41 protein-coding genes and 7 pseudogenes are annotated in these 42,171 nt (G+C 68.4%); 26 read left to right on the top strand and 22 right to left on the bottom strand.

The window, feature by feature from the left end:
- The coding region (locus tag ABZ454_RS36665) for a transposase (protein WP_359543828.1) at positions 1-346 on the top strand (346 nt) is incomplete at its 5' end.
- Here ABZ454_RS36665 and ABZ454_RS36660 read toward each other — a convergent pair.
- The 3 genes and pseudogenes from ABZ454_RS36660 to ABZ454_RS36650 all read right to left on the bottom strand — a co-directional run bounded on the left by ABZ454_RS36660 (position 318) and on the right by ABZ454_RS36650 (position 2,475).
- Positions 318-812: a hypothetical protein gene (locus ABZ454_RS36660; RefSeq protein WP_359543827.1), complete on the bottom strand. Its 495-nt coding sequence runs from the start codon at positions 810-812 to the stop codon at positions 318-320. The genes ABZ454_RS36665 and ABZ454_RS36660 overlap by 29 nt on opposite strands.
- 402 nt (positions 813-1,214) lie before the next feature.
- Positions 1,215-1,649 carry a hypothetical protein gene (locus tag ABZ454_RS36655; RefSeq protein WP_359543826.1) on the bottom strand — a complete coding sequence of 145 codons (435 nt, stop codon included), beginning with the start codon at positions 1,647-1,649 and terminating at the stop codon, positions 1,215-1,217.
- Positions 1,646-2,475, bottom strand: a pseudogene (locus tag ABZ454_RS36650) (IS5 family transposase). The gene ABZ454_RS36655 and the pseudogene ABZ454_RS36650 overlap by 4 nt, the downstream one beginning before the upstream one ends.
- A gap of 742 nt (positions 2,476-3,217) precedes the next feature.
- On the opposite strand from ABZ454_RS36650, the pseudogene ABZ454_RS36645 reads away from it, so the two are divergent.
- A pseudogene (locus tag ABZ454_RS36645) lies at positions 3,218-4,021 on the top strand (transposase).
- An 89-nt stretch (positions 4,022-4,110) separates the two neighbouring features.
- Here ABZ454_RS36645 and ABZ454_RS36640 read toward each other — a convergent pair.
- Complete coding sequence (locus ABZ454_RS36640; RefSeq protein WP_359543825.1) at positions 4,111-4,530, bottom strand: hypothetical protein; 420 nt, start codon at positions 4,528-4,530, stop codon at positions 4,111-4,113.
- Between the two features lie 283 nt (positions 4,531-4,813).
- On the opposite strand from ABZ454_RS36640, the gene ABZ454_RS36635 reads away from it, so the two are divergent.
- The 9 genes from ABZ454_RS36635 to ABZ454_RS36595 all read left to right on the top strand — a co-directional run bounded on the left by ABZ454_RS36635 (position 4,814) and on the right by ABZ454_RS36595 (position 12,779).
- A complete protein-coding gene (locus ABZ454_RS36635; protein ID WP_359543824.1) occupies positions 4,814-5,761 on the top strand; it encodes an ATP-binding cassette domain-containing protein in 948 nt (315 codons plus the stop codon).
- Positions 5,758-6,597 carry an ABC transporter permease gene (locus ABZ454_RS36630; RefSeq protein ID WP_359543823.1) on the top strand — a complete coding sequence of 280 codons (840 nt, stop codon included), beginning with the start codon at positions 5,758-5,760 and terminating at the stop codon, positions 6,595-6,597. The genes ABZ454_RS36635 and ABZ454_RS36630 overlap by 4 nt, the downstream gene beginning before the upstream one ends.
- Before the next feature lie 64 nt (positions 6,598-6,661).
- Positions 6,662-7,918 (top strand): histidine kinase, encoded by a 1,257-nt coding sequence (locus ABZ454_RS36625; RefSeq protein ID WP_359543830.1) that lies wholly within the window; start codon positions 6,662-6,664, stop codon positions 7,916-7,918.
- Positions 7,915-8,583 (top strand): response regulator transcription factor, encoded by a 669-nt coding sequence (locus ABZ454_RS36620; RefSeq protein ID WP_359543822.1) that lies wholly within the window; start codon positions 7,915-7,917, stop codon positions 8,581-8,583. Before ABZ454_RS36625 ends, ABZ454_RS36620 begins: the two co-directional genes overlap by 4 nt.
- Before the next feature lie 550 nt (positions 8,584-9,133).
- Positions 9,134-9,802, top strand: a complete 669-nt coding sequence (locus ABZ454_RS36615; RefSeq protein WP_359543821.1) for a DedA family protein — start codon at positions 9,134-9,136, stop codon at positions 9,800-9,802.
- Positions 9,799-10,083 carry a hypothetical protein gene (locus tag ABZ454_RS36610; protein WP_359543819.1) on the top strand — a complete coding sequence of 95 codons (285 nt, stop codon included), beginning with the start codon at positions 9,799-9,801 and terminating at the stop codon, positions 10,081-10,083. The genes ABZ454_RS36615 and ABZ454_RS36610 overlap by 4 nt, the downstream gene beginning before the upstream one ends.
- Positions 10,080-10,808 (top strand): phosphatase PAP2 family protein, encoded by a 729-nt coding sequence (locus ABZ454_RS36605; protein WP_359543818.1) that lies wholly within the window; start codon positions 10,080-10,082, stop codon positions 10,806-10,808. Before ABZ454_RS36610 ends, ABZ454_RS36605 begins: the two co-directional genes overlap by 4 nt.
- On the top strand, positions 10,762-11,424 hold the full coding sequence (locus ABZ454_RS36600) for a response regulator transcription factor (RefSeq protein ID WP_359543817.1): 663 nt from the start codon (positions 10,762-10,764) through the stop codon (positions 11,422-11,424). Before ABZ454_RS36605 ends, ABZ454_RS36600 begins: the two co-directional genes overlap by 47 nt.
- Positions 11,421-12,779 (top strand): HAMP domain-containing sensor histidine kinase, encoded by a 1,359-nt coding sequence (locus ABZ454_RS36595; RefSeq protein ID WP_359543816.1) that lies wholly within the window; start codon positions 11,421-11,423, stop codon positions 12,777-12,779. Before ABZ454_RS36600 ends, ABZ454_RS36595 begins: the two co-directional genes overlap by 4 nt.
- On the opposite strand, the gene ABZ454_RS36590 is transcribed toward ABZ454_RS36595, so the two are convergent.
- The 3 genes from ABZ454_RS36590 to ABZ454_RS36580 form a co-directional block, all read right to left on the bottom strand.
- The gene (locus ABZ454_RS36590; RefSeq protein WP_359543829.1) at positions 12,760-13,605 is read right to left on the bottom strand and encodes a hypothetical protein; all 846 of its coding nucleotides are present in this window, start codon (positions 13,603-13,605) and stop codon (positions 12,760-12,762) included. The two genes, ABZ454_RS36595 and ABZ454_RS36590, sit on opposite strands and share 20 nt — an antisense overlap.
- A 253-nt stretch (positions 13,606-13,858) precedes the next feature.
- A complete protein-coding gene (locus ABZ454_RS36585) occupies positions 13,859-14,077 on the bottom strand; it encodes a hypothetical protein (protein ID WP_359543815.1) in 219 nt (72 codons plus the stop codon).
- Positions 14,078-15,087: 1,010 nt separating this feature from the next.
- Positions 15,088-15,243, bottom strand: a complete 156-nt coding sequence (locus tag ABZ454_RS36580) for a hypothetical protein (protein ID WP_359543814.1) — start codon at positions 15,241-15,243, stop codon at positions 15,088-15,090.
- 306 nt (positions 15,244-15,549) lie between these two features.
- Between ABZ454_RS36580 and ABZ454_RS36575 the strand changes: the two are divergent.
- Positions 15,550-16,297: pseudogene (locus ABZ454_RS36575) on the top strand (transposase family protein).
- Positions 16,298-16,428: 131 nt separating this feature from the next.
- On the opposite strand, the gene ABZ454_RS36570 reads toward ABZ454_RS36575, so the two are convergent.
- Complete coding sequence (locus ABZ454_RS36570; RefSeq protein ID WP_359543813.1) at positions 16,429-17,253, bottom strand: PIG-L family deacetylase; 825 nt, start codon at positions 17,251-17,253, stop codon at positions 16,429-16,431.
- Between the two features lie 611 nt (positions 17,254-17,864).
- On the opposite strand from ABZ454_RS36570, the gene ABZ454_RS36565 reads away from it, so the two are divergent.
- From ABZ454_RS36565 to ABZ454_RS36555, 3 genes are all read left to right on the top strand, one after another.
- Entirely contained in the window at positions 17,865-19,277 is a 1,413-nt protein-coding gene (locus tag ABZ454_RS36565; RefSeq protein WP_359543812.1) for a DUF6056 family protein, read from the top strand.
- Between the two features lie 270 nt (positions 19,278-19,547).
- Positions 19,548-20,975 (top strand): glycosyltransferase, encoded by a 1,428-nt coding sequence (locus ABZ454_RS36560; protein ID WP_359543811.1) that lies wholly within the window; start codon positions 19,548-19,550, stop codon positions 20,973-20,975.
- Between the two features lie 253 nt (positions 20,976-21,228).
- Positions 21,229-22,284: a DUF6056 family protein gene (locus ABZ454_RS36555; RefSeq protein ID WP_359543810.1), complete on the top strand. Its 1,056-nt coding sequence runs from the start codon at positions 21,229-21,231 to the stop codon at positions 22,282-22,284.
- Positions 22,285-23,892: 1,608 nt separating this feature from the next.
- On the opposite strand, the gene ABZ454_RS36550 is transcribed toward ABZ454_RS36555, so the two are convergent.
- From ABZ454_RS36550 to ABZ454_RS36525, 6 genes and pseudogenes are all read right to left on the bottom strand, one after another.
- Positions 23,893-24,717, bottom strand: a complete 825-nt coding sequence (locus ABZ454_RS36550) for a hypothetical protein (RefSeq protein ID WP_359543809.1) — start codon at positions 24,715-24,717, stop codon at positions 23,893-23,895.
- 131 nt (positions 24,718-24,848) lie between these two features.
- On the bottom strand, positions 24,849-25,094 hold the full coding sequence (locus ABZ454_RS36545) for a hypothetical protein (RefSeq protein ID WP_359543808.1): 246 nt from the start codon (positions 25,092-25,094) through the stop codon (positions 24,849-24,851).
- A 1,080-nt stretch (positions 25,095-26,174) separates the two neighbouring features.
- On the bottom strand, positions 26,175-26,411 hold the full coding sequence (locus ABZ454_RS36540) for a hypothetical protein (protein WP_359543807.1): 237 nt from the start codon (positions 26,409-26,411) through the stop codon (positions 26,175-26,177).
- A 198-nt stretch (positions 26,412-26,609) separates the two neighbouring features.
- Positions 26,610-27,173 carry a peptide deformylase gene (locus ABZ454_RS36535; RefSeq protein WP_359543806.1) on the bottom strand — a complete coding sequence of 188 codons (564 nt, stop codon included), beginning with the start codon at positions 27,171-27,173 and terminating at the stop codon, positions 26,610-26,612.
- Between the two features lie 421 nt (positions 27,174-27,594).
- The gene (locus tag ABZ454_RS36530; protein ID WP_359543805.1) at positions 27,595-28,116 is read right to left on the bottom strand and encodes a hypothetical protein; all 522 of its coding nucleotides are present in this window, start codon (positions 28,114-28,116) and stop codon (positions 27,595-27,597) included.
- 17 nt (positions 28,117-28,133) lie between these two features.
- Positions 28,134-28,262 (bottom strand): annotated as a pseudogene (locus ABZ454_RS36525) (IS5/IS1182 family transposase); the annotation flags it as partial.
- Here ABZ454_RS36525 and ABZ454_RS36520 point away from each other — a divergent pair.
- The 3 genes from ABZ454_RS36520 to ABZ454_RS36510 all read left to right on the top strand — a co-directional run bounded on the left by ABZ454_RS36520 (position 28,200) and on the right by ABZ454_RS36510 (position 29,377).
- Entirely contained in the window at positions 28,200-28,517 is a 318-nt protein-coding gene (locus ABZ454_RS36520) for a hypothetical protein (protein WP_359543804.1), read from the top strand. The pseudogene ABZ454_RS36525 and the gene ABZ454_RS36520 sit on opposite strands and share 63 nt — an antisense overlap.
- Before the next feature lie 117 nt (positions 28,518-28,634).
- Complete coding sequence (locus tag ABZ454_RS36515) at positions 28,635-29,141, top strand: hypothetical protein (RefSeq protein ID WP_359543803.1); 507 nt, start codon at positions 28,635-28,637, stop codon at positions 29,139-29,141.
- A gap of 104 nt (positions 29,142-29,245) precedes the next feature.
- Positions 29,246-29,377: a hypothetical protein gene (locus tag ABZ454_RS36510; RefSeq protein WP_359543802.1), complete on the top strand. Its 132-nt coding sequence runs from the start codon at positions 29,246-29,248 to the stop codon at positions 29,375-29,377.
- Positions 29,378-29,521: 144 nt separating this feature from the next.
- Here ABZ454_RS36510 and ABZ454_RS36505 read toward each other — a convergent pair whose 3' ends face one another.
- Entirely contained in the window at positions 29,522-29,659 is a 138-nt protein-coding gene (locus ABZ454_RS36505; RefSeq protein WP_359543801.1) for a hypothetical protein, read from the bottom strand.
- Between the two features lie 937 nt (positions 29,660-30,596).
- Here ABZ454_RS36505 and ABZ454_RS36500 point away from each other — a divergent pair.
- Entirely contained in the window at positions 30,597-30,881 is a 285-nt protein-coding gene (locus ABZ454_RS36500; protein WP_359543831.1) for a hypothetical protein, read from the top strand.
- Positions 30,882-31,076: 195 nt separating this feature from the next.
- On the opposite strand, the gene ABZ454_RS36495 is transcribed toward ABZ454_RS36500, so the two are convergent.
- Together ABZ454_RS36495 and ABZ454_RS36490 are read right to left on the bottom strand one after the other, a co-directional pair.
- Positions 31,077-31,544 (bottom strand): hypothetical protein, encoded by a 468-nt coding sequence (locus ABZ454_RS36495; protein ID WP_359543800.1) that lies wholly within the window; start codon positions 31,542-31,544, stop codon positions 31,077-31,079.
- Positions 31,545-31,699: 155 nt separating this feature from the next.
- Positions 31,700-32,452, bottom strand: a complete 753-nt coding sequence (locus tag ABZ454_RS36490; protein WP_359543799.1) for a helix-turn-helix domain-containing protein — start codon at positions 32,450-32,452, stop codon at positions 31,700-31,702.
- A 216-nt stretch (positions 32,453-32,668) separates the two neighbouring features.
- Here ABZ454_RS36490 and ABZ454_RS36485 point away from each other — a divergent pair, with 216 nt between their 5' ends.
- The gene (locus tag ABZ454_RS36485; protein WP_359543798.1) at positions 32,669-33,298 is read left to right on the top strand and encodes a TetR/AcrR family transcriptional regulator; all 630 of its coding nucleotides are present in this window, start codon (positions 32,669-32,671) and stop codon (positions 33,296-33,298) included.
- Here the strand turns inward: ABZ454_RS36485 and ABZ454_RS36480 are convergent, their stop codons facing one another.
- The 5 genes from ABZ454_RS36480 to ABZ454_RS36460 all read right to left on the bottom strand — a co-directional run bounded on the left by ABZ454_RS36480 (position 33,299) and on the right by ABZ454_RS36460 (position 37,337).
- Positions 33,299-34,507, bottom strand: coding sequence for an ISAs1 family transposase (locus ABZ454_RS36480; protein ID WP_359543797.1), 1,209 nt, complete (start codon positions 34,505-34,507; stop codon positions 33,299-33,301).
- Positions 34,508-34,689: 182 nt separating this feature from the next.
- A complete protein-coding gene (locus ABZ454_RS36475; RefSeq protein WP_359543796.1) occupies positions 34,690-35,412 on the bottom strand; it encodes an SDR family NAD(P)-dependent oxidoreductase in 723 nt (240 codons plus the stop codon).
- 65 nt (positions 35,413-35,477) lie between these two features.
- On the bottom strand, positions 35,478-36,140 hold the full coding sequence (locus ABZ454_RS36470) for an NAD(P)H-binding protein (protein ID WP_359543795.1): 663 nt from the start codon (positions 36,138-36,140) through the stop codon (positions 35,478-35,480).
- A gap of 69 nt (positions 36,141-36,209) precedes the next feature.
- Positions 36,210-36,581 (bottom strand): DoxX family protein, encoded by a 372-nt coding sequence (locus tag ABZ454_RS36465; RefSeq protein ID WP_356323259.1) that lies wholly within the window; start codon positions 36,579-36,581, stop codon positions 36,210-36,212.
- 39 nt (positions 36,582-36,620) lie between these two features.
- On the bottom strand, positions 36,621-37,337 hold the full coding sequence (locus ABZ454_RS36460; protein WP_359543794.1) for a DsbA family oxidoreductase: 717 nt from the start codon (positions 37,335-37,337) through the stop codon (positions 36,621-36,623).
- Positions 37,338-37,442: 105 nt separating this feature from the next.
- On the opposite strand from ABZ454_RS36460, the gene ABZ454_RS36455 reads away from it, so the two are divergent.
- The 6 genes and pseudogenes from ABZ454_RS36455 to ABZ454_RS36430 all read left to right on the top strand — a co-directional run bounded on the left by ABZ454_RS36455 (position 37,443) and on the right by ABZ454_RS36430 (position 42,063).
- Positions 37,443-37,889 carry a helix-turn-helix domain-containing protein gene (locus ABZ454_RS36455; RefSeq protein WP_359543793.1) on the top strand — a complete coding sequence of 149 codons (447 nt, stop codon included), beginning with the start codon at positions 37,443-37,445 and terminating at the stop codon, positions 37,887-37,889.
- 1,329 nt (positions 37,890-39,218) lie between these two features.
- Positions 39,219-39,563: pseudogene (locus ABZ454_RS36450) on the top strand (heavy metal translocating P-type ATPase); the annotation flags it as partial.
- Positions 39,560-39,966: pseudogene (locus tag ABZ454_RS36445) on the top strand ((2Fe-2S) ferredoxin domain-containing protein). The pseudogenes ABZ454_RS36450 and ABZ454_RS36445, both read left to right, overlap by 4 nt.
- Positions 39,967-39,978: 12 nt before the next feature.
- Positions 39,979-40,466: pseudogene (locus ABZ454_RS36440) on the top strand (cation transporter dimerization domain-containing protein); the annotation flags it as partial.
- 129 nt (positions 40,467-40,595) lie between these two features.
- A complete protein-coding gene (locus ABZ454_RS36435) occupies positions 40,596-41,033 on the top strand; it encodes a hypothetical protein (RefSeq protein WP_359543792.1) in 438 nt (145 codons plus the stop codon).
- Between the two features lie 100 nt (positions 41,034-41,133).
- Complete coding sequence (locus ABZ454_RS36430) at positions 41,134-42,063, top strand: hypothetical protein (RefSeq protein ID WP_359543791.1); 930 nt, start codon at positions 41,134-41,136, stop codon at positions 42,061-42,063.
- Positions 42,064-42,171 lie beyond the last annotated feature (108 nt).

The raw sequence follows: 42,171 nt of genomic DNA, 5'->3' as shown, positions 1-42,171 counted from the left end.
GCACGACAGCCAGGCCCTGATCCCGCTCGTGAAGGGCATCCCGCCGATCCGTTCGCGCCGCGGCCGGCGACGGCGCAAGCCCGGCAAACTCCACGCCGACAAGGGCTACGACTACGCCCACCTGCGGCGATGGTTACGCGAGCGCGGCATCACCCACCGCATCGCCCGCAAGGGAGTCGAGTCCTCACAACGACTGGGCCGCCACCGCTGGACCGTCGAACGCACCATGGCCTGGCTCGCCGGCTGCCGCCGCCTCCACCGACGCTACGAACGCAAAGCCGACCACTTCCTAGCCTTCACCAGCATCGCCTGCACCCTCATCTGCTACCGCAGGCTCGCCAAATGAGATGACTTCTTAGGCCCGCCAGCACGGCGCCGGCCACGCGCGCCGCACTCCGATCCGAGGAATGGAGCGTGAGCAGCGTCAGCAGGCCCACGGCCGCGCCCAGCGCGAACGTGGTCCGCCCAGATGCCACGTTGCACCACAGCGCCAACGCCCCCAGCAGCGCTGGCCACACTGCATGCCGGACCTTCGCCCGGACGAACAGAGCAGCCATGGCCCACGTCCCGGCCAGTCCGGCGGCCACGGAGACCGTCCTGACGCCGAACAGGGCCATCGCCGCGGGGGCGAGGACGCTGTAGTTGAAAATGTGCATACCGCCGTACCACGACAGGTTGTACGCCGAGCCGGGATGGCGTGCCATGAACTGGGTCCAGGCGAACTGAGCGGCCAGGTCGCCCCCCGCGGTGGCGAGGAGTTCGGCCCACAACACGTAGAAGGGGAGCGCGACCGCGGTTACGACGAGCGGCACACGCCACCGTGAAATCGGGGAGCCAGCCGAGGCAGAGCTTTGGGGCGTTGCCGAGTGGCTGGCATCCGGCCCCCGATCTTCTGCTCCCAGCCCGAAAGCGACGTCCTCGGCCGCGCGTCCGGTTGCCGATCCGGACCTGGAACTTGTCTTGGGCCTGATACCGAGCGCCAGTTCACCTTCTGGCGCTTCTTCTTCCAAGTGCACCAGCATAAGACTAGTAGCACTCCGTCACCCAGAGCGACTACTGATCTTGTCGGGCGCGTCGACGGGTGAGCGCGCGGCCTCGAGAGCGAGTTCGGCCGACCTGTAGCAGAGCATCGCTCTCAGAGTGCGGTTCGCTGTGATGACCGAGTCGCGATGAGGTCCGGGTGAGGTGTTCTGCTCGGTGGGGTGGGCTGTTGTTCAGGGGCGGGGCTGGGTGAACGAGCCGGGCTCGGGTTCGGTGAGGATGCCGCGGATGACCAGGCGTTTCAGTTTGGAGCGGATGCCCTCGGTGTTCTTCGGCAGGATCGGCAGGTCGAGGGCCTCGCAGATGTCGCGGGCCCGCATCGGATGGCCGGTGTCGGTGAGGACCATGAGGATCTGCCGGTAGGCCGGGTGCTGGGGTATCTGGGTGCGGGGTGGCTCGTCGCCCGGTGCCTGTGCCGGGGCGGGTGCGGGAATGTTGTGGAGGGTCTTGCGGGTGATCTGCAGATTCTCGCTCTCGGTGTCGAACTCGTCGAGGCGGGTGGTGAGTTCGGCGATGTGGTCGCGGAGCTGTCCGGTCTGCTCGGCGACTTCGTTCTCGCGGGCTTCGATATAGGCCAGTACGGCCTCGACCTGGGGGATCTCGCTCACGCGCTCCTCCAGGAGGGGATGATGGCGCTGGTGAGGCGGCGGGCCATGACCGACGTTATCGCCCAGAACACCCGCGAGCGGGAAGAGGCGAGCCGGTGCTCGTAGTCACGCACGAGGCGGCGGTAGAACATCAAGATCCCGTTCGTCTGTTCCACGATCCACCGCTTGGCCTGCGGGACGAAGCCCTTGTCTGCCGGATTGCGCTCGACGATCTCTACATCGATGCCGAGCGTCGCGCCGTGGTCGACGACGCTCTTCCTGAAGCCCTGATCGACCAGCGCTTTCTTCACGGTGTCCGTCTGCGCGGCCACGCCGTTCAGCAGGGCGATGCCGGCGTCGTTGTCATGCGCCGACGCCGGCAGGGCAACCGCCTCGACGACGAGGCCCAACACGTCCACGGCCAGGCATCTCTTCCTGCCTGGCACCCGTTTCGCAGCGTCCTTACCCGTCGTGTCGGCCGGGACGCCCACGGCCGCGTGGATGCTCTGGGTGTCCAGGACCACCAAGCTCGGGTCGGCTAATCGCTTCCGGCTCTCGCGCAACTGCCAGCGCAGGAGGTCGTGCACGGTCTGGTCGGTGCCGTCGTCGCGCCAGGCGGCGAAGTAGTAATACGCCGCGCTCTTCGGGGGCAGATCGTGCGGCAGGTACTTCCACTGACAGCCGGTGCGGTTCTGGTAGAGGATCGTGTTGATAATCTCCCGCATCGCGTAGGTGCCCCGGTGACCGGTGGCCGAGGGATGCCCGGCTTCCAGGCGCCGATCACGGGCTCGATCAACTTTCGCTGCTCATCGGTGAGATCACTCGGGTACGGCTTGCGACCGCTCATCCCTCCACCCAAGCGAACCCCGAACGCCCGACCGGCGCCAACCCCGCAGCGTCACCCCATCGAGCGACACCAGAACCGGCATCACGGCGCGAACCGCACTCTAAGGTGAGCCAAGCGGTGGTAGGTCGGTGAGCTATGTGTGGAGCGCCTTTGCTTGCGCAGCGTCTCTGCATCGTTCTCGGGCCCCTCGCGATCGGGCTGTCAGCTCTCGCGATGAAGCGGAAGGAGCCACAGGCCGCCCTGGCTATGGGCCTTTCGGTTGCAGGTATGGTGCTCGGCTTCATCTTTGGCGCCATTGCTCTCAGAGCTTGACCCCACGCGGTCGGAGGAACGACTTTGGGGCAGCCGGACCTGCCCGGTAAAGCACGACGTTGGGGCCATGACCTTCGAGGGTGGGCTTCACCCACACCATCAGGCGACACCGTAACCGCTCATAGTTGGGCAATGGGGCTGGGATCAACCGTCTCATGAGGCACCGCCGTCGCCACGCGATACGACTGTGAGGATGTTCAGGTGCCGCTTCGGGCGGTGGCCTGACTCGCGATACGACTGGCCTGAACTGGCCTTGGTGCCTTGAGTTTGATCTGTCGGCCGCTGCTCGAGGCGGTACTCGCTGCCGCCGGGCAGGGGCGTGTCCCGATAGGGGCCTTCGCGACAGGCACCGTCGCAGTCTTGACCGCCCCCGGCCCGGCGACGGCCACCGGTTCTCTAGGCGATCAGGAGACAGGCGACCTTGACCAGCATCACGCAGTCCACCGCCCCGTGTCACGTCCCGGCCGACGCGGAGGATGTCCTGCTCGGAGTGGACATTCACAAGGATGTCCACGCCGCAGCCGTCATCACCGTGCTCGGCTCCGCCCTGGACGGTCGTAGCTTCCCCGCGGCCGCCGACGGCTATCGACAACTCCTCGACTGGGCCCGATCCTTCGGCGTGCTGCGGCGGGCCGGCGTCGAGTGCACCGGCTCATATGGAGCCGCCCTGACCCGTCACCTGCGCGCCGAGGGCATCCGCCGAACTCGACCCGCAGCACGCGAGCGGGCCTGCTGGGGCCGCCCGCCACACCTTGAGGCTGCTGGCCCGCCGCATCCGGCACCTGACCGAGGAGATCGACGATTTTAACATGCAGATAGCCCGGGCCGCCGAAGACAGCACGCCTGGCCTGCTGGAGGTTCGCGGCGTCTGCCCGGACGGTGCCGCTGCCCTGCTCATCTCGGCCGGCGACAACCCTGAGCGCCTCGTCAGCGAGGCCTCCTTTGCGGCCTTATGCGGCACCAGCCCGGTCGAGACGTCCTCCGGGAAGACACAGCGGCGCCGACTGAACCGCGGGGGCGATCGTCAGGCGAACGCCGCCCTCTACCGCATCGTCCTCAGCCGACTGCGCTGGGACGACCGGACCCGTGACTACCTGCAACGACGTCTGAGGGCAAGACACGGCGCGAGATCATCCGCTGCCTCAAACGCTACGTCGCGCGTGAGATCTACCGACTCATCGTCCCGCCAAACCCTCCGGCTGGCCAGACCGGAGCCGTTGGGGCCCTTGGTTGACATCCATAGGGGCATCAAGCTCGCCGTCCGCTACGAAGCGACCGTCCTCGTAGTGGCCATCAACAAATGGCTGTGATCTGCACGTGTCGCTACAGCTCGTAGTCCTGGGCCAGCTCTTCCCAGCGAATGCTGCGAAGAGCAAGAGCAGCGTCCTCGCCCGACGGTACATCCGGGGCTGGCTGGAACCAGGCGACGATGAGGGAGGAACCGTCCATTGCCGGGTCGAGCGCCGCGGAGTTGAAGGCACCGATGCACGCCACAGGAGGCAGCACCTCGACGGGACCGAAGGCGCCGGCGCTCTCTTCCGGGTACTCGCGTGAGGGCGGAACGAGATGGACCGGCTGGGTGGAAAACGCGCGTTCGGCCTGCTGCTGGAGCCAACTGACCTTCAAGTCGTTGATGCGCTTACACGGGTAGCCCTCCAACATCCCCCCATAGGTCAAGGACATCCGCAGCTCGGTGAGCGCGATCGAACGACCGGACGAGAGAACTATGTGACTCAGCGGCATGCCGACACCCTATGTGCTCGATTCACTTCCGATACACGCTAGACCCTCGTCCTCTCACCCTGGCCGCTCACCCTGGCCGCGATCCGGGATGCCCGTTCGCACGTGCGCGGCCAGGGCTGGACAGCGTAGGCGCGGCTGCGGTGTCGCGTAGTACCGCAGTACGACCCGGCGGGCGTGGATCAGTCCGCGGTATTACCGAATTGGGGCGTTTGGGGTCCTAGCGTTGTCGGTGAGGCGTCAGAGGCAATGGACGGGCGCCGGTGTCCGACAGGAAGAGACGCGAATGATCGACGCACAGCAGCTGACCAAGAGGTACGGCGAGAAGACAGCCGTCGAGGGGCTGGACTTCGCCGTCAAGCCGGGGACGGTGACCGGTTTCCTGGGCCCCAACGGAGCGGGAAAGTCCACGACCATGCGGATGATCGTCGGGCTCGATGCCCCGACGAGCGGCTCCGTGAAGGTCAACGGCCACCACTACGCCCGGCACCAGGCACCGCTCCAGGAGGTGGGGGCCCTGCTGGAGGCCAGATCGATCCACCCGGGCCGCTCCGCCTACAACCACCTCAAAGCCCTCGCGCTGACGCACGGCATCCCCCTTCGCCGGGTCGACCGGGTCATCGACCTCGCCGGTCTCGGCGCCGTGGCGAAGAAGCGGGCCGGCGCCTTCTCTCTCGGCATGGGCCAGCGGCTCGGCATCGCGGCGGCTCTGCTCGGCGACCCGCAGACGATGATGCTGGACGAGCCCGTCAACGGGCTCGACCCGGAGGGCGTCCTCTGGATCCGCACGCTGCTCCACGGGCTTGCGGACGAAGGCCGGACCGTGTTCGTGTCGTCCCATCTGATGAGCGAGATGGCTTTGGTGGCGGACCATCTCATCATCGTGGGCCGTGGCCGACTGCTGGCCGACACCACCGTGGCAGACCTCGTCCGCGAAGCAGGCGGCGGCACAGTGAAGGTGGTCACGCGCGATCCGGCGCGGCTGCGGGAGGTACTGGTCGGGCCCGGCGTCGATATCACCGGCCGCGCCGGTTCCGAGGAGCTGCAAGTATCCGGACTCAGTACCCGCGAGATCGGCCTGAAAGCGGCCGAGCACGGAATCGCGCTATTCGAGCTGACCGCGCGGGCGGTGTCATTGGAGGAGGCGTTCATGGAGCTGACCAGGGATGCGGTGGAGTACCACGGCACCACGGCCGGCATCGACAGCCTGGTGGCTCAGGGGGGAGCGGCATGAACGCCTTCACCCCAATAGTCCAGGCGCGCTCGGCCGGCCCCGCTCGGCCCTCCTACCGGGTAACCGGATGGCGCGTGCTGTCCTCGGAATGGGCCAAACTCTGGTCGCTGCGTTCGACGTGGGTCAGCCTGGGCCTCGGAATGGTCTTCCTCGTCGCCTTCGGGCTGATCGCCGCGAGCCGATACAAGTCCGGGATCGGCTCCGGTCACATGGACCGCGACTTCGCCGATTCGACGGCCGTGAGCCTGTCGCTCTTCGGCGTGAACTTCGCTCAGCTCGCGCTGGGCGTGCTCGGTGTGCTGGTCACGGCCGGGGAGTACTCCACCGGCATGATTCGCTCGACGCTCGCGGCCGTACCACGTCGTCTGCCCGTGCTGTGGTCCAAGGCAGCCGTGTTCGGCCTGGTCGCCCTGATCGTCGGCATCCTGGGCGCGTTCACCGCCTTCGGGTTCGGCAGCGGCATCGTCTCCGGCACCCCTGCTGCGATGAGCCTGAGTCGTGCGGGAGTCATCCGAAGTCTGCTGGGCGCCGGACTTTACCTCTGCCTGGTTGGTGTCATCGGCACCGCTTTGGGCGCACTGCTGCGGTCAGTGGCTGGCGGGATTTCAGTGCTGGTCGCAGGCCTGATGCTAATCCCGGGGCTCGTCTCGCTGCTCCCCAGCTCTTGGCAGGACAACATCAGTCCTTACCTGCCGAGCAACGCGGGCGAGTCAATGTTCGTCCTGACCCATGACAGCACCACCCTGTCGCCTGCGGTCGGACTGCTGGTCTTTCTCGGCTGGACGGTGCTCGTGCTGGCGGGGGCAGGGTGCCGACTGGTGCGCAGGGACGTCTGAGCAGCTGCACCATGGGCAGGTGACCACCTTGACTACGACCACGTCCGCCGGCGACTTCGGCGGGATGGGGCCGCTGATCGCCCGGTTCTCCCGGGGCGGCCAGCGGCTGCGGCAGGCGAACCTGGTCCATCCGTGGGTGCTGGACAGCGCGGTGGTGCTGCTGGCATTTCTCATGTTCTGCCTGCCGGACTTGATGCACGGTGGCGCCGAGGATAGCGACGGTCCACGCCGGTTCCGGCTCGCCTTCACCCCACTTCCCCTGGCGGCCACGCTGTTGCTTCAGGCCGGTCTGGTGCTGCCGCTGCTGTGGCGGCGGCGCAGGCCAATGGTTGCCTTCGTCGCCATCGCGGCTGTTTTCGTGCTGCAGTGGTCGCTCGGGGCGGCGCTGCGCGCGGACATCGCCCTATTCATTGCCCTCTACAGCCTGGCCCTGCACGGGCGGCTGCGGCAACTCGCGTGGGCCTGCGGAATCATGGCGGTGGCAATGGTCCTGGTCGCGGTGCGCGTCCCGGCGGTCGTGTCCGTCTGGGACGCGTTGTTCTTCCTGCTGAGCACTGCGACCGCAGCCCTGGCGCTCGGGCTGATGGTACGGACCCGCCGGGCCCAGCTCGCAGGGCTGCGAGAGAGGGCGGCCCGCCTGGAGATCGAACGCGACCAGCGCAGCAGGCTCGCGGGCGCCACCGAGCGGGCGCGGGTGGCCCGCGAGATGCACGATATCGTCGGCCACAATCTGGCCGTCATGATCACCCTCGCCGATGCCGGCGCGTATGCCACGGATGTTGCTCCTGAACGCGGCAAGGAAACCCTGCAGCTCATCGGCGACACTGGCCGGGCTGCCCTCGGGGAGCTGCGACGTGTACTTTGCGTGCTGCGGGAGGCGTCGGACGGCGCCGGCACCATGCCTGAGCTGAGTCCGCAGCCCGCTTTCACGGACATCGAGGCGCTGTGCGAGGGTGTGCGCACCGCCGGCTTGGATGTCGTCTACCGGACCACTGGCAACGTGGACGCTCTGGACCGCGGATTGCAGTTGACGGTCTACCGCATCGTCCAGGAAGGCCTCACAAACGCGCTGAGGCACGCCGGCGCCGGCACCCGAGTCAAACTGACGGTGGGAGTCGAGGGAACCCGGGTATTCGTCCGTGTCCGGGACCATGGTCCCGTGTGCCGCTCCGGACCATGGATCGAGGAAGGGCACGGCCTGGTGGGCATGCGAGAACGAGCGGCGCTTTACGGAGGCGACATCATTGCCGGGCCCGTGGCCGGCGGCGGATGGATGGTGAAGGCCAACCTCGACTCGACGCCCGAGGCAGGTGCCTGGTGACCACGGTGCTCATCGTGGACGACCAGCCGCTCCAGCGCTACGGCTTCCGGGTGCTGCTCGAGTCCATCGTTGAGACGGACGTGGTCGGCGAGGCCGCGCATGGCGCCGAGGCTGTGCGCAAGGCCGCCGAACTACGTCCCGACGTCGTCCTGATGGATGTCCGGATGCCCGGTATGGACGGCATCGAGGCCACTCGTCAGATCACTGCCGCCGGAGGACGCTCCCGCATTCTCGTGCTGACCACCTTTGACCTCGACGAGTACGTTCACGCCGCGCTGCGTGCCGGAGCGAGCGGCTTTCTCCTCAAGGACGCGCGTCCGGAAGAACTCCTCGCCGGGATCCGCGCGGTCGCCGGCGGAGACGCCGTCATCGCGCCGGCTCTCACCCGCCGCATCCTCGATGAGTACGCCAAGCACGTGCCCGTCAGCAGATTTGACGTGCGAGAGGACCCACGACTGGGGACCCTCACCGACCGTGAGCGCGAGATCCTCGTCGCCATCGGTAAGGGCTGGACGAACGGCGAGATCGCTGCCCGCTTCGTCGTGTCCGAGTCCACCGTGAAGACGCACGTCGGCCGTGTCCTGGCCAAGATCGGCGCCCGCGACCGCGTCCAAGCCGTGATTTTCGCCTACGATCTCGGGCTTAGCGGGCCAGGTGCGGTGTGAGGGGCGGAGGTCAGCCCGCCGAAACCGGGGGCGTGGCCTGAGCGCCGTGATGGCGGGCGCTCCTCGTCGAACAGCCCTTTTCGCGGCCCGCGCCTCGTCGGCGCTGCGTGCAGTCACGAAGTGCGGGAGGGCTGCGATCAGGTGTCCCGGTCGAGGGGTCGTGCATGGGCCCGGAGGTAGCTCGGTCGCGTATCGGGTCGCGGCCCACTCCCGTTGGATCGCCTCCGCACCAGAACGCCGCAGCGGCACCCGCCTCCGAGCGCACCCGAACCGTCGCACGCCCGTCGGCGACCTGCCGAAGCGCTTCCACGTGGACCAACACCCCGCAATCATTCACGGCGGCGCTGCGTTGCCCAACGCTCTTGGGAGGACGACAAAACGCTCTTTTCGGCTCGCCGGATGGTCGACATCCGTTCGTCGCGTCGGTCGCGGGAACTATTCCTCAGGGCCCTTTCGTCTACAGTTCAATGGATCGTCTACATGGTTGTAGTCAGTCGGGGCGCGGCCTTCGCGTGCCGCCTCACATCCAGCTCGAGAGGTCCTTCGTTCTATGACCGCACCCGTGTTCGCAGCCTCACAGCTTGCGGTGAATGTCCTCAGCGCGCAGTCCCTGCTGGCCGCCTTTGGTGTGCTCGGGGTCGGCCTGGTGATGTTCGCTGAGACAGGTCTGCTGATCGGGTTCTTCCTGCCCGGCGACTCCCTGCTGTTTACGGCGGGGCTGCTCTGTACGGGCAGCGGCCAGCATGGCGTGAGCCTGTCGCTCGGCCCGCTGCTGTTGGCCGCTGCCTTGGGCGCCCTCGCCGGGGCACAGTGCGGCTATCTGCTTGGCCGGAAAGCCGGGGGAGCGCTGCTTGCGCGTAGCCGCTCGGTCCGCCTGCACGAAGGCGCGCACCGGGCTGAGGCGCTGCTGGAACGGTACGGGCATGCGAAGGCAATTGTGCTGGCTCGGTTCGTGCCGGTGGTACGCACAGTGCTGAATCCTGTGGCGGGCGCGCTGGGTGTTCCGGCGCGGACATTCACCGTGTGGCAGGTGGCCGGTGGGCTCGTGTGGAGTCTGGGACTGACACTGGGCGGATACGCGCTGGGATCCTCCATTCCTCAGGTGGACCGCTACCTGCTGCCCATCGTCGCCCTGATCGTGGCCGTGTCGTTGGTTCCGCTCGCCGCGGAGCTGTACCGCTCCCGCCGCGCTGCCAAGACGAAGGAGGCTCGCGGATGATTTTCGCCTTCGGTGGCTCGTCGCTCGGCGGCTACGCCGACACCGGCACGGTACGTTGCACGCAGCTTTCAGCTGGCTGGGTGAACGACATGGCGTCGGCCTGGTCAACGTGCGGACTGACGGTGTTCGCCATCAGCGCACACAGTCCGTACGACGTCGCATCCGGAGTCGTGGCGGGTGCGGTCGTCACCGTATTGGCGAGGGTCGTGGTGCGCCACCGTCCCGATGCCCTGGTCCGGCAAATCCCCGGCTCGCGGTTGTGGCCGCTGGCGGCGCCATGAGACGCCGCGAGCTCGGGGACATGGCCGGCAGCATCGGCCTGGGCGCGTGGGCGGCATTCGGCGTACTGGCCATGACCGTGGGTGGTGGCGGGAAGCCGCTGTACGGGGATGCGGACCTGCTGTCCTGGTCCGTCGGTCACCGCCCGGCTGTGGCGGTGGCGCTGGCCCGCGGTCTGACCGCCACCGGAACCGGCGTCATCCCGTACGTCCTCGCGGTGCTGGCGGGGGTCATCGCCGGGCGCACTCTGCGCCAGCGGGCCGTCGCTGCCGCGCTCTGTCTTGCCTGCCTCGGGGCGGCGCAAGCGGCGCGCTACGGCCTGATGGTGCTCGTCGCCCGACCCCGCCCCGCTCACTTGGATTGGGCGACGCACGCCTCCCGATGGGCGTTCCCCTCCGGCCACGCCACCACGGCCACGCTCACCGCCGGGCTGCTCATCATCGCGGTATGCGCACGCGCTCCACGCGGCAAGAGCCCTCTCGCCCTTGTCTGCGGCTGTTGGGGTGTCCTGGTCGGGCTGACCCGCGTCTACCTCGGGGTGCACTGGTTCACCGACATCGTGGGCGGCTGGCTGTTCGCCCTCGGCTGGCTGGGACTGTGCCTGTGCGCCGCTGTCTGGTGGCTGCCCGAAGGGTTCATCACAGGTACTACAGACACAGAGAATGGGCCGACGAAGGACAATGCGCCACAAGATCCTGGTCGTCGAGGACGATCACGCCCTGCGTGACGTCCTTCTGCGCGGCCTTCGCGAGGAGGACTTCGACCCCGTACCTGCCCCGGACGGGGCCTCTGCCCTACGGTTGGCCACCGATGACATCGGCGCAGTGGTGCTGGACGTCGGGTTGCCCGACGCGGACGGCCGGGACGTGTGCCAGGCGATGCGGGCGAACGGTTTCTTCTCCCCCGTCATCTTTTTGACCGCCCATCACCGGCTGACCGATCGGCTGTCGGGATTCTCCGCCGGCGGTGACGACTATCTGCCCAAGCCGTTCCACTTCGCCGAACTCACCGCCCGACTGCGGGCTGCCGTCAAGCGCGCCGCACCTCTGCCGTTGGCCACGGCCGGCGGCCTGGTGCTGGACGGTGTCCGGCATATCGTCAGCGTGCACGGGAACCAGGTCAGCCTCACACCGACGGAATTTCGCCTCATGGCTGCTCTTATGGCCGGTTCCGGAGGTTTCGTGCGCCGACGGGAACTACTTCGAGCGGGCTGGCCCGAGGGGGCCCAGGTCAGCGAAAACACCCTGGACCAGTACCTGACTCGGCTGCGCCGCAAGTTGCGCGACTCGGACAGCAATCAGACGATCATCACCGCCCGCGGGATCGGCCACCGCCTGTCATGAACGCCGCCTTCTTCCGGCTGGCACCGCGCACCCTGCGGGGCCGCCTCTCCCTGGTGGCCGTGACCACCGCCACGCTCCTGATGGTGATTGTCACCGTCGCCTTCAACACCGTCATCCGCCACCGCCTGCAGCACCAGGCGGATGACGAGCTGCGCACGCGGGCTGCCGCGGTCGCCACCACCATCGACACCGGCGGCCCCAGGGCGCGCGTCCTGGAGACCTCCAACGACCAGCTTCTTGACACCAACGTCTGGATCTACACGGGCCCTCGGCTGCTCGAACAGCCACCCTCCACTACAGCCCGCAGTGCCCTCGCTCTCGCCTCCGCCGCACTCGCACGGCAGGGCGGCACACGCTGTCTGACCGCCGGCGAACCCGCTCGCTCCCGGTTGTGCAGCATGCCCGTACCCGGTGGCCGAAGCACGGCAACCGTCGTCACCGCACTGGACCTTTCTCCGTACCGGAGTTCGGCCGACACCCTGCTGTTGGCTTCGCTGTGTCTCGACGCGATCATGCTCGCCTGTACATACCTTCTGACACGCCTCGCAGTCGGACGCGCGCTGCGCCCCGTTGGAAGCATGACCGACCAGGCCACCCAGTGGAGTGCCATCGCCTCCGCGGACCGCTTCGGCACCGTTCGACAGCCGGCCGAACTCGGCCACCTGGCTGCGTCGTTGGACGCACTGCTGGACCGCATACGCGCTGTCTTGCGCCATGAACAGCAACTGACCGGTGAGTTGTCCCACGAACTCCGCACCCCACTCAGCCGCATCATCGCCGAACTCGACTGGTGGCAGGCACGCCCACGCTCAGCAGCGGAAACCGTGGCCACTCACGAGGTGATCGCCGACGCCGCCCGATCCATGCGCACTATCTGCGACACCCTGCTCGACGACGCCCGCGAGGGCACAACCACCGCCCCCGGCTCTGCCGAGGTCCTCCCGGCGCTTCACCGGCTTGCCACACGCTTGGAGGCCGCGGCTCACGTGACAGTCGACGTGTGCGAGAACTCTCAAGGGAAGGCCGGGGTCCAGGCCGCCCTCCTCGAACGCATCGTCAGCCCACTGCTGGCCAACGCCACCCGCTATGCCACCTCGCGGGTCACCATCAGCGCGCGGCGGGAGTCCACCGGCGTATGCATCGACGTTGTTGACGACGGCCCCGGGGTACCCGAATGCTTTGCCGCACAGCTCTTCCAGCCCGGCCGACGGGCCGACCCCGGCGACGGACACCTCGGAGCGGGCCTCGGCCTGTCGCTCGCGCGACGCCTGGCCCGCTCCGCCGGGGGCGAAGTGACGCACGACTCTGAGCACGTGCCCGGGGCCCGGTTCACAGTCACACTGCCCGCCGGTTGACGGCTTCCGGCTGCTCGATGGTCTCCGGGCCTGCGGCCTCCGTCCGCCGCCGCTCCTGCACCTGGGCATATGCCACGAGGCCGGCCAGGATCGCCAGCAGCACGGCCGACGAACCCGCCGTACCAAGGTCCAGGCCACCCTTAGCCACCGGCTTGGTCAGAAGATCGCCGGCCGTCGCGCCCAACGGGCGGGTCAGGACAAAGGCGAACCAGAACAGCAGCACGTTCGGCACAGCAGGCGCCTTCATCAGCGCGAGAAGCACCGCGAGCGTCCCGGAGACGAGCAGGGCCCCGCCCGCGTACCCGAGGCCGGAACTATCTGCGAGAAAGTCGCCCATGGAGGTGCCAAGGGTGTTGGAGACAAGAATCGCCGACCAGAAGATGGCCTCGCCGCGGAAGGTGACGATGTCGCGGATGGCGAACGTCATTCCGGTCAGCTTCCAGACGGCGAAGACGACGATCAGGAGGGAGATCAGGATCGCGGCGCCGGTGGGATACCCGAGGCCCAGGCCCTGCGGGCCCCAGCCCAGCGACGCGGCACCATTCGCGAGAAACGTGGACCCGGCGTCGCGGTTCATGAAATCGGACATCGTCGTACCAGCCATGCTGGTGGACAGGATGACCGTCCAGTAGAAGAACGGGTTGTAGCGGCGGGACCTGAGCTGAATCACCAGTGTGACTACGAAGATCAGGAACAGAGCGATCGTGGTGAGAAAGTAGCCGAGCTTCAGGGTTTGCGAAAACAGGTCACCGGCGGTCTCGCCGAGCGTCGTAGCGGCGACCTTCATGATCCAAAACGCCAGGGTGACCTCAGGCAGCTTCTTCATCACCGAGCTGGTCCTACTGTCACAGTCCTGGTGGGTGAATGTTTCTGACTTTTCCAAAAGGGAGCGCTCCTGTTCGTGCAAGGGCAGGCCCCTCGTCGTCGGCGAGCCCCGCAGGACCGGTGGGGATAACCGACGAGCGGCATGGCGGTTGCGTCGGTACCCGACCCTGCCTGTGATGACCTGAACGCATCCTGAACACATGCAAGCGCCTACGCCATCCGTGTAAGACTTTGCCTCGGTGACGTCTTACGCGTCACCGACGGGAACACCACCAGTCCGAGTCGTTTCTGGAGCCGGCGTCCAACGCCAGGGGCGTCCCGCCGTCCTCGCCAGTGGCAGTCCCGTACCAGCCGGCCATCACGGAGAAGAGCCGGAACTCGTCCGGTCTGTGCTCGACGAGAAGCTCGGTGCCATCCGTGCGGCCGCCCTCCAGCCGGGACCACAGCGTCTCCCACAGGACGTCGCCGTCCACCACGGGACAATCGACCACCCCAGCCGGGCCGACCCAGCGCACGGGGACGGCCGCGAGACCGGCGCCGACCGCTCTCCGCTCACCGGCCAGACGCCACGGATCGGAGTCGCACTCACGGCGTCGACGGTGGGCGGGGCCCCCAAGCCGGCCCGAGGCAGGGCGGTTACCTGTTCAGCCAGCGCGGAAATGGTGTAGCTGCCCGGCGCCGAGTGGGTGATGGCCCGGCGGAAAGGCCCACGCACTCACCTCATCATGAGCAGAGCAGCGCTCGGCCCCGCTCCGGCAGACTGGCCTGCAGCGGTTACCAGTGAGAAATTCTCATCGTGATTTCGCACGTCACCAGGCTGGTGTGAGGTTGCGGTGACGTTCTCGCGCCGGTCTGGGGCGTAATCTTCCGCGGGAGACCGTCTGTCATCTGTGGACTTCCGTGTTACGAGGACGAGCAGGGGCACGCAGGAGGGTGATGGCATGTCGAGCATTCATGTGGATCTTGGTCAGGAAACGCCAGGACTTCAGGTTCGCGAAGCCGCGCTCGACGGCGGCGCGTTCGCGATTGAGTAGGCGGTTCGCTTCTTTCTCCGTGTCAGTGAGTCGGTGGTTCGCGCGGTGGCGTTGCGACCCGTGATGATCACCGGGTCGTCGGAGTCGTCGTCCAGACCGACGAAGCCGAGGTCCGCCAGGGCCCCGAGCCCGGCCTTGCCGGAGGCCGACCGCCCTGCGCACCGGCTTGCAGGCCGCTGCCAGGGAGTGGGCGCCGATGACCGAACGAGGACAACCTGCTAGATCCGCAGGGGAAACGTCCAACGAGACATCGGCCCTGGACGCGGGCAGCATCGCCATCCCGCGAAGCACACGGGCGGTGAGGTGCTCAGCGAGGCCGCGTTCCATTGCGCGGTGATCCAGGTGGTACTGCAGCGGAGCTTTCGCAGGAGGCGTCACCGTCTGAGGGTGGCAATGGTGCGTTCACCAAGGCTGCGGATCCTGGCATGATCGCGGTTGTGACGCTGGCGTCAGCCGCGCAGTTTCTTGCCCCAGAACGGGACGCGGGCAGCAGGGCCTGCTCTCCGGTGTCCCTTGTCGGCTCCCCGGTGTCCCTTGGCGGCCCAGTACTTGATGTCGTCGGCGGTCAGGGCGGCGGGAGTGCCGTACCTGAAGACCTGGCGCATCCTGACCAAGGTCCGTATGAAGGCCCATCACGCCACCATGTTGCTAGGGCCCTGCTCGTTCTGGCGAACAGTGAAGTCCAGCGGTGACAGACGACCGCCCCGACGACGATCACACCGCTTGCCAGCACGAGGACCGCATCACCCGCTCATACCAGTACGGCGACCTACGAGTTCGACGAAACGATCTCAGTGAGCTTTTTCAGAGTGGCCACCGATGGGGTGACGGAGCCGAGGGCGCAACGCAGGAAGAGCCCGCGCCGTTGAGGGAGACGTTCGTAGTCTCAACTCAGCAGCAACGATGCCTCGTTGGCTCCCTGTCCTGCCGCAGTTGACCTGCCCCATGCGCTGGTCGAGTGGGTCACCATGCTCATCGTCACTCACGAGGGTGACCGCCGCTGCGAACTTCCGCCGCACCGACGTGCTCTTGTGGGTCTGGTGTACCTGCGCAAGCACGACACCTTGTCCCAGATAGCCGCAGGCTTCGGTATCTCGGTCGGCACCGCCCACCTGCACCACTGCGGTGATCGACCTCCTGGTCGCCCGCGGACTCGGCCTGCTCAAGGTCCTGCGCGAGCACGAACCGGAGTACGTCCTGCTCGACGGGACGCTCGCCGAGTGCGACCGGATCGGCGACGGCCGGGTTGACTGCTCGCACAAGCACCGCCGCCGCGGCGTGAACGTGCAGGTCGTGACCGACCCGGCCGCTCACGTGCTGTGTATCTCGCCGGCCTTGCCCGGCCGGTGCCACGACCTGACGGCGGCCCGCACCCACCGGATCGTCCGGATCTGCGAACGCCGAGGTGTCCCCGTCCTTACCGACCGCGCCTACCAAGGCACCGGCCCCTGGGTCACCGCCGGGCGCAAACGGCCGCCCGGCGGGCAACTGTCCCCTACACAGCAGACGCTCATCCGGGCACTGGCTGCATCCCGGGCACCCGTCGAACGAGGCATGGAACGACTGAAGTCCTGCCACATCTTCCGAGCATCGCGGATCAGCCTCAACCGCATGATGTCAATCGCCAAAGCGGTCCTCAGCTTGGAGAGGCAGCACTGAAAACGCTCAGTGAGAGTCAACCCCGGATCGGCCGAAGTTGCGCTGTTGGGCGGCGGCCCAGCCGGTGATGGTGTGTGTGGGCCCCGGCCGGAGCCCACGTCCCGGACGTCGCTGCGCCCCGTTCACCAGTCCTATCGGGTATCCGATCTCTCCGGACTGGATACTCGAGGTTTCAGGGGGTACTCCCGGCGCACCCACTCAAGATACTTCCGGTTCATATAAGGGCTGGACGGACACGGTGCGAAATCGCATTTCGCGCCTCTTCGGTAGGACTCGAAAATGGCGTTCTTCTGACGGGCACGAATCGTGCCGAGGTTTTCGGGGAGGCGGGACATTCCGTATCCGAGGTATCCAGTCACCCGGATCCGGGGGCTTCCCTGGACGGCGAATGCCGCGCGTCGGAAGTATCTTCCGGCCACTCCGTGGTCGCTGTGATCGGCGCCCGGAGTATATGTGTGACCAAAGGCCACGTTGTCGTAGTCCAGCGTCAGCATGCGCTTGATCTCGTCCTGCCGGGCGAGAGTGGTAAGAGTATCGACGAGCTGCCGCTCGGTATATGCCCGCGAGCTGTCAACGGGCCGGATGGACGCGATCTCCCCTCGGGACAGTTTCAGAATGCTCTGGTGGGAGTGCTGCGGGTAACCGCCGCCATCGGGGCTTCCGTCAGGAAGCCTGAGGAAGGAAAGCCGCACGTCGATCTTGCCGTTCAAAGTGAACGAGGTGATGGTACGGGTCCCCAGGTGGATGTCATGCTGTGTCCAATGATCCGGGACGCCCGCCATTTCCGCGTACGCCACTCGAACGCCATTCTCTCTGCGCTGTACGTAGTTATCCCCGGCGTAAGCCCGGCCGGCGTCCCCGGCGGTCAGGTAGATGACGCTGAACGCGCAACGCGGCCCCAGCTTCTGCAAAATCTCCGGATTGATGAACAACAGGTCGTCGTCCTCGTGGGCCACACCCACCATCGTGCGCCCACAGACGCGGGAACCGCTTACGCTGGCGGGGGCCTTGGGCCCTTCGAGGAGCGCCGCAGATCGCTTTCCGGACGTCCCGGGGGGCGTGCCGCAGATCAGGAGAACGAGGACGAGACTTGCTGACAGGCAGGGTGCGGCCTTAGGCACAAGCCTCCATCGGCTCTTGCACGCGTTTTTGTTCCCGTACGCACGCATCGCACGCATCCTGGCGCTCACCACTTCGCTCTGCCGCCTTACCGTGATTCATTCGATATTCATTGGGCTCGGCCGTTCCCGCGGGACTGTCGGGCCGTGGCGTCTCGGACTTGCACCGGAAGAACGCAGCGGTATAGACCGTTCGCGTCGTGTTTCACGCGGGGTTCGCGTGTGGAGTGCCTGCTGTCCGACGCCTGAGGTACTGCGGACTGATAGTCATTGGGCAGCCATCGCGATGTAAAGGGTTGCATCCCTGACCGGAAAGGCGTCCGTCCGGAGAACGGTCTCGTCTCACGTCAGCACCGTCGGTGGCGGATCGAGGATTGAGGGCGAGTTCCGCAGTGGGAGAGGTAGAGCAGTCGGCGCGCACGAGGGGTGCGGTGCCCCGGTGGTGGGCCGTGCCCTGGGCGTACCTCCTCAGCGTGTTCCCGCTGGGTCTTCTCGCGGTGGCGTGCTACTTCGCTCGCTGGGTGCGCCCGAGCGGTGACGAGTGGTGCTTCCTGCCGGTCATCCGCGAACACGGGTTCTCCGGGATGGTCACGAAGTTCTACGTCAACGACAACGGCCGGGTCATGAACGGTGTGCTGGTCTGGCTCTGCGGGAGGTTCGGTGTGCCAGGTCAGCAGTGGTTCGCCCCCCTCAGCGCCGTGTTCATCCTGGGGATTCTGTGGACGGTGACCGCGCTGACACTGCGCAGGGCTGCCTTGGTGGTGCCACGCGGGATTCCGCTGTGCGTGGCGTCCATGATGGCGGTGGTCTTCCTGCTCGGGTCTCCCAACACGTACAAGACGTTCTACTGGCCCGCCGCCTCTGTCTCGCACACACTGCCGCCGGTGCTCGCCTGCGCGGCGGTCATTCCGTTCCTGCTCGCACGGCAGCGCCGGGGCACGGCCGTCGCGTTCGGTATCGCCGTGGTCATCGGCCTCTGCATCGGAACGATGTCGGAGCAGACCACAATCGTCGTGCTGGTGGTACTCGTCGCCGCGCTGATGATGAGTTTCTGGTCAGTGGGCGGGCTGCGGTGCCGCGGGCTGCGGGCCGGGTGTGCGGTGGGGGTGGCCGCAACCGTGGCCGGGGCGTTGATCCTGGTGACGTCTCCGGGGTCGCGGCACCGAAGGGGCCGGTTCGGCGCGGCGAAGGACTCCTCACTGCTCGCGCCGGACTCGCTGGCCGGGGCCGCGCGTGGCTTCGCGCACATCGTGATCGACACGTTCTCCTCGTGGCACTACCTGGGGGCGGTCGCGGCCGGCGTTCTGCTCGGCCTCGTGATGCGGCGCCCTGATGGCGCGGTGCCGGGCCCGCCTCGCCGGCCGGTGCTGTTGGCGTGCGCGGCAGCCGTCACGTTTCTTATCGCCGGGTATCTGGCCACGCTGGTCGCGTACCCCGTCTTCCACGCCGGAGTGGTGGGCTCCACCCGGCTGTGGAACGACTTTCTCTTCCTGTACATCGTCCTGGTCACCGCTCTCGGCACCTTCCTGGGGCTGGCGCTTCAGGAAGTCCGCCTGTACAGACTGCACGCCAGGGTGCTGCAGTGGGTTGCCGCGGCCGCGTGTGCGGCAGCGTGCACTGGGCTCGCTCCCCCGCTCGTCCACTTGGGCAATCAGATGCGGGTGCGGGCGAACGCCTGGGAGCGTCAGGACGCCTGGCTGCGGGCCCGGGTGGCGCAGGGTGCGGTGGTCCTGCCGTACGCGCCGACGCCTATCGCCAAGATGACGGAGCCGTTCGGCCATGGGAAGCGAAGTTGGCCGAGTGCGTGCGTGGCCCGCTACTACCACCTGGAGCGCGTGAACCCGGCCCCGCAAGTCCGGTAGCCGGTCGCGGTTCCGAACGGGCGTGGCCGGCGGCGGTCGGCGGGATGTCCGCGGCTCTTCGCGGTTGCCTGCTCAGAGGCGCCTGTGGCGGGCACACGTCGATGTGCCGGCCGCCGCTACTCGATGCCGTGCCGGGCTGGTCCGCGGCACCAAGAGGTTCGACTGCCTCGAGCCGAAGATTCTCGTTGATAGCCCTGCTGCCTCAATTGCATCCGCACGGCCTGGGCATAAAATTCGATACGGTCCCTTCCTCACCCGATTGGAATATAAATGAAAAACTGCCAGGTGTCGGTTATTGTTCCTTGTTATAACGAGGAAGAGGTAGTGAAGACCTTTCACCGTGCACTGGTTGAATCCCTGGAACCGACAGGGGAGAGTTTCGAGGTTTGTTACGTCGATGACGGCAGCGATGACCTCACGCGCGCCCAGCTGATCCACCTGGCCGCCGCCGACGAGAGAGTCCGGTATATCACCTTCAGTCGCAATTTCGGGAAGGAGGCCGCGATGCTTGCCGGACTTCGCATGTCTCGCGGGGACTGCGTGGTACTGATGGACGCCGACCTCCAGCATCCTCCCGAACTTCTGCCACGCATGCTGGAATTGAGCCAGCACGGATACGATCAGGTGATCGCTCGGCGCGACCGAGAGGGCGAGGGCGCCCTGCGTTCGTTTGCCAGCCGCTCTTACTACCGCGCCATGGGGCACTTCATGGAGGTGTCGGTGGTCGATGGCGAGGGAGACTTCCGGCTCCTGTCCCGTCGCGCGGTGGACAGCGTGCTGGCGCTCCCCGAGTCCAACCGGTTCTCCAAAGGAATCTTCTCCTGGATCGGCTTCGACACCACCAGCTTCACCTACCAGAACGCCGCACGGGTGGCCGGACGTTCGAAGTGGGGTGGCAGGAGGCTGCTCAACTACGGCATCGACGGACTGATCTCTTTCAACAACCGTCCGCTACGGCTGGCCATCTACGCCGGTCTGCTCATGGCCCTGGCGGCCATGGGCTACGCCGTGTGGATCATCGTGGAGGTGGCGCGCAACGGGGTGGGGGTGCCCGGTTACACCTCGCTGCTCACCGCCGTCGTGGCACTCGGCGGGATCCAGCTGGTCACTCTCGGCATTGTCGGGGAATATGTCGGCCGAATCTACTGCGAGACGAAGAACCGCCCGCACTATCTCATCAGGGAAACAAGTGAGAGCCCGGCTTCTGCTGTAACCGAGCGGCCGTCACGGATGCGAGGCAGCGGCGCTAGAGCCTATGGTTCGGCTCAGCCCGGAACCGTGCGTCAATTTTTGACATTCGCCGTGATCGGGGTCGTCAATACCTTAGTCTATTTGGCCGTGTACGCCGCTCTTAACCCATGGATTGCGTATCTGACCGCCCATGTCATTGGCTACTGCGTCAGCATCATCGGCTCCTTCCTGCTCAACTCCTACATCACCTGCCGAACCAGTCCCACATGGCGGGCGTTCGTCCGCTTTCCGCTGTCGAGTCTCGTCAATCTCGCCCTGTCCGGGGCGCTGCTCTATGTCGGAGTGAGTCATTTGGCCATGGGAAAGAACATCGCCGCCCTGATCGCCGGAGTTCTCGCAACCCCTTTCTCTTTCCTGATCGCCCGGTGGGCGATCACCTCCGGTGCCGCCGCGCCCCGGCGGACGGAATCACTACTCGGCAGCCAGACCGGCCGCCCTGGCGAATGACTCGCAAACACCTACGCAGCGGCATCACACGAGAGGCGCCGGCACAGCCATGACCACCGAAGCATCAGGAAGTGCGGACTCCCCGCCGACCGCGGCAGCCACGCCCCCGCGGCGGGAGGGCGAAGGGGTCCCTCGGCCCCGCGCACCGCTGTGGGCGGCTCCCCTCACTGTGTTGCCGCTGGCTCTCCTGGGCGCGTCGTTCTGGATCGGCCGTTTGGTGCGGCCGGGCGGCGACGACTGGTGCTTCCTGCCCATGCTGCGGGACGAAGGCGTCTCCGGAATGATCGGGAAGTTCTACCTGCACGACAACGGACGCATCGGCAACGCGCTGCTGGTTGCGCTCTACGGCGCATGGGGCGTGACGGGCCACCAGTGGTACGCCACGGTCAGCGGACTGCTGGTTCTGGGCCTGGTGTGGGCTGTGATCGCCGCTGCCCTGCATGCTGCCGGGCGGACGGCGCCGCGCGGTTTGCCCCTGCTCGTCGCGGCGATGACCGTGGTGGCGTTCTTCTTCGCCACCCCCAACACGTACAAAACCTTCTACTGGCCCGCTTCCTCCGTATCACACACGGTCGCCCCGGCACTGGCAGCGGGAGCGGTGATCCCGCTGCTCCGGGCCAGGTCGCACCGGGGACGAATTCTCGCCCTGTGCGTCGCCGCCATGACCGGGCTCTTCATCGGGACCCTCTCGGAGGGGACCGCGATCGTCGCAGCAGTTTCACTTTGCACCGTCCTGCTGCTCAGTCTCCGGTCACAGCCGGGCACCGCCCGCACCCAGACCCGCCTCTGGTGCGGCGTCGCGCTGACCGCTGTGGTGGCGGGCGTCGTCATCCTCTATACGTCGCCAGGGGCGAGGATCCGTCGCGACCGGTTCGACACCGGCGCCACGTCCATCGTCGACACCAGCGCACTGGCAGACGCTCTGCGCACATTCGGCGACATCCTGGGAACGGTACTGACGACCTGGACCTACCTCGGCCCTCTGACCGTCGGCGTTCTGCTGGGCTTGCTGCTGCGAAAGAACGATCTGGTGAAAGATAGGCCGCTGCGCAGCCGACTGCTCCTGCCGGCCCTGGCGAGCCTGGCGGCCCTCCTGCTGTCCGGATACCTCTGCACCCTCGTCACACTGCCCGCCTTCGGCAACAGCATGATGACTTATGGGACCGCACCTGGAACGATTACCTCTTCGTCTTCGTCCTGCTGCTTGTCGGACTCGGCACCCTGCTCGGCACCGCCCTGCAAACCCATGGACGGGGCACCGCCACCGCAACGGGAGCGGCGGCGGTGCTGTGCGCTGCGGTCTGCGTAGGGCTGGCCGCCCCGCTGGCCGGCCTCGCTCAGGACATGGAGGTCCGGTCCCGGCACTGGGACCGCCAAGACCGGTGGCTGCGCGATGAGGCGGCTAAGGGCGCACAGGTCCTGCCCTACGCCCCAGCGTCGGTAGGGCAGATGCGCGACCCGTTCGGAAGCCACGGCCGCACACTATGGCCGGGCACCTGCACCGCGCAGTACTACCACTTGAAGCGGATCACATACACGCCGCGTCTGCCTCCCGGGGCGTGAACCGATCCACGCAGCATTTCGCACCACCCTGCCCCCAATCTCGCCGTCCCGGGTCTACTCACTAGATGAATGAGTCCACGGGGTGTTGTTGCGGTCAGTGATCGTAGGCCATGAGCGATTGCTTGATGGGCTGTCCAGTTTGGCCGTTGTGCCAGATCGCCGCTTCGAGAGTGCGAGGATCCGGCACAAGCCCCGGGCTGACACCCCTGCAGCGCTCTTGCCGCCGTGTCGTTCCAGGTCGAGCTGCCCCCTGAAGGTTTGATCGACTCGACGACCTGCCGCAGCGGCGTGAACAGGGGCGCCCCCGCCCGCTCGGCTTCCCCCTTGCAGGCTGGCCGCAGCAACTTCAGGTGACGCTCGGCAAGGCTGTGCTCGAACTCGCAGCCGGAGTCCTTGTCCCTGATGATCGTCTGCCCGGGTGAACGGCGAGGACGTCTGGTGCGGTATCGAGCATGTCACGCAGTGTCTCGCGCTCGTCCGCCTTCACGCCGGTGAGCGCGAACAGGACCGGCAGTCCGCCGAGTGTGCACACCGGGTCCAGACGCAACGCCCAGAAGTATCGCGAGTGTGATGCGCAGTAGCCGCACTACGCCCAGCCTGCCAGGTGCAAGCGCTTGGCCGAGCTCTCCGGATCATACGGGTGAGCAGTGAGAGCGCGGCGCGCAGCCGCTTGTTGTAGCCGGACTGCTGGGGCACGTAGGGAAACAGGTGGCCGAAGTCCCGCCCGCCGCGGCGAAGCCAGTGCCGCGCAGAGGTGTATCCGGGCAGCGCCGAAATGACCACGAGGCACACATCGACGTTGGACGCCCTTGTCTCATGTCCGCAGGCGATCCCCGGGACTCATTCAGGGATCCGGGGCGCGCCCACTGCGGTGACTATGCGTCACGCCCATTTCGCAGGGCCTGGATGAGCCAGGGGTACACCGGGATGAGGTCCGGTACTACCTGCCAGCCGTTTGACGATCCACACCAGCCGCCAGTATCCCCAGGACCTACTCTGCGCCCGGTTCCCGACAGGCACGCCCGTGGCGGACGTCTTCACCTGATGGCACACCCGGCGGTCTGGACAGAGGCGCTCCGACTCACCGGCCAGGCGGCGCCAGACCTCCACGAGCGTGCAGCCGCAGCGGTGGTGTTGCTTGCGGCGGGCGATCAGAAATACACGCAGGCATGGGGCGTAATGCGTTCTCGACGACTAATCCGGCGTACCTGCGTAGTTTGTGCCCCAGCCCTCCAACCAGCGCGCCGGCCGCCCTGAGGGCAGATGCATTGAGTCGCCCTGGTCTGCTCCCACGACTTCTTGCTCCAAGCGGCGAGGCGAACACGACGAGAGGCCACCCTCGGAAATTTCGTCGTCAGCCTCGCTGCGGGGTCATTGGCTCGGTTTCGGCGACATCCCGGCGTGTCACCGAGAGATAGATGACCAGGCCAAGAATGCAGGCCAGGAACAGCGCACTGGTTACCACCGTGCCCAGCCCCAGGCCGCCGTCGCCGGCAGGCTGGGACAGGTAGTCACCAATCGAGGCGCCAAGCGGACGAGTCAGGATGTACGCAATCCAGAAGCTCAGCACAGCGTCGAGGCCGAGCGCGAGGTGTCCGACCGCAACGATGGCAATGGCCAGAGTGAACAAGACCGCGGAGACCCAGTACCCGAGGGCCAATTGCTCCGCGACGAGGTCTCCCGCCGCTGTACCGAGGGCGAAGGTGAACAGTACGGCGAGCCAGTAGTAGGTCTCGCGGGAAAGCGTGTCGACGCTGTGAATGGAAAGGGTTCCCTCTCGGCCATACCAGATGGCGAAGACGACAGCGAGGACGACAGTAAACACGGCCGTACTGGTCACCAACGGCACGCCCAAATTGTCGGTGAGGTTGTCACTGATCAGTGTGCCGACCACACTGATCAAGGCCACAGCCAACCAGTAGACACCGGGCCGGTAGGCATCCGTGCGGAACTGGACGACCAGGACCGCCGCGAGTAGAACACTCATCAGCACAGACACGCCGGGCAAGCCTAGGCCCAGCCTCTCATTGAGGAGGTCCGCCGCAGTCTCGCCGACCGTTGTGCACAGCACCTTGATGATCCAGAAGTACGCGGTGACTTCCGGAACCTTGTTCCACCGCAAGCGGCCCCGGGCTTTGGCGTGCAGGTACTCCCCGGACGTCTCAGAGGTCTCAGTCATGCGTCCGACCCTGCCAGGCGGAACCTGAACACATCCTGACTACAGTGACGGCCGGTTCGGGAGCCGTCTGCACCACTGCAGGCACGCTGTCGCTCTGCGGCAGGTCGAGGTGACCGCCACCGCCGTCCGTTTCACTCGTGCACGGCACAGTTCAGCGGCTCCAGGTCTCCGTACAGGGCGGCATGGAAAGCGGCGGCAAGCTCGCGGGCCCGCTCTTCGCTCGGCACCCCGTGGAGCTTGAAGTACACCGGCCCCGCGTAGGCGTCCGGTCCGGTTTCCCGCTGCGGAACCAGCCGGACGATGGCGGCCAGCAACGCATCGTTCACCGTGTCGTCGACGGCGTGGCCAGGCCGGGCGGTGAGCGCGTCAGCTTTCATGGTCCACTGCTGACCCTCGTGTTCTACGGCGACGAATACCCCATGCTGCGCCTTGGCCGCCCGCCCGGTATGCAGCCGTGAACGCTATGTGGCGTCCGGGATCAGGTGGCCCGGCAGGGAATTGGAAGCGGCTGCAAATGGTGCATTGTGTCACTAGCTAGCACGATTCATCCAGATGTCGAATTGTCGAGCCAGCCCTTCACCGCCCGGGCTTGGTGCTACCAGCGGTGCAGCGCGGTCCCGTGTGGCCTCGTCGAAGCAGTGCCCCCGGCCCGCAGGGACACGGATTACCAAGATCAAGTGCTTAGCGTTGCGGGCTGCTCGGTTGGTCCCCACGGCCGGAGACACCGGAGCTGGTAGCGGACGTCGAGGGGCAAGAGCATCCGGCCCTGCCCGGCGACAACTACGGGACGGCCGCGGCTCTCACTCTCATGACTGCCAGGTCTGCGTCCGCGCGTACATCCTGCCCTGGCGCCGGTCGGTTTCCCCTGGGGAGCCGGACAGGTCGGCAAAGACGGGCTGATGCCGGACCGGATGCCCTGTCAAACCGCTGAAAGCAACACCGTTCCGTTCCTCCTGGGCACGGCCCCGACGATGCGGCGCTGAGCCGCCGGCCCGGCTACCGTCACGAGCTGGGCCGTCGGTCCACCCGTTCATCGTCGGGGAGCGCACAGGTGTACCCACCCACGCACGGTCAACGACACCACGGTGTGGACGGTTCCGGCGATTTCACAAGGGATAGAGACTGCCGGGCCGGAAGGGGGCCCAACCAGACCGGCCGGTCCGGCAGCCCCGGTGGCCAAGCAGGCTCCGAGGCTGCCGGCCGGTACAGCGGGTGCGGGGGGGGTCGACCACTGCACCACGCTGGTCTTCATCGCCGGGGCCACGGGCAGCTGTCTGCCACCATGGCCCAGCCCCGGTCGACCTGGCCGGGCACGACACGCCCCTCTACCCAGTGCGCGAAAAACGCCGAGAAGATCGGCTCATCCGGCAGGGCGGTGGGCGCGGCGCGGTGGTTGCTCGGGACGGGCCGCGGCGTCGTCGTGGTCACACAGATCTAACGCCCGAATCCGGCGGCGGTCACTGGTGGAGGACGCGACGTTCGTGCAGCGCGGTACGGGCCTGGATGATGCCGATCAGGAGACCGAACTCGTGCAGCGCGATGTGCTGGACGTCTTCGGCACTGGCGGGCCTGCCCTCGCTGCTGCGGGCATGTGCGAGTTCCGCGGCGCCCAGGGCGAGCAGCTGCTCGCGATCCTGTGCGTCGTGCTGGTCGGTGGTGTACGCGGCCAGGACCTGGCGCCAGATCCCGCTCACCGCCCGCGCCCCTCACACGCGGCGGGAACGCCGGTGGCGTACGCGTCCTGCGGCGACCCGTCCATCCCCGCCTCATCGGGCCGGGATACACCGAATGGGCCCGGCAGTCCGGTAACAGCCCCGAGGGCCGGGCAGCCCTTCATGCGATGCGGGAAGGCGTAGATCACGGGCGTTCCTCCAAAGATCAAGGGGGACCGGTCAGGAGCCGCAGGCCCAGCTGCGGCCGGATTGCCGGTATTCCTCGACGGGGATCGGGTCGACGCCGGGCCGCATACGGGCGGTGTAGAGCAGCCCGTCGAGGTGGTCGATCTCGTGTGCCACGAGCCGGGCGAGGCCGCGTTCGTACATCGTGGTCACCGTGGTGCCGTCGAGCGCGGTGGTCTCCACCGTGATCGTCAGCGGGCGGGGGACCAAGCCGCGGACGTCGAAGAAGGACAGGCATCCCTCGTACTGTTCATCGGTGTCCTGGGAGGATGCGGTGACGCGGGGGTTGAGGAGCACGATCGTGAGGCTGTCGTGGCCGGGCGGCTGGACGGCGGCCGCGGCCCACCCAATTCCGATCTGCGGGGCGGCGAGCCCTATGCCCTTGGCGAAGGAGTGAACCTGCCCGATGCGCTGGATCGAGGAGAACAGCATCTCCGCCGCCAGCTCGGCGGCCTCGCGCTTGGCGGGCAGGTCGAAGGGGCGGGCGGCCTGGGAGAGAATGGGTGCGCCGTACTGGGCGACGAGGAGCTCGCACGTCGGCTCGCTGGGCTGCTGCACCTCAGTCACCTGAACTTCCGGGGGTCGTGCTGAGTTCGGGACGTGCCCGCACTTTCACTCAAGACACGGTAGCGGAGAGACAAGGCCGCGGGGTGGACCTCGTCCACGTGAAGAGGGCGTCCTGATCACCTCGGTGCGCGTCGGTGGTTCGCAGCGCACAGACGTGTCGAAGCCGCCCCTCGATCTCAGCCCTGCTTTTGGCGTGAGCTGTCCACCTCCTGATGCACGCGTCAGGGGGCGATGCGTCGGAGGGAGTCGGAGAGAAGGGCATCCGGCATGTTCTGGTAGGCCACGGGCCGCATCCATCGGGCGATGGCTCTGCTTCCGACGCTTGTGTGCAGGGGGGATGTCGTCGCTGGCCACGGCCCGCCGTGGTGCATGGCGGCCGTCACCGCGACACCGGTGGGCCAGCCGTTCCAGATTAGGCGTCCAGCCCGCAGCCGGGCCATAAGGCTGTGAAGGAGATCTGCCTCGTCCTGTTCCTGGCCTTGAATGGTTGCCGTGAGGCCACCGGCAACGTGTCCAGGGCTTCCAGCAAGTCTTCGGTGGTCGTGTACGTGACGACGAGAGACGCGGGACCAAAGCATTCCCGAAGCAGTTCGAGAGATGTGCGCAGGTTCTCGGCCGTGGCGGTGAGGAGCGCCGGTGAGGAGGCCCTGGGGTCGTCCGGCTCGTCGGCAAGGTGCAGGGTGCGCATGGCGGGGTGGCCGGCGAGTTCCTTGAGGGTGGTGTGGTAGGCGTTGCTGATCCAGGAACCGAGAAGGGGCGCTGCGGGGGCGGCCGCGATTGCTCGCCGCAGCTCTTCCTCCCGGCCGTGACCGGCGGGGAGGAAGAGCAGACCGGGCTTGGTGCAGAACTGTCCTTGGGCCAGGGTGACGGAGGCAATGTACTCGCGGGCAATGTCCGAGCCGCGCGCCGCGCATGCTGCCGGTGTGACGACCACGGGGTTGAGGGAACCGAGTCGGTGCCACGGCGGGCGATGAGCGGGCGAATACCCAGCTCGCGAATCTGGCGTCGGTAGATGTCGTGGTAGTAGCCGCGGTCGGCGTAGAGCACGTAAGGGCGGCGGCGGGGTCGTCCGCGCTTGCCACCCGCGCCCGCTTCGGCTTCAAATCCGCCGGCGGCACGACCGACGACGCCCGGATCCGCGACATCACCCAAGCTCTGCCGCCCGAGTACGCCGACCAACTGTTCAGCGCACGGGAGCAGGGCGCCAACGAGGACCAGCTCCGGCAGATCGCGGCCGACGGTCTCGCCCGGATGTACTTCCGGGCCAACAACTCCCGCGCCCACGGGCTGGGCGTGGAGTTCACCGACGTGGAACAGCTCGACATCAAGCTGTAGGCCTGCTCATGCGAAACGCCTGGTCCCCAGCATTTGTGACTGAGCGCTCTACTTGGCGGATGAGCGCTTCAGTTGGCGGCCTTCACCACCGAGCGGCCTCCCCATAGGGTCCGACTCATGGACTGGTTGGCCCCTGTGAACACCTTGATCGGCGCTGGGATCGGCGTCGGATCCACGCTTCTTGCTGATCGGCTTCGCTGGCGTCGTGACCGTGCAGCCCTCAACCAGGACACGCGCCGACAGGCATATGCAGCATTCATGGCAGCGCTGTCGGACGTGTACCAGCGGCTGGATGAGCTTGCCCGCGACGGACGTCCGACAGAGGAGAAGCGGACCGCAGCTCACGACGTATTTGTGTCCCGCAACTTGTATCCACTGCGCTACGAGCTCGCCCTGATCGCTCCGTGGGAGGTCATGGAACCGGTCAATCAGGCATTTTGGAGGGTCCGTGACCTCCGCGACCTGGTCGTAGGGGGCTCATCCAGGGGGAACCCGGAGTTCGGTAGGCATCTTCATGCCTACCTCGCGGCGGCCGAGAAAGCACAGGTGGCCATGCGCCGCGATCTGGGCACCTCGTGGCCGGACCGCGCAGACGGTTCTACCACTCCCCCGGGCGAAGCCTGACCTCATCCGTCGCCCCGGGGACTGTAAAACCGCAGCAAGCGCTCGCCATCGTCGACGACCTGGTCGCCACCGACCGCCTGTCGGGATCGCACCTGCTCCCGAGCGTGCGCGGCGAACTACTACGCCGGCTCGGCCGGACCGGCGAGGCCAAGGCCGAATTCGAACTCGCCGCCCGCCTGTGCCGCAACACCCGCGAACAATCGGTACTGCTGCGCAAGGCGGCCACGCTGCCGTGAGCAGCTCTGGCACCGGTGGTGGACGTGGCGGAAATCCTTCCCCGACGAACGAGAAGGGGTGCAGTAGGCTGCTTCGAAGTCGTGGCACCCAATGACTTCACAGACCTCGACCGGATCCCGGACCGGTTCGGAGTATTGGAAGGGCTACAACGCCACAGCACAGCCGTTCCAGTGAGACTTCGCGTACAGGGTGGGCCAGCGGTCCTGCGCTCCGGATGCGCAGACGGTCGCCAGTGCCTCGCCGGTGTCGGGGAGGACCCGCAGCGCCCGGTTGCTGAACACCCGGCCGAGAGTGGCTTGCCCACGGCTCCCGGGGGCTTGCCCAGGGTTCCCTTGGGGTTGCCCGCGGCTACCGGCGGCGGAACAGGCTGCGGCTCTTCTTAGCCTCCGCTTCGGCCGCCTCCCGCGCCGCGGCTTCCTCCGCCTCCCGCCACGCGACACGTTCGGCATTGATCCGGGCGAAGTGCTCCGTCTCTCACGGCCCGCTCAGGCCACCGGTCTCGCTCCGCCAGGAGGACTGCCGGGTCGACAGTCAGCGTTCGTCGGTGAACTTCGTACCGCAGCTGGTGCGCACCGGCCGCTTCGCCTCCCGCGCAGCGTGCGGCCGAACTCGTCCGCTGCGGGGCGCTGCTGAATCGTCCAGGTCCGCAGCAGATCGCGGAGCCACCTCTGCCGAATCGTGCGCAGGTCGACGGACTTGGGGGTTCTGATGCCCGCCGGCGTGCGGGACCTTTGGCCCAGCGCGCGCAGATCCAGGAGGTCGTCCTTGGCCGGCGCTGTTCCGGTGTGTTCGGCGTAGGCGGCCTGGACTGCGGTGCGCACGCGAGTGAGAAGTCTCAGCACAGCGACGGTGGAGCACGGGCACATCTGCTCGTCGGTGATGGCGCTGACGAGTGTGGTGGTGCCGGCCAGGTCTCGGGGGTACCGGCCGCCTGCGTGGCCCGCCCCCGGGAGGGCGCGCTCGGGAACTGGAGGACGCCTTCCTGGACGACCTCGAGTAAGCGCGGGGGTCACGCATCCGCCTCAGCCGATGAGCAGCCGGAACCGAGCAGCGGCCGGACAGGGTGATCCTGTCCGGCCCCGCTGTCATCTGGTCAGCCGAAGTCGAGCGTGGCCTGCGCGAAGTCGGTCGGGGCCGGGCCGGGCTGGGCAGGGGCGCGGCGGTGCGCCGTCCTGGCGCGCGGCCTCCCAGCGCTCGATCAGCCCGTCCTTCCAGCCCTTGACCGACGAGATCACCGCCGAGCTGACCGTGCTGACCGTGCTGACCGTGCTGACCGTGCTGACCGCCGAGCTGACCGTGCTGACCGTGCTGACCGTGCTGACCGCCGAGCTGACCGTGCTGACCGTGCTGACCGCCGAGCTGACCGTGCTGACCGGCTTCGACCAGGACCTCCCCGCCGGGGCCGCCACCCGCACCAGCAACCGGATACGCGGCCTGCTCACCCAGCGGTGTCCTTCGCGAACCACTTGCGAGGGATGGAGGGCGAGCATCGGCGCGAGGTGATCGATGATCCGGTCCGCCCGGGCGCCACCGGCTTCCGGCCAGCGGCGCCCGGCGGCGCGCGGTGCGTTCCCTCCGCGGGGGTTTGCCGTGGTCCCCCGTGCGTCCGGCGGTGCGGTCCCCCCGCCGGGGGGCTGCGTCCGTGTTCCTGCCTGCGGCCCCGGCCGGACCGGTCGCCGGCCCGGCCGGACCGGCGGATCAGATGTCGACGACCCGGTAGGCAATGGTGTAGACGCCGCCGGAGCCTTCCAGCACCCGGTACTGCGTCTCTGCACCGGCCTCGTTGCCCGTTACGGTCACCGAGCCGAGCCGGTCGTCGCTGCTGGTGCTGTCGTAGTCCCACAGCGAGAGCGTGCGGGACTCGGTCCTGCCGAGGACCAGCAGGGCGTTGCCGTTGCTCTCGTCCAGGGCGCGGCGGTAGCCGGTGCCCATGGTCTGGTACGACGCTTTGGCGGGCCAGAGCTTCACGGCCTTGCCGCCGTTGGCCGCGATGTTGAGGTAAGCCTCGTCGTGGTCGCCCTCGCTCTCGTCGCCGCAGTACAGGTCGACGAGCTGGATCTGCACGTAGTCGACCGGATCGGCCTGCGCGGCGCCCGCGGCGCCCACCAGCGAGGTGAGGCCCAACGCGCCCGCGAGGGCGAAGGTGGTCAGTCGTCGGACGGTCATGTTGTCCCCCGTAGTCTCAGGTTTCGCCGGTCCCCCGACCGGCTCGAGGAACAGACTGCCGCACCGCGATCCGCCGTTCTACGCGCGTTCCACTGAGCGGAACCGGCGCGCGGGAAAAGCCCGTTCACGGCACGAGCGCCATATCTCACGAAGCGTCAGTAGTGCAGGACGGGAGGCAGGCGGGGCGAGGACGCACCGGCCCTGACGAGGGCCGCGGTGACGGCCGCGCCCGCCCGGGCCGCCTCCTGGGCTGCCCGCTGAAGCCCCTGCGCCGACAACGTCATGACGGTGATCGCGGCGACGGTCCGGTCGTCGCGCCCCCGCACCGGCAGCGCCGCGCAGCACACCCCGTCCATCACCTCCTCGCGCTCCAGCACCGCCCCCGGCAGCCGGCCCCCGGAGCCGGCCGGGCCCCGAGCGCTCAGCACCTGGCCGGCCGCCGTCTCCAGCAGGAAGCTCATCCCGTTCCGCACCGGAACCAGCGGCTCCACCTCGCCCGGCACGGACGCCACGGTCAGGGCCCTGCCGTCGTGCAGGACGGTCAGCAGGGCGCTCGCCCCGGTGGCCGCCCGCAGCCGGTGCAGCGGGTGACGGGCCGCCACCCGTAAGCCCGGATGCGGCTCCCACGCCTGCCCGATGCGGTAGAGCTGCGAGCCGACTCGGTAGCGGCTGCCCTGCCGCTCCACCGCGCCCACCAGCAACAACTGCTCCAGCAGCCGGTGCGCGCTCCCCTTGGGCAGGGCGCAGGCCGCCGCGATCTCGGTGAGCCCCGCCTCCCCGCCGCACCTGCGCAACGCCTCCAGGAGCGCGAACGCCCCCTCGATCACGCCCCGCCCGCGATCCGTTCCCCGCTGCTGCCTCCCCGCGTCCGTTGCCCGCTCCTGCTCCCCGCCCGCGTATCGCGACATCTCTCCCCCGGTCGGTCACCGGGCCGTGCCCCCTCGCACGGCCGTCGAGAGAGAGTGCCCGACCTTCACAGCGGGGGCACACACCGCCACGCGCGAACGTGACCCATAGCACACCGCCCGCCGCTACCGGTGGGACGGAAGGAGCACCAGGAGGCCCCGGGGCCCGGTGGGGCCGGTCGGCCGCGCGGCCCGGCCCGGGCCCTGGTCCGGCTCCGCGTGCACGGCAGCACCATCTCGGTCTACGACCCACGCCAAGGCGCTACGCCCACCCCGCTCACCTCGGGCCTCCAGCCCCCGTACTCACCGGACGGCACCGAACTCGCCTTCGTTCGGTCGCTTACAGCTTCGGTGACGATGGACGCGCTCGCCCAGCGCCCGGAGTGTTCGAAGGCGACGCTCTACAGCCTCGCGGCCACCAAGGAGCAGTTGGTGGTGGCCGCGACCCGCGCCTTCTTCAAGGAGTCCGCGGCGGAGATCGAAAGGTCCGTGGAGGTCGAACCCGACCCGCGCCGGCGAATCCAGGTGTACCTCGCCGGCGTCGGCACCGCCATGCGCCGCCCCTCCCACGCCTTCTATGACGGCATGGTCGGTTACGAACCCACGGCGCACATCTGCCGCAAGAACTCCGACGCGGCCGCCCGCCGCGTCCAGGAGCTGATCGAGGACGGCGTGCGGGCCGGCGTTTTCCGTTCCGTGAACGGGCACTTCGCCGCCCAGGTCGTCGCAGTCGCCACCGACGCCGTCCAGTCGGGCGCCCTCCTGGAGTCCACCGGCCTTTCCGCCGGCGACGCCTTCTCGGAGCTCGGAGACCAGGACGGCGTCGTTCAGGGGTTCTGTCCGGTTTGATCACGTGATGCCGAGGGTGGCCAGCGGTCGGGTGGCGTCTCGGCTGTGTTTGCGCAGGCCGGCGGCGATGTTGTCGCAGCCGGTCAGGCGGAGGGCGCCGATGGCCAGGTTGCGCAGTGCCGCCATGGCCCGGGGCGCGGTCCCGGTCCGCACGCGGGAGGCGTCTTCGGTGAAGGTGGTGTCGCGCACGCGGTGGATCTTGTTCTCGATGCCCCAGTGTTCGCGTACACGGTGCGCGAACTCGGGAGCATCCGCCTGTTCCGCCGTCAGGTCGGTGACTGCGTAGACACGTTCCAGGGTGACCTTCCCGGTGGTGACCGTCCGGCGGCGGCGCACGATCTGCACGGCCTGGGCAGCGTGGGGGAAGTCGAGGCCGCGGGTGACGGTGCAGGTCTTGACGCGGCGAATCTCGTCACGGCCGTGCTCCGTAGCGCGGGTCTTGTCCAGCAGCGGAACCTCCCGCCAGGGCAGCTGCTTCAGGTGTTGGTGCAGCAGCGGCTGATCCCCCTTGATCACGGCGATGTAGTGGGCCTTCTTCTCCTCCACCAGGAAGCAGGCATGGGCTGTCTGGGAGTGCAGGGCGTCGAAGGTGACCACGGTGTCGGCCAGGTCGAGGTCGGCGAGCATCGGCCGGAAGAGGGTGATCTCGTTGGTCTTGGCGCCGACCTCACGCTGCGCTGCGACCAGGCCGGTCCCGGTCATCGCGGCCAGAAGATGGACCTGGGTGCCGTCGACGCGGCGCGCGCCACGAACGGTCTTGCCGTCCACGGCCAGCGAGCGGCGGGCGCGTATGCCCAGGTCATGGTCGGGCGGCGGGCGGTCGGGGTCGCGGGCGGCGAGCCAGGCGCCGATCGCCGCGTCGAGGGCGTCGCCGTCCACGCGCTGCAGGATTCGGCGCACAGTAGCTTCGGTCGGGGCGGTGGGCCCGGCGGGTTCGCGGCTCGGGCCGCCGAGGGCGGTGAGCACGGCGGCCGGGGCGTCGGCTGCCCATTCCGCGATCGCAGTCAGGGATGTCGCGGCGGCCAGTACCGCGCACGCGGCGAGTGCGAGGACGAAGGCGAGGGGGTGGCGGCGCCCCTTGGCCCTACGTGGATCGGGAACGGTCGCGAGGCGGTCCAGCAGCTGCGGGTGTTCCCCGGGCTCGGCAGGGCGGCCGGTGGCGAGCCGGCCCAGGCCGGCGGGAATGGGCGATGATGATCGGGCAGGCACGGTCTTCCGCCTTGTGATGACAGCGGCCGAGATCCTTTCCCCGCGTACGGCCGCGGGTTCCCCGCTGGCGGGCGGTCCCCGCGGACGGCCAGTTGGACTTCCCACCGCAGGACTGGCCTGTACGCAGGGTGATCGTCGCCGAGGGATGACCCGGGCCGTGGTGGCGAGGGGCCTGGGCTGGGTTACCCGGCGGTCGGCTCGGGGTGGATCTGCTCGATGCGGTCGCGCTTGGTGTACAGGTCCCAGTAGTGCTCGGCGAGGTCGTCCGGGTCGACGAGCGGGCCGACGCCTTCCGGCAGTGATGCGGCGGCGATCTCGCCCATCTCGCTGCGGGCGATGAACGCCGCGATGGACAGGGTGCCGGCGTAGGCGCCGACGTCGGCGAGCTCGCCGTTGAGGGAGTACAGCCAGTTGCGGGCGGCGGACATCAGCGGGCCCACGCCGCTCATGTACGGCCGCGGCACCACGGCGGTGTGGCCGGTGGTCATCAGGAACGCGCCGTCGCCACGCTCGGCCCACTCGGGCAGCACCGCGCGGACCACCTCGACCGGCGTGAACAGGAGAAGAGGGCTGTCCTTCTGCAGGGTGACGGCGTCCAGCTTGGTGGCGGGGGCGAAGCTCTGCTCACCGCTGATCGGCCCGTACTCGATGACGTCGATCCGGCCGAACCGTCCGCGGATGACGTCGATGAGGGCGGGTACCTCGGCGGGCTTGGAGAGGTCGGCGGTGAATCCGGCCGCGTCGATGCCCTCACCGATGAACTGTTCGACGAGTGCGTCGAGGCGGTCCTTGCGGCGGGCGACGAGGGCGACGCGGAAGCCTTCGCGGGCGAAGCGGCGGGCGACGGAGGCGCCGAGCCCGGTGCCGGCTCCGAAGACGGCGATGACCTTGGACGTGTCGGGCATGGGGATGTCTCCTCGGGCTTTTTGGGGTGTTCTGGCTGTTCAGCAGGGGTTCGAGGTGGGGCGGGTCAGCCGCGGACGTTCCACACCAGCGGGGCGCGGCGGATCCAGGTGTCCTGGTCGACGGAGTCGAGGAGGAAGCGGGCGAGGTCGGCCCGGTTGATCCAGCGTCCGGGGGCGGTGGTGCCGGGGTCGGCGGCGCGCAGGGGGCCGGTGGCGGGCTTGTCGGTGAGGGCGACGGCGCGGGCGAGGGTCCAGTCGGTGTCGGAGGCGCGCACGACGTGGTCGACGCCGGTGTGGTCGGTGAAGCCGACCTTGATGTTCGACAGGTTGATGAATGCCTTCATCAGCGGGTTGAGGCGAGCCCAGTCGTCGCCGGCGCCCTGTGAGGAGGTCAGGGCGATCCGGCGGATGCCCTGTTCGGCCATGACGGTCAGGGTGTTGCGGGCGGCGTCGGTCATGAACATCGGCGGGCTGACCGGCTTGGCCCAGGGGTTGTCGGAGGCGCGGGCGTTGTTCAGCACGCTGATCACCGCCCGGGTGCCGTGGGCGGCCTTGCGGATGTCGTCGATGTTCGCGGGCGTGCCCTGGATCAGCTCGATGCCCGTCGGGGCGTGGACGGCGGAGGGGTCGCGGACGAGGGCGCGGACGCGGTGGCCGCGTTCGGCGGCCTGTGCCAGGACGTGGGTGCCGGTGCGGCCACTGCCGCCGAGGACGAGCAGGTCGGTCATGGGAAGTCATCGCCTTTCATGGGCGGAGGGCCGGGCGGCGGGAGCCGGCCGGGGACGGAATCGGAAGGATCAGAAGGAGTACGGGCCGAAGCGGCCCCAGGCCACCACGACGGCCAGGGCCAGCAGCACGGCGTTCATACCGATCGCGCTGTACTCCCGGCGGCGGACGTGGAAGGTGGCGGCCAGCGCCATCACCACCGCGAGGCCGACGGCGGCGAGCGGGGTGAGGACCACCGCGACGCCGGTGGCGGCGGGCAGGACGAGGCCGAGCGTGGCGGCCAGTTCGACCGCGCCGATCAGCCGGACCGTGCCCGGGGCGAGGTCCTTGGCGTAGGGAAGAGTGCCGGCGAGCCTGTCGATCGGCTGGGTCGTCTTCATGACGCCGGCCATCGCGAACACCGCGGCCAGCAGTCCCTGCAGTACCCACAGCAGGACGTTCATCGGACTCCTCGTCTCCGGATCACGGGGGCTATGGGGAGATCAGCCGTGTACGGGGACGGCGCAGCCGTCCGGGCCGCAGACCGGGGCGTCACCGCCACCGGCGACGGGGGTGAGGGGGTGGGTGTCGTCCCAAGCGGTGCGGAGCAGGTCCAGCAGGGTGTCGCTGCCCTGGGCACCGGGGACGCCGTAGCGGCCGTCGACGACGATGAACGGGGCGCCGGTCGCGCCGAGGCGCTGAGCGTGGGCCGCGTCGTCGCGGACCTGTTCGCGGTAGCGGCGCTGGGCGAGGGCCTGTCGGGTCTGCTCGCGGTCCAGGCCCAGGGTGTCGGACAGCGCCAGCAGGTCGTCCTGGGAGAAGACGGGCTCGGCCCTGCCGAAGTAGGTGTCGAAGATCGCGTCCCACGCTGCGCGGTTCTTGCCCTGGGCGGAGGCGTGGGCGAGGAACTCGTGGGCCAGGTCGGTGTTGCCGACCTGGTTGTCCAGCACCCGGTAGGGGCTCAGACCCTCGGCTGCGGCCAGTGCCTCGATCCGCCGGGTCGACGCCTCGGCCTGACTGCCGCCGACACCGTGCCGTCGCAGCAGAGCCTCGCGGACGGAGAAGGTCCGGTCCTTGGGGAAGCTGCTGCTGAGCGGGAACGAGTGGTGGACCACCTCCACCTCGCCGGCGTGCTCGAACCGCTCCACGGCCTGCTCCAGGCGGTGATGGCCCAGCCCGCACCAGGGGCACGTCACCTCGGACCAGATGTCCACCTTCATCGCGCACCTCCAATTCTTACGACTTGTTCGTAACGCCATGGTGGACCAGTATGGAAGGCGATACAAAAGGCACATCCGTGTGCGTGCCGGAGAGGAATGTGCGTGATGGAACGGGCAAGCGAAGTGGCGACGACCGGTGAAGCGAAGGCGGTCGGAGCGGCGGCGATCGGGCCGTGCGCGGCGATCCCCGCCGAGCACATGGCCTTCATCCGCGAGGTCCTGGACCGCGTCGGCGACAAATGGAGCCTGCTGCTGATCGCCGTCCTGGAGCCGGGCCCGTTGCGATACACCGACCTGCAGCGCCAAGTCCCCGGGATCTCCCAGCGCATGCTCACCCTCACCCTGCGCCAACTCCAGCAGGACGGCCTGATCTCCCGCGCCGCCTACGCCGAAGTGCCCCCGCGCGTCGAGTACACCCTGACCCCGCTCGGCCGCGGCCTCCACGAGATCGCCACGTCCCTGGTCGGCTGGGCCGCTGCCCACCACGACGAGATCCGTGAGAACCGGGCCCGCACGACCTCAGCGCAGCCGAGTACGGGTGCACGCGCCTGAGCTACCGGAGACCGTCACCGACGGTAGCGAAACACGCGGCCACCCGACTCCTCATCGGTGGCCGCGGGTGGAGGATTCCCACTGGCCACCGACATGGTGATCAGGGACTCGACACCTCATGATCACTCGGAGGCCATGCCTGCCTCCGTTCCAGCCCGATCCGCGAACCCCACGGCCACGTCAGATCGATACGCTTCACCAATGACCAGGGCGGCGATCGTCTCACCGAACTCCTGGACAGGGACGGGATGTTGTAGCTCGCTGGCACCGTCTTTGCCGGCCGAGCGTCGATTCAGGCGATGCTCTCTACCTCCGACCCGCCTCCTTGGGCCGAGCCGGGGCGGTGCCTCCAGCAGTCGGGCGCGAGCAGTCCGCGTCGACTCTCGGACCTACTGAAACATCGGTCGCCCGAGCAGAACAGTCGGCGTTCACCCGCAAGATCGGTCGGGGCTGCGAGTATGGTGACCTGCCTCCACCTCCGGGCAAAGGCACTACTTGCCCCTGGCCTGGGACGGAAATCAGCAGCACCTGCTCGCCCAAGAGCGCCCGGGCGCGCTGGGACACGAGGTCTCCGGCGGGCCCGCGCTGCCGCACTCGCCGACACGTACCGAATGGAGGCATATCGCGGCCCAACAGCCATGTGAATCCTCTCGGCCTCTCGACATTCGTCATTCAACGAGCCGAAATGGTCACTCCAAGTGACATTCTTGAGGTCTGCGGTCAGGATTTCTGGCTATTCATGTGGTTGTATGCTTTTTATCTGCGAAGTGGAGTCGGTATTAGTGTTGGCGGAAGCGGATCCTTGCGGGGATCGTCGCTGTCGATCGCTGCGAGGCGGCTGCCGCAGTTCGGGCAGAAGCCGCGCTTCGCCTCGCCTTCGAAGGTCTCGTACCAGGTTGGCTCGCCGCCCTCACCCGGTCCAGGTGACCGTTTCGAATCCCACCCACCACTTCACTGGTGTGCCGCCGAGCATTTGATAGTGGCGGCAGACACAGGTGTGGGGGAAGACGGCCGACCCTCGGGTGGTAAAGCGAATGCGGCCGCTCAGGCAGCCGCCGGTACGTTCCCCGGATGTTTCACCTCCCTGGGCGTCGGCGGGGGTGGCATTCGTCAGCGATCTCCAGGGCGCGATGGGCAAGTTGAGCCCATCAGTGTGCCATTGCTTCCATGATCGCCAGGGCGCTGTGGGTGGCTCTGGCGTGTCCCCGGCCGCGTGCGCCGATTGTGGAGGGGTTACGGGCCGGGCGACAAGGCTGCGGCTCAGGGGCGTCCGAGGGCGCGAACGGTCCATTCGGCGTCGCGCCAGGTGTCGGCGTTCAGGGTGCCGCAGCCCCCGCGCTGGCTGCCGCCCATACCGGCATCGCCATGGGGTGGGCCGGATCCGACCTCGCCCTGGAGACGGCCGACGCGGTCATTGGCCGCGACGAACTCGCCACCGTGCCCACCGTGGTGAGCCTGTCCCGCGCGGCCCGGCGCCTGGTGGTGCAGAACCTGGTGATCGCTGCGGTGTTCATCTCCGGCCTGGTCATCTGGGACCTCGCCGGGCACCTGCCGCTCCCGCTTGGTGTGCTGAGTCACGAAGGATCCACCGTGATCGTCGGCCTCAACGGACTGCGGCTGCTGCGCGACGCCGCCTGGAACCGAGCCGCCGCACCCGCCTGGACCCAGCAGTGAGCCGCCGCAGCAAGAAGGCCGCCCACGCTGCGGGGGCGGCCCGGCCACGGTCACCGTCTGCCGCGGCTGCTGCTGCGGCACGACGGCGAAGGTCCCGCGCCTGGACCACGAAGCCCAGCTCGCCGATCTGCGCACCATGCTGGGCGGGGTGGCGATGGTGCGCCGGACCGACTGCCTGGACGCCTGCGAGCGCGCCAACGTCCTCGTCATCCAGCCCTCCGCCGAGGGCAGGCGGGTGGGCGGGCGGCCCGTCTGGCTCGGCCAGGTCAACGATTCCGGCGCCGCCGCCGACATCACCCGCTGGGTCAAGGACGGCGGCCCCGGCCTCGCCGAGCCGCCGGATGTCCTCGACCTCTACACCTTCATCCCTTCACGCCGCGTCCGGCACGAACGCGAAGGCTGACCGCCGGGGGTTCGCCGGCGCATCCGCGCCGGCCGCAAGATCGGTTCCGCAGCCCTCGTCGCCGACGGTCCGCACGCCCGCACCGACGGCTTCACATCCCTGGCCGTCCGGCGCGGGCGGCGCGCACTGGGCTGGCGGGCCGCCGAACCGATCGTCTGCTCATCACCGCCGCGATCCGGATGGTGCTGCGCGCGGTCTACCGCCGGCTGATGGACTCCGTCGACCCCGCCCTGGTGGACACCTCCGAAGAAGCGCTGCGCGCGGTGGACGGCGTTCGTGGCGTCGGGCAGGTCAGGATGCGGTGGATCGGCCACGCCCCGCATGCAGAGGCCGACGTCGTCGACCCCGACCTCACCGTGGTCCGGGCCCACGCCCTGACCGTCGCAGCCGAGCATGCCCTGATCCACGCCATGCCGCGGCTGACCGCCGCCACGGTGCATGCCGACCACGCCCACGGTGGCGGCGATCCGCATGCCTCCCTCGCCCACCACGCGGGATGATGCCCGCAAGGGATTCGGTGGTGGCCCCAGCGGCTTGATGCACCAGTCACCGGGTACCGGGCTGGGGTATGGTCGAGCCGAGGTGGCGACACATCCGCCATGTTCGGTGGCGTGAGGAAAGGAATCAGGGTGGCAGGCAGTGGACAGGCGCGCAGGCGGGGCATCACCCGGCTGCTGGCCCTGTGCGCGGTCCTGTTCGGCCTGTTCCTCATGCACGGCGCTCCGGCCACCGCGGCCGAGGGCTGCCACGGTGCGATGTCCGCGTCCGCCGGGATGCACGACAGCGAAGACTCGCACGCGATGCAGTCCGCGACGGCGCCCGTGATGTCCCATCCCGGCCCGCAGCAGGCGTCAGGCTCGGCGGCGATGGACGGCACGACGTGCGTCTCGACGCCCGCGCGCGACACGACCCCGCCGGCGGCACCCGGTCTGCTGGTCGTTGTCGCGGTCCTCGCGTCCCTGTTCCTGGCGGGCCACACCCTGGCCCCGGGCCGGGCGGGGCGGCGCGGCCCACCGCCACCGGGCGGGCGAAGTCTGCTCCTCCAGGTGGGCATCGCGCGGACCTGACAGGACCCCGCCGGAACCCGGACTACCGGGCCCGGCACGTGTCCTGCTCACCTCCGCGCGCCCGCCCGGCGTGGTGCGCCCACCCGGAAAGACCACTCACATGTTCACTTCCACCCGTCCCACCGTGCGCCGTCGTGCCCTCGCGGCGGCCGGCACCGCAGCCGCCCTCGCGCTGACGCTGGCCGCCTGCGGCTCCTCCAACGACAGTTCTTCCTCAATGCCCGGCATGGACCACGGCACCAAGCCGTCCACGTCCGCCTCGGCGAGCACCTCGCCCTCGATGGGTGGCATGCCCGGCATGGACCACATGGCCGCCGGCAACGGCCTCACGGACAACAAGGACGGCTACCGCCTCACCAGCAAGGACACGACCCTGACGGCCGGCACGCAGGCCGCCTACCGGTTCACGGTCACCGGCCCGGACGGCAAGCCCGTCACCGCCTTCGCGCTCGACCAGACCAAGCGGATGCACTTCTACGCCATCCGCTCCGACCTGACCGGCTTCCAGCACATCCACCCGACCATGGCCGCCGACGGCACCTGGACCGCCGACCTGGACGCGCTCGCACCCGGCACGTGGCGGATGTTCGCCTCCTTCACCCCCGACAGCGGAGCGGGCAAGGGCACCGCGTTCGTCCTGTCCCGCACCGCCACCGCCCCGGGCACCGCGGCGAAGACCCCGCTGCCGGCTGCCGCCAAGACCGCTGAGGTCGACGGCTACACCGTCACCGTCAAGGGCGACCCGATGGCCGGCATGGAGCACCCGATGACGGTCACCGTCACCAAGGACGGCAAGCCCGTCACCGACCTCCAGCCCTACCTCGACACCTACGCCCACCTGACCGCCTTCCACGAGGGCGACACCGCCTTCGCCCACCTCCACCCGACCACCAAGGTCAACGGCGACCACGGCGGACCGGAACTGTCCTTCGACGCGGAACTGCCGACCTCCGGCAACTGGCGGCTGTTCCTGCAGTTCCAGACCGGCGGCACGCCCCACACCGCAGCCCTGACCCTGAACGCCGGCTGAACCCCCCGCGGGGGGGGGCCCCCCCGGGGGGGGCCCCCCGCCCCCCCCCCCCCCCCCCCCCCGCCCCACCGGGGGGGGGGGGCCCCCCCCGGCCCGCTTCGCAGTGCT

Origin of the sequence: Streptomyces sp. NPDC005803, assembly GCF_040630435.1 — a bacterium.
In the GTDB taxonomy this organism is placed as follows: Bacteria; Actinomycetota; Actinomycetes; order Streptomycetales; family Streptomycetaceae; genus Streptomyces.
Note: the sequence above shows the minus strand (reverse complement) of the source record. Positions and strands in the feature narration are given on the sequence as shown.

Coding starts and splice junctions, on each gene's coding strand:
- ABZ454_RS36640 (WP_359543825.1), bottom strand. CDS start 4,530: ATGCCGCTGAGTCACATAGTTCTCTCGTCCGGTCGTTCGATCGCGCTC.
- ABZ454_RS36465 (WP_356323259.1), bottom strand. CDS start 36,581: ATGAACGTCCTGCTGTGGGTACTGCAGGGACTGCTGGCCGCGGTGTTC.
- ABZ454_RS36550 (WP_359543809.1), bottom strand. CDS start 24,717: ATGACTGAGACCTCTGAGACGTCCGGGGAGTACCTGCACGCCAAAGCC.
- ABZ454_RS36560 (WP_359543811.1), top strand. CDS start 19,548: ATGAAAAACTGCCAGGTGTCGGTTATTGTTCCTTGTTATAACGAGGAA.
- ABZ454_RS36470 (WP_359543795.1), bottom strand. CDS start 36,140: ATGACCGACCTGCTCGTCCTCGGCGGCAGTGGCCGCACCGGCACCCAC.
- ABZ454_RS36630 (WP_359543823.1), top strand. CDS start 5,758: ATGAACGCCTTCACCCCAATAGTCCAGGCGCGCTCGGCCGGCCCCGCT.
- ABZ454_RS36515 (WP_359543803.1), top strand. CDS start 28,635: ATGGACTGGTTGGCCCCTGTGAACACCTTGATCGGCGCTGGGATCGGC.
- ABZ454_RS36635 (WP_359543824.1), top strand. CDS start 4,814: ATGATCGACGCACAGCAGCTGACCAAGAGGTACGGCGAGAAGACAGCC.
- ABZ454_RS36455 (WP_359543793.1), top strand. CDS start 37,443: ATGGAACGGGCAAGCGAAGTGGCGACGACCGGTGAAGCGAAGGCGGTC.
- ABZ454_RS36475 (WP_359543796.1), bottom strand. CDS start 35,412: ATGCCCGACACGTCCAAGGTCATCGCCGTCTTCGGAGCCGGCACCGGG.
- ABZ454_RS36595 (WP_359543816.1), top strand. CDS start 11,421: ATGAACGCCGCCTTCTTCCGGCTGGCACCGCGCACCCTGCGGGGCCGC.
- ABZ454_RS36600 (WP_359543817.1), top strand. CDS start 10,762: ATGCGCCACAAGATCCTGGTCGTCGAGGACGATCACGCCCTGCGTGAC.
- ABZ454_RS36430 (WP_359543791.1), top strand. CDS start 41,134: ATGTTCACTTCCACCCGTCCCACCGTGCGCCGTCGTGCCCTCGCGGCG.
- ABZ454_RS36590 (WP_359543829.1), bottom strand. CDS start 13,605: ATGAAGAAGCTGCCTGAGGTCACCCTGGCGTTTTGGATCATGAAGGTC.
- ABZ454_RS36605 (WP_359543818.1), top strand. CDS start 10,080: ATGAGACGCCGCGAGCTCGGGGACATGGCCGGCAGCATCGGCCTGGGC.
- ABZ454_RS36555 (WP_359543810.1), top strand. CDS start 21,229: ATGCTGCGGGACGAAGGCGTCTCCGGAATGATCGGGAAGTTCTACCTG.
- ABZ454_RS36460 (WP_359543794.1), bottom strand. CDS start 37,337: ATGAAGGTGGACATCTGGTCCGAGGTGACGTGCCCCTGGTGCGGGCTG.
- ABZ454_RS36495 (WP_359543800.1), bottom strand. CDS start 31,544: ATGACCGTCCGACGACTGACCACCTTCGCCCTCGCGGGCGCGTTGGGC.
- ABZ454_RS36580 (WP_359543814.1), bottom strand. CDS start 15,243: ATGCGCCAGGTCTTCAGGTACGGCACTCCCGCCGCCCTGACCGCCGAC.
- ABZ454_RS36615 (WP_359543821.1), top strand. CDS start 9,134: ATGACCGCACCCGTGTTCGCAGCCTCACAGCTTGCGGTGAATGTCCTC.
- ABZ454_RS36545 (WP_359543808.1), bottom strand. CDS start 25,094: ATGAAAGCTGACGCGCTCACCGCCCGGCCTGGCCACGCCGTCGACGAC.
- ABZ454_RS36490 (WP_359543799.1), bottom strand. CDS start 32,452: ATGTCGCGATACGCGGGCGGGGAGCAGGAGCGGGCAACGGACGCGGGG.
- ABZ454_RS36625 (WP_359543830.1), top strand. CDS start 6,662: ATGGGGCCGCTGATCGCCCGGTTCTCCCGGGGCGGCCAGCGGCTGCGG.
- ABZ454_RS36610 (WP_359543819.1), top strand. CDS start 9,799: ATGATTTTCGCCTTCGGTGGCTCGTCGCTCGGCGGCTACGCCGACACC.